Raw genomic sequence first — 56,451 nt, 5'->3', positions numbered from 1 at the left:
CGCGATCCGCGCGGTGATCTGGCCGATGGCGCCGGCGGCTTGTCCCGTGGAGGCCTGGATCGCCGCGATCTGGCCGGTGATCTCCTCGGTGGCGCGGGCGGTCTGGCCGGCGAGTTCCTTGACTTCCGCCGCGACGACCGCGAAGCCCCGGCCCGCGGCACCCGCCCGCGCCGCCTCGATCGTGGCGTTGAGCGCCAGGAGGTTGGTCTGGGCGGCGATCGACGAGATCAGCCCGACCACGTCGCCGATCCGGGCGGTGGCCTCGGTCAGCGCCCGCACCTGACCCGCGGTCTGGCGGGCTTCGGCGACCGCGGCCTGGGCGAGGCGGGCCGAGCCGTCGACCTGGCGGCCGATCTCCTGCACCGAGGCCCCCAGCTTCTCGGCCGCCGCCGCCACGGTGCCGACATTCGAGGAGGCCTCCTCGGCCGCCGCCGCCACGGCGGTCGATTGCGCGGCGGTCTGGGTCGCGGTGGCGGTCATGGTCTGGGCGGTGGCCTGCAACTCGGTCGCCGAGGCCGAGACCTGGCCGACGATGCCCCCGACCGCCCGCTCGAAAGCGTCCGCCATCTGGCGCATGCCGGCGCGGCGCTGCTCCTCGAGCGAGGCCCGGGCGAGGACCGTCTCCTCCTCCAGGGCGCGGGCCCGGATCAACCCGTCCTTGAACACCTGCACGGCGGCGGCCATGGCGCCGATCTCGTCGCGCCGTCCGGCTCCGGGGATCGCCACCGCGAGGTCGTGGCCGGCAAGCCGCCCCATCGCGGCGGTCATGCGGGCGATCGGCCGGGCGACGCCGAGGAGGCTGAAGATGGCGGCGCCGATCGCCGCCGCGAAGGCCAGAGCCGTCATGATGCCGGCCCACAGGATGCCGGTGCCGGCGCTGGCGCGGCTGGTCTCGGCGCTCGCCAGGGCGGCGGCGGCGTTCATCGCCACGATTTGCCGCAGCGCCCCGGTCGCCTCGGCATTGGCGGCGGTCATCGGCGGACCGGTCAGCGTCGCGAGCGCCGAGGCCTGGTCGCCCGCCGCCATCGCCCCCGTCACCATCTTCTGGCCTTCGAGGTAGTCGCTCCACCGGGTGAGGAACCGCCCGAACGTCGCCCGCTCGTCCGGCGCGGAGATCAGCGGCTCGTACTGGGCCTGGAGGTCGACCAGGGCCTTGCGGCTGTCGGTCAGGGCCTGCTCGTTGCGGTCGTAGGCGGCATCGTCGGTCGAGGTCACGACGAAGCGGTAGAGGTGGATGCGGTAGCTCTGGGTCTCGGCGTAGATCTGGTTGATCAGGTTCGAGGCCGGGATCCGCGTCCTGGCGACATCCACGATATCGTCCCGCAGCGTCACCAGCCGCAGGATCCCGTTGCCGCCCTGCGCCACGCTGAACAGCATCAGCGTCATGATCGTCCCGATCAGGACGTGTTTGATCGACAACTTCATCCTGCGACTGCCCGGCATCGAGGGTTCCGCCTCGGGCCACGAGGCGCGCCTATGCTATAGAAGTCGCATCGTTAGCTCTTGATGAAGAAAAAAGTCTCTGGCGCATCAATCGGCAGTTCGCCGGACATGTCGGCACCGACGCCGGTCGCGCGGGCAGAGGATGCCCGCGCCGTGGGCGGTCCTACTCGGTGCCCGCCTGGTGCGGCCGCGGCCGTGCCTTGCGCCGCAGGGCGATCTCCTGCTCGCGCGCCTTCGGCAGTTCGCGGTGGGCCTGGTCGCGGCCGGGCCGATAGGGCTTCGGCCAGGATTGCGTGCGGGCATCGTACCAGGCGGAGGCCTGGCGGCAGAAATTCGGGTTCCACAGATGCGGCCGGCCGAGCGCCACGATGTCGGCCCGGCGGGTATGCAGGATGGTGTTGACCTGTCCGGCTTCCGTGATCGCACCCACCGCCATCACGGCCATCGTCGCGCGGTTGCCGACCTGGTTGCGGATCGCGTCGGCGAATTGGACCTGGAACATCCGCCCGTAGACCGGCTGCTGGTCGGCGACGGTCTGGCCGGCCGAGACGTCGACGAGGTCGCAGCCCGCCTCGTGCAGGGCCTGCGCCACCGCCACCGTGTCGGCCTCGCTCATCCCGCCCTCGGCCCAGTCGGTGGCGGAGATGCGCACCGACATCGGGCGCTCCGCCGGCCAGGCCGCCCGCATGGCGGCGAAGACCTCGAGCGGGAAACGCAGGCGGTTCTCGATCGACCCGCCGTATTCGTCGCTGCGGGTGTTGGTGAGCGGCGAGAGGAACGAGGCCATCAGGTAGCCGTGGGCGCAGTGCAGCTCGAGCATGTCGAAACCCGCCCGCGCGGCCCGCATCGTCGCCTGGACGAAGTCGTCGCGCACCTCATCCATCCCGGCCCGGTCGAGTTCCCGCGGCACCTGGCTCACGCCGTCGAGATAGGGGATGGCCGAGGCCGAGACGATCGGCCAGTTGCCGGCGGGCAGCGGCCGGTCCATCCGCTCCCAGCCGACCTGGGTCGAGCCCTTGCGGCCGGCATGCCCCAGCTGCATCACGACCCTGGTGTCGGTATGGGCGTGGACGAAATCGACGATGCGGGCCCATTGCGCCTCGTGCGCATCGGTCCACAAACCCGGGCAGCCGGGGGTGATGCGGGCCTCACGTGACGGACAGGTCATCTCGGTGAAGAGCAGGCCGGGACCGCCGAGCGCGTGCGAGGTGTAGTGGACGAAGTGCCAGTCGGTGAGGTTGCCGTCTGCGTCGGCCGAGTATTGCGCCATCGGCGCCATCGCGACCCGGTTCGGGATCCGCATCTCCCGGAGCGTGAGGCCGGTGAACATCGGCGTCGGCCGGCTCTCCCGATAATCCTCCCCGGTCTCGGTGAAGAGGCGGGCATAGAATGCATCATCCACCGCCGCCACGTAGGCGGGATCGCGCACCACCAGGTTGTCGTAGGTGACGGATTTCGCCCGGCACATCACCACCATGGAGAACTGCGCGGGGTCCATGTCCCAGGAGCGGTTCATGTGCTCGAACCAGGCGAGCGACACGTCGGCATTGTGCTGGATGACCTGGCACGGGGTGCGGCGGGCCCGGTCATAGGCGGCGAAGGCCGCCTGCACGTCCTCCTCGGCCCTGTCCACCAGCGCATCCGAGAGCGCGATGGCGCATTCCATGGCAAGCTTGGTGCCCGAACCGATCGAGAAATGCGCCGAGGCCTTGGCGTCGCCCAGCAGCACGATGTTGCCGTGCGACCAGTTCCGGCAGAAGATCCGCGGGAAGCGGCGCCAGGTCGAGCGGTTGAGGAGCAGGCCGTGGCCTTGCAGTTCCTCGGCGTACATCGCCTCGAGGACCCGGCGCCCGCCCTCCTCGTCGGTCTCGGTGAAGCCGTGGCCCTGCCAGCAGGCCTCGTCCATCTCGAACACCCAGGTCGAGCGGCCCGGCTCGTACTGGTAAGTATGGGCGCAGACGATGCCGTGCGGCGTCTCGCGGAAGAAGTAGTTGAACTCGTCCATCGGCCGGGTCGAGCCCATCCAGCAGAACCGGTTGGACTTGATCTCGACCTCCGGCTGGAACGCCTCGCGGAAATGGTCGCGGATGCGCGAGTTGATGCCGTCGCAGGCGACGATGACGTCGGAATCGGGGAAGCGCTCCTTGAGCCGCTCGGGCGGGACGCTCTCGCCGAAGTGGAGTTCCACCCCCTCCTCGCGGCAGCGCTCCTGCAGGATCTGGAGCAGGCGCATCCGGCTGACCCCGGCAAAGCCGTTGCCGCCGCAGCGCATCTGCGTGCCCTGCTTGTGGATCGCCACGTCGTCCCAGTACGAGAAGGCGTCGCGGATGCGGGTGAAGGAGCGGGGGTCGCGCGACAGGAACTCGTGCAGGGTCTCGTCGGAGAACACCACGCCGAAGCCGAACGTGTCGTCGGCCCGGTTCTGCTCGTAGACCTCGACCTGCCAGGCGGGCCGGCGCTTCTTGGTCAGGAGCGCGCAATAGAGCCCGCCGGGTCCGCCGCCGATCACCGTGACGCGCATGGGGGGCTCCTTCTCGTGGGGGCGGGCTCGCCGACGGAGAAACTTTATACTTGAAATATCTCGGCGCAAGGGGGCGTGCGGCGAAGCGTCGGCCGACCGGCCGGCCCCGTGCCGTCCGATCGCGAGCACCCGTTTGAATGCTGCGGCGCAACAATCAAAAAGCCTTGTCTTTCAGCACTATGCTCGCTGCACTGCACATCGATGGGGCACGGCGAAAAATTCGCCAATGGCGGTTGCCAGACGATATTTCATGCGTAAAGTATTCCCGGCGAGGCAAGGCCGGGACTCGACGAAAGAGCGCCGCTTCCGCCTCCCGTGCCGACTCGACTTCGGCCGCGCCGCGCCGGACAAGTGCCGTCGATGCTCTCGACAGAGAAGGGACACACGGGATGACGCCGATCCGGAACGCCAGCTTCCTCGCGACCGCGCTGATGGGCGCCACGCTGCTGGCCGGCCCCGCCGCCGCGCAAGGTGCCGAAAAGGTCCGGGTCGGGCTGATGTTCACCCTGTCGGGTCCGTCCGCCGTGCTCGGCGAGCAGGGCCGCGACGGCTTCCTGCTGGCCCTCGACACCCTGGGCAAGAAGCTCGGCGGGCTCGACGCCGAAGTAGTCACGGTCGACGACGAGCTGAAGCCCGACGTCGCCACCAACAAGGCGCGGGAACTGGTCAAGCGCGACCGGGTCGATTTCGTGGTCGGGCCGACCTTCTCCAACGTGCTGCGCGCCGTGGTGCGCCCGGTGACCGAGGGCGGCGCCTTCCTGATCTCGCCCAATGCCGGCACCTCGAACTATGCCGGGGCGGAGTGCAACCCGAACCTGTTCGTCTCCTCCTACCAGAACGACCAGGTCCACGAGGTGCTCGGCAAGTACGCCCAGAACAAGGGCTACAAGCGCCTCGTCCTGCTCGCGCCGAACTATCAGGCGGGCAAGGATTCGCTCGCCGGCTTCAAGCATTCCTACAAGGGCGAGGTCGTGAACGAGATGTTCACCCCGCTCGGCCAGCTCGACTTCTCGGCCGAGCTCGCCCAGATCTCGGCGGCGCAGCCCGACGCGGTCTTCGCCTTCATGCCCGGCGGCATGGGCGTCAACCTGGTGCGCCAGTACCGCCAGGCGGGCCTGAGCACGATCCCGTTCCTCTCCGCCTTCACGGTCGACGAGAGCACCCTGCCGGCCCAGAAGGACGCGGCGGTCGGGTATTATGGCGGCGCCAACTGGGCGCCGAACCTCGACAACCCGCAATCCAAGGCTTTCGTCGCCGCCTACGAGAAGAAGTACGGCAGCGTGCCGGGCACCTACGCCATGCAGGCCTACGACGCCGCCCTGATGATCGACGCGGCGGTCAAGCGCGCCAAGGGCGACCTGAAGGACAAGGACGCGATCCGCGCCGGCCTCAAGGCCGCCGAGTTCACCTCCCTGCGCGGCGCCTTCAAGATCGGCAACAACCACTATCCGATCCAGGACTTCTACCTCGTCAAGGCGGCCAAGCGCCCGGACGGCAAGTACGAGACCCAGATCGCCGAAAAGATCTTTTCGAATTATCAGGACAATTATGCGGCCGAGTGCAAGATGAAGTAACCGTGACCCGCTGACGGATCATCATGAAACTCCGCGTCATTCCGGGGCCGCGTCAGCGGAGCCCGGAATCCAGAGCCGCCGAGGATGTCGGATGAAGCGGAACCGTTCCATCGTTGCTTGTACCACCTGCGGTTCTGGATCCCGGGCTCCGCTGCGCGGCCCCGGGATGACGCCGAGGGTGGCACGCGCCTTCGGGCGAACCCCGCGCGATCGGGTCGTGTGATGCTCAACCTGTTCCTGATCCAGGCGCTGAACGGCGTCCAGCTCGGCATCCTGCTGTTCCTGGTGGCGGCGGGGCTGACGCTGATCTTCGGGGTGATGGACCTCATCAACCTCGCCCACGGCGCGCTCTACATGATCGGCGCCTATCTCGCGGCGACGTTCACCGCCGCCACCGGCAGCTTCGGCCTCGGGCTGCTGCTGGCGCTGCCGGCGACGCTCGCCTTCGGGCTGGCGCTCGAATTCCTCGTGGTGCGCCACCTCTACGGGCGCGACCATCTCGACCAGGTGCTCGCCACCTTCGGGCTGATCCTGATCCTCAACGAGGGCGTGCGCATCGTCTGGGGGGCGGCACCCATGAGCGTGCCGGTGCCGGATGCCCTGTCGGGCTCGGTCCACCTCGTCGGCACCCTGCATTACCCGCTCTACCGGGTCGCGATCATCGCCGCCGGCCTCGCCACGGCCCTCGGGCTCCATCTCCTCGTCAACCACACCCGGCTCGGCATGCGCCTGCGGGCCGGCGCCAGCAACGGCCCGATGGTGGCGGCGCTCGGCATCGACATCCGCCGGCTGTTCCTGGTGGTGTTCGGGCTCGGCGCGATGCTGGCGGGGTTCGCCGGCGCGATGGTGGCGCCGATCCTGTCGGTCGATCCCGGCATGGGCGATTCGGTGCTGATCCTGACCTTCGTGGTCATCGTCATCGGCGGGGTCGGCTCGGTGCGGGGCGCCTTCGTCGCCGGTCTCCTCGTCGGTCTCGCCGACCAGCTCGGGCGCACCTTCGGGCCGATCCTGCTGCGCAGCGTGATGGATGCGTCCGCCGCCTCGCAGACCGGGCGGACGCTGGCGCCGATGCTGATCTACATCCTGATGGCCGCCGTCCTGTTCTTCCGGCCCTCCGGCCTGTTTCCGGCGCGGGGCTCCCGATGACCGCCCTCGTCGCCCGCATCACCGCCGAGCCGCCCCGGCGCCGGGCCGCCTTCTCCGGCGCGGGCCTCGCCGGGCTGGTGCTCGCGGCGCTCGCCGCCCTGCCGGTCGCGGCGGAAGCCGCCGGCCTGCCGTTCCTGGTCGTCACCGCGACCCGGATGATGATCTTCGGGCTCGCCGCCCTCTCCCTCGACCTCGTGCTCGGCTACGGCGCGATGGTGTCGTTCGGGCACGCCGCCTTCATCGGCTTAGGCGCCTACGCGGTCGGCATCCTCGACGCCCACGGCATCCGCGATCTCGCGGTGCAGGCGCCGGTGGCGGCGGGCATGTGCGCGCTCTTCGCCCTCGTCACCGGGGCGATCAGCCTCCGCACCCGCGGCGTCTACTTCATCATGATCACGCTGGCCTTCGGGCAGATGGCGTATTTCTTCATGGTCTCGCTCGCCGCTTACGGCGGCGACGACGGGTTGCCGCTGTCGGGCCGCTCGACCCTGTTCGGGATGCGGCTGATCGAGGGCGATCCGGCGCTGTTCTACCTCGTGCTGGCGGTGCTGGCGGTCGCGCTGCTGGTGCTCCGCCGCGTCGTCGCCTCGCGCTTCGGCCGGGTCCTGCGCGGCAGCCGCGACAACGCCGTGCGGATGCAGGCGATCGGCTTCTCGCCCCTGCCCTACCGGCTCACCGCCTACGTCATCGCCGGGGCCGTGGCGGGCCTCGCCGGGGTGCTGCTGGCGAACCAGGCCGAGTTCGTCTCGCCGGCCTATATGAGCTGGCAGCGCTCGGGCGAACTGATCGTCATGGTGGTGCTCGGCGGCATGGGCACGCTCGTCGGGCCGGTGGTCGGGGCGGCGGCGCTGATCGCGCTCGAAGAGGTGCTGGCGCATTACTCCGACCATTGGCGCCTCGGCCTCGGGGTGATGCTGGTGGCGGTCGTGCTCCTCTCCCGCGGCGGGCTCGCCGGGCTGGCGGCGAAGATCGGGAGGCGCGCGTGACCTCGCTCCTCTCCGTTCGTAACTTGCGCAAGTCCTACGGCGCGCTGAAGGTCACCGACGACGTCAGCCTCGACGTGGCGTCGGGCGAGTTGCACGCCGTCATCGGCCCGAACGGCGCCGGCAAGACCACGCTGATCCATCAGCTCTCCGGCAGCCTGCCGAGCGATTCCGGCACGGTGCATCTCGCCGGCGAGGACGTGACGGCGCTGCCGATGGTGGCGCGGGTGCGTCGCGGGCTCGCCCGCTCGTTCCAGATCACCTCGATCCTCGACGGGTTCTCGGTGCTGGAGAACGTGGCGCTCGCGGTCCAGGCCCGGTCCGGCTCGAGCTTCCGGTTCTTCCGCCCCGCCGCGACCGAGACCAAGCTCAACCGTGAGGCGATGGACGCCCTCGGCCGCGTCGGCCTCGCCGACCGCGCCGCGCGCCGGGCCGGCAGCCTGTCGCACGGCGAGAAGCGCCAGCTCGAACTGGCGGTGGCGCTCGCGACGAAGGCCCGCCTGCTCCTCCTCGACGAGCCGCTCGCCGGCACCGGCCCGGAGGAATCGGCGATCCTGGTGGAGCTGATGCGCGAGCTGAAATCCACCCACACGATCGTGCTGATCGAGCACGACATGGACGCGGTGTTCGCGCTCGCCGACCGGATGAGCGTGCTCGTTTACGGCCGCGTCATCGCCAGCGGCGCGCCGGCCATGGTCCGCGCCGATCCGGCGGTGCGCGCCGCCTATCTCGGCGAGGAGGAGGCGGCCTGATGCTCACGGTCGAGGGATTGGAGAGCGCCTACGGCGATTCCCGCATCCTGTTCGGGATCGATCTGTCGGTCGCCAAGGGCGAGGTGGTGACCCTGCTCGGCCGCAACGGCATGGGCAAGACCACGACCGTGAAGTCGATCTTCGGCCTGCTCAAGCCGCGGGCCGGCCGCATCCTGATCGACGGCGAGGACATGGCCGGGCGCCCGTCCCACCTCGTCGCGCGACGCGGCCTCGGGCTGGTGCCGGAGGGGCGCCAGGTCTTCCCGACCCTGTCGGTCGAAGAGAACCTGGTCGCGACCCATCGCGGCGGGCGGGGCGCCAAGTGGAGCCTCGATGCGGTCTACCGCCTGTTCCCGCGCCTCAAGGAGCGGCGGCGCAACGGCGGCGACCAGCTCTCGGGCGGCGAGCAGCAGATGCTGGCGATCGGCCGGGCGCTGATGACCAACCCGCGCCTCGTCGTCCTCGACGAGGCGACCGAGGGGCTGGCGCCGCTGATCCGCGAGGAGATCTGGGCCTGCCTGCGGGCGATCAAGGACGAGGGCGAGGCGATCCTGGTGATCGACAAGAACGTCGATGCCCTCGCCCGCTTCGCCGACCGGCACGTGGTGATCGAGAAGGGCCGCGTGGTCTGGACCGGCACCAGCGCGGCGCTCCGCGAGGCGCCGGAGGTGAAGGACCGGTTCCTTCATGTGTAAAACGATTGCGACGGAGTGACCGCATGACCCCCATGACCGCAGGCATCACCCGCGCCGGTGACGGCATCGAGGGCGTCCGCTGGAACATCCTCGGGCAGATCTACGTGCCCAAGCAGCACAGCGAGAGCTCGCTGTCCTGGCACGCCACCTTCCCGCCGGGCACCTTCGTGCCGCCGCACATCCACCCGACGCAGGACGAGTTCCTGTACATCCTGCAAGGCCGGCTCACCGCCGTGCTCGACGGACAGGAGAGCGTGGCCGAGCCGGGCGACACGGTGCGGCTGCCGCGGGGCCAGCCGCACGGGCTGTTCAACCGGACGGACGCCGACGTGAAATGCGTGTTCTGGGTCTCGCCGGCGCGCCGCCTCTACGACCTGTTCTGGGCCCTGCACAATCTCGGGCCGCAGGCGAACCCGGCCGACGTGGTGGCGATCTCGGCCAAGCACGAGGTCGACTTCCTGCCGCCCCCGGACGCGGAGTGAGGCCATGCGCGTCCTCATCGTCGGCGCCGGGATCGGCGGGCTCGCCACCGCCCTGATGCTCCACCGGCGCGGCATCCGCGCCACGATCGTCGAGCAGGCCTCCGAGGTGCGCGAGGTCGGGGTCGGCATCAACACCCTGCCGCACGCGATCCGCGAACTCGCCGAACTCGACCTGCTGCCGGCCCTCGACCGGGTGGCGATCCGGACGAAGGAACTCGCCTACTACAACCGCCAGGGCCAGGAGGTCTGGCGCGAGCCGCGGGGGATCGAGGCCGGCCATCCGGTGCCGCAATTCTCGATCCATCGCGGGCGCCTCCAGGCCGTCCTCTACGATGCGGTGCGCGAGCGGCTGGGGCCGGACGCGGTCCGGACCGGGCTGGCGCTCTCCGGCTTCCTGCAGGACGAAGGCGGGGTCACCGCCCACTTCACCGATTCGCTGAAAGGCGATGCCGGCCGGACGATCCGGGCCGACGTGCTGGTCGCCTGCGACGGCATCCACTCGGTGGTGCGGAAAAAATTCTTCCCCGACGAGGGCCCGCCGCGCTGGGACGGGGTGCTGATGTGGCGCGGCGCCACCGAATGGGGTCCTTGGGGCGACGGCCGCACCATGGCGATCGGCGGGGGCATGGGCGCCAAATGCGTGCTCTACCCGATCGCCGAGGCCGGGAACGGGCGCCAGCTGATGAACTGGGTGGTGTTCGTGAAGATGGCGGACGGCAAGGTGTCTCCGCCGCCCAAGGAGAGCTGGTCGCGCCCCGCCCACCGCTCGCAGGTGCTGCCCTACGCCCGTCGCTTCGCCCTGCCGGATTTCGACCTCGCGGCGCTGGTCGAGGCGACGCCGCAGATCTTCGAATACCCGATGTGCGACCGCGATCCGCTGCCGCGCTGGACCCATGGCCGGGTGACTCTCCTGGGGGATGCGGCCCATCCGATGTACCCGGTCGGGTCCAACGGCGCCTCGCAGGCGATCCTCGACGCGCGGGCGCTGGGCGATGCACTGGCCCGGTCCGAGCACCCGATGCAGGCGCTCCATGCCTACGAGGCCGAGCGCCGGCCGAAGACCGCCGAGATCGTGATGCTCAACCGCAAGGGCGGGCCGGAGCGGGTGATCGACGAGGTCGAGAAGCGGGCGCCGGCGGGGTTTTCCCGAATCGAGGACGTGCTGAGCCATGCCGAGAGGCAGGCGATCGTCGGCGGCTATGCCGGCAAGGCCGGCTTCGCGGTGGCGGGGAACGTGAGCCCGCTGCGGGTGGCGGTCTAGCTCCTTCCCCTCCCCCTGTGGGGAGGGGTCAGGGGTGGGGGTGGTGCCGCGTAGAGCGCGCGGTCAATCCGGCGCCACCCCCACCCCTAGCCCCTCCCCACAGGGGGAGGGGAAAGTGCTCTACGAAAACGACCCGCGCCCAAATCCTTTAAGGTTGAAATATCCATGACCAACCTCCCTCCCCGCCACATCCTGGTCACCGGCGCCACCCGCGGCATCGGGCGGGCGATCGCGGCCGGGTTCGTGGCGGCGGGGGAGCGGGTGACCGTGCTCGGCCGCACGCCTGCGAGCGCCGAGCGGGCCCGCCAGGAACTCGGCGCCGCCCACGCGGTCGCGGCGGACGTGACCGATGCGGCGGCCCTGGAGCGTGCCCTGACCCATGCCGCCGAGCAGGCCGGCCCGGTCGCGGTGCTGGTCAACAATGCCGGCGGCGCCGAGACCGCGCCGCTCGCCCGCAGCGACGTCAACACCCTGCGGCGGATGATGGCGCTCAACCTCGAGCCGGTGCTGGTCGCAGCCCGCGCCGTCGTGCCGGGCATGAAGGCGAATGGCGGGGGAAGGATCGTCTCGGTCGCCTCCACCGCCGGCCTCAAGGGCTACGCCTATGTCGGCGCCTACTGCGCCGCCAAGCACGCGGTGGTTGGCCTGACCCGGGCGCTGGCCCTGGAACTCGCCGCCACCGGCATCACCGTCAACGCGGTCTGCCCCGGCTTCACCGATACCGACCTCGTCGGCACGGCCATCGACGGGCTGGAGGCGAAGACCGGCCGCGATCGCGACGACCTTCTCACCGAGTTCACCCGCCACAACCCGATGGGCCGCCTGATCCGGCCGGAGGAGGTGGCGGACGCGGTCCGATGGCTCGCGGGCCCGGGCGCCGGCGCCGTCACCGGGCAGGCCATCGCGGTGGCGGGAGGCGAGCTGTGAACGCCCCGACGGAGATCCCCGCCCACCGCACCGAATTGCGGCTGTGGCTGCGCCTGCTCACCACCGCCAACACCATCGAGGCGGAGATCCGCCGCCGCCTGCGCGACCGCTTCGACACCACCCTGCCGCGCTTCGACATGATGGCGCAGCTCGAGCGTGCGCCGGACGGGCTCCAGCTCGGCGAGCTGTCGCGCCGGATGATGGTCTCGAACGGCAACGTCACCGGCCTCGTCGAGCGGCTGGCGCAGGAGGAACTGATCGACCGCCAGGTCTCGGAATCCGACCGCCGGGCGGTGCAGGTGCGGCTCACCCCGCAGGGCCGCAGCGCCTTCGCCGAGATGGCCCGGGCCCATGCCGACTGGATCGCCGAACTCGTCGGCGCCCTCGGCCCGGCGGAGCAGGAGGCCCTGTCCACCCAGCTCTCCGCCCTCAAGGCCTCGGTGGGGGGCACGACGGCGAAACCCAAGCAAGAACGTCAGGGAGGCACAATGAGGCGCCAGAACGCCATCGCGGCCCCGCTCGAGGGCTTCACGCCGCAGCATTTCGGCTTCGCGATCGAAGACGGCATCGCGACCGTGACGCTGAACCGGCCGGAGAAGAAGAACCCGCTCACCTTCGAGAGCTACGCGGAACTGCGCGACACCTTCCGGGCGCTGCGCTTCGAGGACAGCGTGACGGCCGTCGTGATCACGGGTGCAGGCGGCAACTTCTCCAGCGGCGGCGACGTGTTCGAGATCATCGAGCCGCTGACCAATATGGGCGCGGCCGATCTCCACGCCTTCACGACGATGACCGGCGACCTCGTCAAGGAGATGCGGGCCTGCCCGCAGCCGGTCGTGGCCGCGGTCGAGGGCGTCTGCGCGGGAGCGGGCGCCATCATCGCCATGGCCTCCGACCTGCGGGTGGCGGGCACGGGGGCCAAGGTGGCGTTCCTGTTCAACAAGGTGGGCTTGGCCGGCTGCGACATGGGCGCCTGCGCGATCCTGCCCCGGATCATCGGCCAGGGCCGGGCCTCGGAGCTTCTCTATACCGGCCGCTTCATGAGCGCCGAGGAGGGCGAGCGCTGGGGCTTCTTCAACCGCCTGGTCCCGGCGGGCGAGGCCCTGAATGCGGCCCGCGAGACCGCCCGCGCGCTCACACAGGGCCCGGCCTATGCCAACGGCCTGACCAAGCGGATGCTGCACATGGAATGGGCGATGGGGGTGGATGCCGCCATCGACGCCGAGGCGATGGCCCAGGCGCTCTGCATGAAGACCCAGGATTTCCGTCGCGCCTTCGAGGCCTTCGCCGGCAAGACCAAGCCGATCTTCGAGGGGAACTGAGCGATGATCCTCGAAATCCCGCTCCCTCCCACCCTCGACCTCTTCCTGAGGTGCCCACGCCGTGGGCCTCGAAGGAGGGCTCCAGGAATCTCAGCGACATCTGGAGCCCTCCTTCGAGGTCAGTCGATCTTCGATCGACCAACACCTCAGGATGAGGTCGCGGGTGGGATGAACCAGATGGGAAGGCCCTGACCATGCCCGACCGCAGCTTCCTCGACTGGCCGTTCTTCGAGCCCCGCCACCGCGACCTCGCCGCGCAAGCCGACGACTGGGCCGCCCGCACGGTGCCGGCCCTCGTCGACCATCGCGACGTCGATAACTCGTGCCGGCGCCTCGTCGCGGCTCTCGGCGAGGCGGGCTTCCTGCGCTACGCCGCCCCCGAGGACGGGCGTTTCGACGTGCGGGCGCTCTGCCTCCTGCGCGAGACCTTCGCCCGCCATGACGGGCTCGCCGATTTCGCCTTCGCCATGCAGGGCCTCGGCACCGGGGCGCTGACGCTGTCCGGCACGGCGGCGCAGCGCGAGGCGGTGCTGCCCGGGGTCAGGGCCGGGCGCCGCATCGCCGCCTTCGCGCTGACCGAGCCGGAGGCCGGCTCGGACGTGGCCCAGATCGCCCTGTCCGCCGAGCCGATGCCCGACGGCACGGTGCGGCTCGACGGCGAGAAGACCTGGATCTCGAATGGCGGCATCGCCGACCTTTACGTCGTCTTCGCCCGCAGCGGCGAGGCGCCGGGCGCCCGCGGCCTCTCGGCCTGGTGCGTGCCGGCGGACACCCCCGGCCTGACGATCGTCGAGCGCCTCGACACCATCGCCCCCCACCCGCTCGCTCGCCTGCGCTTCGAGGATTGTCGCGTCCCCGTCGAAAACCGCATCGGCGAGGCCGGGGCCGGGTTCAAGGTCGCGATGGCGACGCTCGACGTGTTCCGGTCCACCGTCGGCGCCGCGGCTTTGGGCTTTGCCCGCCGCGCCCTCGATGCCTCGCTCGCCCGCACGCAGACCCGAAAGCTGTTCGGGGCGCCGCTCGCCGCGATGCAGCTGACCCAGACCAGCCTCGCCGAGATGGCGACGGCGATCGATACCGCGGCGCTCCACGTCTACCGCGCCGCCTGGACCCGGGATTCCGGTGCGCCGCGCATCACCCGCGAGGCCGCGATGGCTAAGATGGTGGCGACGGAAGCCGCGCAGGAGGTGATCGACCGGGCGGTGCAGCTCCATGGCGGCGAGGGCGTCCGCTCCGGCTCGGTGCCGGAGACGCTCTACCGCGAGATCCGGGCGCTGCGGATCTACGAGGGCGCCACCGAGGTCCAGAAGCTCGTCATCGCCCGCCAGATTCTCGCCTGAGAGGAGGTTCGTCCGATGGAGGCTGCCGTGCAGAATGCCCCTATGCCGGAGATCCCGGCCGTCGCGCATCCCACCGGGCCCCGCCCCGGCGACAGCCCGTGGGCGCGCCGCCCCGACACCTTCGTGCGGGACAACCTGCCCCCGCCCGACCGGATGCCGGACTTCGTCAACCTCGACCGGCTCGGCTATCCCGAGCACCTGAACGCCACGGTCGAGCTGGTCGACCGGCACGTGGCGGAGGGGCGCGGCGAGCGGGTGGCCCTCGTCGGGCCGGACGTGACCTGGACCTATGCCGAGCTGGCCCGCCAGATCGACCGGATGGCGAACGTCCTGGTCGATCGGCTCGGCCTCGTGCCGGGCGGACGGGTGCTGCTGCGCTCGGCCAACAACCCGACCAAGGTCGCGCTCTACCTCGCCATCATCAAGGCGGGCGGGATCGTGGTGGCGACGATGCCGCTGCTGCGGGCCCGTGAGCTGACCCAGATCCTCGACAAGGCCCGCATCCCGCTCGCCCTCTGCGATGCCGGCCTGATCGACGAGATGGCGAAGGCCGCGGAGGGCCGCGCCGATCCGGTGCGGGTGGTGACCTGGCGCGGCACCGCCGGGGGCGACCTCGGCGATCTCCTCGGGACGGCCTCCGACCGGTTCGACCCGCCCCCGACCCGGGCCGACGATCCGTGCCTGCTCGGCTTCACCTCCGGCACCACCGGCCTGCCGAAGGCGACGATCCACTATCACCGCGACCTCCTGGTGATCTGCGATTGTTACGGCCGCGAGGTGTTGCAGGCGGCGCCGGACGACGTGTTCATCGGCTCGCCGCCGCTCGCCTTCACCTTCGGCCTCGGCGGGCTGGTGCTGTTCCCGTTCCGGGTCGGCGCCCGGGCGGTGCTGCTCGAGAAGGCGGGACCGGCGGACCTCGCCGCTTCCATCGCCCGGTACCGTGCCACGGTGCTGTTCACCGCGCCGACCGCCTACCGGGCGATGCTCGGGCTGATCGGCCAGCACGACCTGTCGTCGCTGCGAAAATGCGTCTCGGCCGGCGAAACCCTGCCGGCGCCGACCTGGCACGCCTGGCTGAAGGCGACCGGGATCAAGCTGATGGACGGCATCGGCGCGACCGAGATGCTGCACATCTTCATCGCCTCGCCCGAGACCGAGATCCGCCCCGGCGCCACGGGCCGGCCGGTGCCGGGCTACGAAGCGCGGGTGATCGACGAGGCCGGCCGGCCCTGCCCGCCTGGGATGCCGGGGCGGCTGGCGGTGCGCGGGCCGATCGGCTGCCGCTACCTCGCCGACGAGCGCCAGACGACTTACGTGCAGGACGGCTGGAACGTCACCGGCGACACCTACCTGCAGGACGCGGACGGCTATTTCTGGTTCCAGGCCCGCAACGACGACATGATCGTCTCGGCCGGCTACAACATCGCCGGTCCCGAGGTGGAGGCGAGCCTGCTCGCCCATCCGGCGGTGGCGGAAGTGGGCGTCGTCGCGGCGCCCTGCCCGGAGCGCGGCCGCATCGTCGCGGCCTACGTGGTGCTGAATCCGGGCCTTGCCGGGACCGAGGCCCTGACCAAGGCCTTGCAGGACCACGTCAAGAACGACCTCGCGCCCTACAAGTACCCGCGGGCGGTGCATTACGTGGAAAGCCTGCCCAAGACCGAATCCGGCAAGCTGCAACGCTTCGCCCTGCGCCGGCAGGCCGAGGCACAAGCCGCAGCAACCCAGGGAGAGACCGCATGACCGCCAGCCCGATCCCCCTCCGCCCCGGGAGCGCCGCCGAGACCCCGGCCCTCGCCACCCTCCAGCCCCCCGGCTGGAAGAAGCCGAAGGGCTACGCCAACGGCATGGCCGGCCGCGGCACAGTGGTGATGACCGGCGGCCTGATCGGCTGGGACGAGAACGAGGTTCTGGCCGAGGGCTTCATCCCCCAGGTCGAGCAGATCTTGCGCAACATCCTGGCGGTCCTGGCCGAGGCCGGCGCCGGGCCGGAGCACGTCGCGCGGCTGACCTGGTACGTGCGCAGCGTCGACACCTACCGCGCCTCGCTGCCCGAACTCGGGCCGGTCTACCGCCGGGTGATGGGCCGCCACTTCCCCGCCATGGCGCTGGTCGGCGTCGCGGATCTCGTCGAGCCCGGGGCCCTCGTCGAGATCGAGGCGACCGCGATCGTGCCGGACGCCGCCTGATGCAGGCGCCCTCCTGGACGACCGGCGGCGCGGTCGGCGACATCGACCGTGCCTACGACAATCTCGGCGCCGTGCCGGATGCCAGAACCTATCCGCCGCGCTGGACCGAGGCGGCGGCGGCCTTCCGCGACCGGCTCTCGGGCCAAGGCCGCGCGCGGCTCGGGCTGCCCTACGGGGCGGGGCCCCGCCACGCCTACGACCTGTTCCTGCCCGAGGGAGATCCGGTCGGCCTCGCGGTGTTCGTGCATGGCGGCTACTGGAAGGCGTTCGACCGCTCGGTCTGGTCCCACCTCGCCGCCGGGCCGCTCGCCCACGGCTTCGCGGTCGCGCTGCCGAGCTACACGCTCTGCCCGGAGGCGCGCATCGCCGGCATCACCGCCGAGATCGCCGCCTTCCTCGATCGGGCGAGCGCCGAGGTGCCGGGTCCGATCCATCTGTCGGGCCACTCCGCCGGCGGCCACCTCGTCACCCGGATGCTCTGCACCGATGTCGCGCTCGGCAGCGCCGACCGCATCGCCCGGGTCGTCTCGATCAGCGGCGTCCACGACCTGCGCCCGCTCCTCGCGACGCAGATGAACCAGGTCCTGCATCTCGATGCGCAGGAGGCATGGGCCGAGAGCCCCGTGCTGCACGCGCCGCGCCCGGGCGCCCGCCTGATCGCCGTCGCCGGCGGGGACGAGCTGCCGGAATTCCGGCGCCAGAACCTCCTGCTGCCGACGATCTGGCACGGGCTCGGCGCCGAGACGCACGCCTCCGAGATCGCGGGGACGCATCATCTCAGTGTCATCGCGGGGCTGGCCGAGGCGGAGAGTGATCTGACCCGTGCGTTGATCGGAGGATGATTCCGATTGCCGCCCGTTTCACCCAGTCGGCAGCCTCGATCATATCCTCGTCATTCCGGAATGGCGCGGCATGCCCCGGAATAGATATGTGGGACCCCCCTGGATGACACGGAGTTGTGCGCGCCGCAGACAGCGTGGCCGACCGCTCGTCTTCCGCTTTCGAGCTCACGGGCGTCTCAGGGGCGCCCAAACTCCCGCGGCAGGATAGCCGCCAAGCCCTGTCGCGCCGCGTCGGCAATCCGTCCCCAGCCAGGCCGCGGACGATGTCGCGGGCTCGACCGGCATCCGGTGGATATCCGGTGCCTTCCGCGGAACCGGCGCGCCGGCCGTACGTTCTCGAAGCAGCAGCGGATTCCCCAATCCACAACGCGATGGAACGCCCGCCGAGGTCCGAACCCTCCGGCGGGCGTTCTGCCGTTCGGGACCAGCGTCGAGAGATGCGATCCGGGGCTGTCGCCTTCCGGCAGCATCGTCGTCGTCGGATCTTTCTCGCATCGTCGGCCCTGGAACCGTCCCGCGGCAGACCGACCGGCCGGGGGCGAGAATGAGGCCCAGGGTCGCAACCCAAGTGATTCAAGCTTGAGCGTGTCTTCGAGTCCTCACTCCTGCCTTGTTTGCGGCGCGTCCTGCCCTCCGACCAGGGCTGCGCGGCGGCCCGACACCCTTCCAGCGAGGCGGCACCATGCGTTTCATCGGCATTTTCGGCGCTCTCCTCTCCGTCGTCCTCGTCCTGACGGTCGGCGCGTTGTTCACCCTGGTGGCGGCGCCGGTCCGGGCGGCGCTGGCGTTCCGGCGGGCCTGACGCCCGCCGGCGCGATGCGGGTCACGCGGCGGCGCGCATCAGCCAGATCGCCGCGGAGAGGCCCACCCCCGCGACCCCGATGAATCCGACATAGAGGGCGAGCGTCGGATCGGCGTGGCCGTGGGCGTAGCCCGGCTTGCGGGGGGACAGCCGCCACCGTTCCTTGATCTCGGCGAAGCGGGCCCGGGCGATGTCCTTCGGCGAGAGGGCATTGCCGCCCGCCTCCTCGCAGGTCCCGAGCATCGCCATGCCGGGATCGAACACCTCGACCTTGTCGCCGCTGCGACCGGAATCGATGTCGCCCTTGAGCATCGCCGTGTTGGGCTTCGGGGCATCGACCGGGGCCGGCGGATCGGCGCGCTGCGCCGACAGGTGCGGGGGAACGTCGGTGTCGTAGCTCATGGCCTCAAGCTCGCGAGAGGGACGGATATCCCGGGACTACGCCCGCCGCCTGGGGAAGTTCGCGGGTGCGGCCGCCCATGCCCTGCGGCACGACGACCCCGTGGTGACGATCCGTCATACCGGTGATCCCGCGCGGAGCGGACGGGCGTCCCCTCCCGCTCTTCTCCGGCAAGCTCCCGTCCCGCTCCAAGCGCCGCGGGGCGGAACGATGCAGCGCGACAGGAATTGTTGCGATGCAGCATCGCGCTCGTGCGGGATGCTGCTGCCCTTCCAGGGCGTTTCCTCCCCGACTGAAGCCGCCCGCGAGGGCGGCTTCCTTTTCGGCCAGGCACGCGTTTCGGCAAGGAGCGGTCCGCTCGGCGGATCGGCCGCGCGGGCTCGAACCCGCAGGATATCCTGGCTCACGGTGCGGGATTTACGGTGATCCTGCCGCGAGATCGCGGTACCGCGCCGCCCGATTTCGCGCTATGGGCTGCGCCACGCGGCCGGTCCCGGTCGTCTTTCCCCCGTCGCATTCCGGCATCATGGCGCACGAAGGCCCTCCTCCCCAGGGAACCCCGCTCCAGGTCGATCTGGAGGAGGTCGCGCCGGGCGAGTTCCTCATCTCGGTCGTCTGGCGCGAGACGAAGCTCGGCTCGCTCTATCTGCGGGGGGACCGCCGCGAGGCGGCCGCCTTCCTCGAGGAGGCCCGCCAGCGCATCGTGGTGACCATCGCCGGCGACGGCCCGAGCGACGTCGGCCGGCAGGTGCAGCGCGAACTGATCGACCTCAGCCGCAACAGGCAGCCGCGGAACTGACCGGCGGGAGCGCGACCCCGGGGAACCTTTCCCCGTGGGACCGGTATGTCCCGATGCCGGTATCCGCGAAGGGTTGACCCAATGCCTCTCTACTACGTCGACAGGTTCGACGGCATCGCCGTCATCGACGACGTAGGGGTCGAGCTGCCCGATGCGGATGCGATGCGCGATTACGTTCGCGACGTCTTGACGGAGATGATGAGCGTCGAGGCCTGCACCGGCGAGGTGTCGCGCTGCCAGGCCTCGGTGCGGGACGCATCCGGCCGGCGCGTGCTGGCGGCGACTCTCGTCCTGACGATGTCGCCGGAGCCGCCGCAGGCCTGTCCCTGACGCTCGCCCGACCGTCGTCCCGACCTCACTCCGCATCGCCCTTCCCCGCCGGTCCGTCCTCCGCCCGCTTGCGCCGGTCGTCGATGGCCCGGTCGACGAGGCCGCCTATCAGGAGGGTCGCGAGGAGGAAGGCCGTGCCGAGGGCCAGCGGGCGATAGGCCCCCAGCCCGCAGACGATGCCGAGCGCCGCCGTCACCCAGATCGCCGCCGCGGTGGTGAGGCCGTGCACCCGGCCGCGCCCCTCCCGCTTCACGATCACGCCGGCGCCGAGGAAGCCGATCCCCGTGACGATGCCCTGGATCGCCCGGCCGGCATTCGCGTCGGCCCCGTCCTCGGCGAAGCCGGACCCGGCCAGGGTCACCAGGGCCGCCCCGAGGGCCACCAGGCCCAGGGTGCGCACGCCGACGGGCTTGGCGTGCATCTCGCGGTTGAGGCCCACCACTCCCCCGGCGAGGACGGCGGCGCCGAGGCGCAGGGCGATGTCGGTGGTCGAGAGCATCATCGGTCGCGACTTTGCGCCGTGGCGGGTGGAAGCGCCACGATGGTCCTCACGCGGCCCTGTCCCGGCCGGTTTCCTTGGCCCGGTAGAGGGCCCCGTCCGCCCGCGCGATCGTCTCGTCGAGGGATCGGTCCTCCATCCGGGCCAGGGTCACGCCGAGGCTCACCGTCCAGGCGGGCAGGCCCGGCACGTCGCGGCAGGCGGTCCTGACCCGCTCGGCGAAGGCCCTCGCCGCCGCCGGATCGGTGCCGTGGAGCACGACCGCGAACTCGTCGCCGCCGAGCCGGACCACGAGGTCGCGCGGCGACGGCAGCCGGACCGTGACGACGGCCACCAGCGCCTTGAGCACCGCATCGCCCACGGCATGGCCATGGCCGTCGTTGAGCGCCTTGAAGTGATCGAGATCGACCAGGATCACCGCCGTGCCGGGCGGCGGGGCGCCCGGCACGCGGGCGGAAAGCCCGGCCCGGTTCAGGGCGCCGGTCAGCGGGTCCCGTTCGGCGAGGAGACGCAGCCGTGCCTGCGCCCGCTCGCCCGGCATCGCCAGGAGACCGAGATACAGGACCCCGAGCAGGAGCTGGTCGGACAGCATCGGCAGCAGCGCGGTGAGCGCGATCGTGCCGGACCCCGTCGCCTCGCAGACGAGGGCCGCCGCGTAGGAGGGCAGGTAGCCGAACAGCGCGACCGCGGCGATGCGCCGGCCCAGGCTCGGGGCCTGGGAGCGATCGAGGAGCAGGAGGCCGGCGACGGTGGCGGTGTTGACGGCAGTCGCCGCCGTGGCGAGCAGCCGGCAGGGCCACGCCCCGGCCTCGCCGGGGGACAGGCCGAGGGCGAGGAGCGGCAGGGCATAGGCGAGGCCCGGCGACAGCCCGAGCGCCCAGAGCCGGACCGGGACCCCGCGCCCCTCCTCGAACCGCCGGACGCCGTCGAGGAGAAGCGTGATGGTCGCGCCCAGGCCGGCAAAGAGCGCGGCCGTGACGAGGGGATGCGAGTCCACGGCAAAGCAGATCAGGATCGCCGCGTAGCCGCCGGAGCTTGCCGCCCAGCACGGCCAATGCGCCTCGTTCCGGCGCCCGGACCACAGCACCAGGAACACCGCCGCGAAGGCGCTGGTGGCGAGGACGCTGCACAGGCGCAGGGTCGAGATGTCCGGCAGAGACAGCATCGGCGACAGGAGATCGGCAAGCGGGACCGGTACCGGCAGGAGCGCAGGACGGTGGACGCTCCACTTTTCCCGACCAGTCGTTAAGGCCGGGTAGGGCCAGTGCCGGAAGTTGCAGGACCGGCGGCGCCCGGTCCGGCACATGTCGCGTCATCCGCTATGACGGATGAAGCGTTCGGCCAAAGCGCGGGCATTTACGCGATTGCAACGATCGGGGATCAACAATCGTCCGGTCGCCTTCCATGCCGCGGCGCGACGCGCGGGCAGACCTGCGAGCCGGGAGATGGCCGGGAAACCTGCGGATTACCGCGACGTGCATATCGGCGGCCTCATCGAGGAGCGACGCCTGCGTGCCGGCCTCAGCCGGGAGGCGCTCGCCGGCCCGCTCGAGGTCTCGCTCTCCCAGCTCGGCAAATACCTCAAGGGCGCCAACCGCCTGAGCGCCACGGACCTGGATGTCGTGGCGCGGGTGCTCGGCGTGCCGGTGGGCTTCTTCTTCGAGGGCATGCCGGGTCGCGACGTGCCTCAGCCCGGGCTGAGCGACCGGCCCCAGGCCCGGCTGGAGGCGCTGGAGGGATGGACCGGGTTCGCCGAGGCGGTGGCCCGGGCCGCCGACACCCATCTCGACGAAGATCGCCGCCAGACCCTCGGCAGTCTCGTGCGCGCCGTCGACCATGCGCTGTCCGGGCCACAACCGTTCGATAAAGCGAACGTCTCCGGTCCATCGGATTGACGTTCGGGATTCCGGCTGCCAGAACCCCGCGATCGAAGTGTCGGGTAGATATCGGCCGACGTGCCGCGCTCGACGAAACCCCGAGGGCTTCGCACGCCATGCCGCGTTCCAACTACCTGTTCACCAGCGAGTCGGTCTCAGAAGGTCATCCGGACAAGGTCTGCGACCGCATCTCCGACACCGTGGTCGACGCCTACCTGGCGGTGATGCCGGAGGCCCGCCTCGGCGTCGAGACCCTGGCGACCACCAATCGCATCGTGATCGCCGGCGAGGTGCGCGGCCCCGATTCGGTGACCTTCAAGGACCTGGAGGAGCTGACCCGCGCGGCCGTGAAGGACATCGGCTACGAGCAGGACGGCTTCCACTGGAAGAACAACGACGTCGCCATCTACCTGCATGCCCAGTCGGCCGACATCGCCCAGGGCGTCGACGCCGCGGGCAACAAGGACGAGGGCGCGGGCGACCAGGGCATCATGTTCGGCTACGCGTCGGACGAGACCCCCGCCCTGATGCCGGCGCCGATCTACTACGCCCACAAGATCCTCAAGGACCTGGCCGACGCCCGCAAGGCGAAGTCGGGCGACGCGGCCAAGCTCGGCCCGGACGCCAAGAGCCAGGTCACCGTGCGCTACGTCGACGGCCGCCCGGTCGAGGCGACGCAGATCGTGCTCTCGACCCAGCACCTCGACGAGTCGCTTGACTCGGCCGCCGTGCGCGCCATCGTCGAGCCCTATATCCGCGCCGCCCTCCCCGAGAACTGGGTCACCGACGGCACGGTGTGGCACGTCAACCCGACCGGCAAGTTCGTGATCGGCGGCCCCGACGGTGATGCCGGCCTGACCGGCCGCAAGATCATCGTCGACACCTACGGTGGCGCGGCGCCCCACGGCGGCGGCGCCTTCTCGGGCAAGGATCCGACCAAGGTCGACCGCTCGGCAGCCTATGCGGCGCGCTACCTGGCCAAGAACGTCGTCGCCGCCGGCCTCGCCCGCAAGGCCACGATCCAGCTCGCCTACGCGATCGGCGTCGCCAAGCCGCTGTCCATCTACGTCGACCTGCACGGCACCGGCGAGGTCGACGAGGCGAAGCTCGAGTCGGTCCTGGGCCAGCTCGTCGACCTGTCGCCCCGCGGCATCCGCACCCATCTCGGCCTCAACAAGCCGATCTATGCCCGCACCTCGGCCTACGGCCATTTCGGCCGCGAGCCCGAGGCCGATGGCGGCTTCTCCTGGGAGCGCACCGACCTCGTCGGCCAGCTCAAGAGCGCCCTGGCCTGATCCAGCGCCCCGGCCCGAAAGCGTCGCACGATCGCATCGCGGTCGTGCGACGCTTTCGATCTCCGTTTTGTCGCAGATTTTCGTCGCGAAACCGGATTCCATTTTTGCGAAATCTGCGTGTTTTCCAAAATCTGCTTGGCGGGGCATCGACACGCACGCCCCTTCCTCGGCACCGGGACACCATGGACGACCACGACACCGACGCAGGCCCCGAGCGGGCCCGCGCCTTCTACGGCAGGCGCAAGGGCAAGCGCCTGCGCCCGGGCCAGGAGGAGCGCCTCGCCGACCTCCTGCCGCGCCTGCGCCTGCCCGAGGCGGGTCCGCTCGACCCGGCCGCCCTCTTCCCGCGGCCGGTCGCCGAGACCTGGCTCGAGATCGGGTTCGGCGGCGGCGAGCATCTCGCGGCGCAGGCCCGGCTCAATCCCAACACCGGCATCATCGGCTGCGAGCCCTTCGTCAACGGCGTGGTGAAGCTGCTGCGCACCCTCGACGACGAGGCGATCGACACCGTGCGCCTCTGGGACCGGGACGCGATGGAATTGCTGCCGCGGCTGCCCGATGCCAGCATCGGCCGCGTGTTCCTGCTCTATCCCGATCCGTGGCCGAAGCGCCGGCAGCGCAAGCGCCGCTTCGTTTCGGAGGAATCTCTCATCGAGATCGCCCGGGTGCTGAAGCCCGGCGGCGAATTCCGCTTCGCCTCCGACATCGACGATTACGCCGGCTGGACGCTCGTCCGCGCCGCCCGCTGCCCTCACCTGCGCTGGACCGCGACGAGCGGCCCCGACTGGACCACGCCCTGGCCGGAATGGCCCGGCACCCGCTACGAGGCCAAGACCACCGCCGAGGGACGAAAGCCCACCTACCTGACCTTCGAGCGGGTATAGGGGCGGCAGGACAACCTGCGGCTCCTGTCCGCGTCACCCCGGCCCATGATAGGGTCGTGCCATGACCGCCGTCGCCTTCGACACCCTGAAATTCGCCCGCGCCCTCCGGGAGCGGGCCCATCTCTCCGCCGAGCAGGCGGAGGGACTGTCGGAGGTGTTCGCCGAAGCCGTGCAGGGCGGCCTGCCGACCCGGGCCGACCTTCAGGGGCTCGAAGGCTCGGTGAAGGCCGAGTTCGTGGCCGTGCGAGCCGAGATCGCGGCTTTCCAGGCCGAAACCAAGACCGAGTTCGCGGCCGTCCGGGCAGAACTCGCGGCTTTCAGGGTCGAGACGAAGAACGAGTCCGCCGCTACCAGAGCGGAGATGAAGACCGAATTCGCCGCGGTCCGATCGGAACTCGCAGCCTTCAAGGTCGAGACGCGGAACGAGTTTGCCGCCGTCCGGTCGGAGATGAAGACCGAGTTCGCGGCCGTTCGATCGGAAATCGCAGCCTTCAAGGTTGAGACGCGGAACGAGTTTGCCTCCGTCCGATCGGAGATGAAGACTGAATTCGCCTCCGTTCGATCGGAGATGAAGCTTCTCGAGCAGCGGATGACGATCAAGCTCGGCGCCATGCTGGTGGCGCTCGGCGGCATCCTGATCGCGGCGATCCGGACTATGCCGGCCCGCTGAATCCGAGCGCCGGTCCATCGAACGGAACGTGCTCCGGCGCACCGCGCAAGGGAGGCCGACGGCCGACCTTGCCGCCGGACGCGCGGAGAGGCATGGTTTTTCCCGCGAAACCGCCAAGCCGGGCCGGGCGGGGCAAGTCGGCCTGGGACGCCGTGCGGCGAGCGGGTTCACCCCGTACGCCACCCCGCTCACCAGGAATGCGCTGCCTTGGACCAGAGGCCCGACGCCGCCCCCGGCCTGCCGGACGAACTTCTTCCCCGCTTCGCCTTCGAGGGCGCACCGGTCGGCCTCGCCTGCCTCGGCGGGCCGGACCGGCGCATCCTCGCCGCCAACCCGGCCCTGGCCGCGCTTCTGGGGATCGCTCCCGCGGCCTTGAGCGGCCGCCGCCTCGACGATCTCGACCACCCGCAGGGCGCGCGGACCGGGCAAGATTTCGCACTCCGGGATCTCGCGGGCGAGGCCTGGTGGCGCCGGGCCGACGGGTCGCCGGTCCGGGTGCGGCTCCGGGCCGGGCCGGAACGGGACGGGTACCGGATCGTCGCGGTCGAGGCCGTCGCGGACGGCGCCGCCGAGGCCCGGCAGACCCATTCCGAGCAGACCCATCTGGCGCTCGCCTCCGCCGGGCTCGGCGAATGGAGCTGGAACCCAGCCGACGGCCGCGTCACCCTGGCGGACCGGGCCGCGGCGATCCTCGGCTACCCGGCCGGGGCGACGCCCCTGTGGGCCGATCTGCGGGAGATGGTCGGTCGCGACGACCTCGACCGGATCCGGGCCACGGTGCAGGATGCCGTCGCCAAGGCGATCCCCTACGCGGTCGAGCTGCGCATCCGCCGGGCGAATGACGGCCAGGAGGCCTGGATCTCCGCCCGCGGCCAGGCGACGCTGGCCCCCGACGGGACGCCCACCGGCATGATCGGCGTTCTCCAGGACGTGACCGCCCGGGAGGAGGCCCGGCGCGCCCTGCACGACCGCGAGCAGCGGCTGCGGGTGGCGACCACGGTGGCGGCGCTCGGCATCTTCGAATGGCACGTGCTCGACGACCAGTCGATCTGGGAGAACGAGCGCATGTGGGAGATCTTCCGCCGCCGGCCGCAGGACGGCACCATCAGCATGCGCGAGTTCTTCCGCACGGTGGTCCACCCGGAGGACAAGGTGGCCTTCCGCCGGTCCGTCGCCGCTGCGCTCCATGGCGACGGGGTACTGCACGCGACGACGCGCATCCGCCGCCCGGACGACGGCGGCGGCGAGGTCTGGCGCACGATCGAGATGGCCGGCCGATTCGAGCGCGACGGGCCGGCCGGCCTGCCGCAGCGCCTGATCGGCGTCGTTGCCGACATCACCGACCGCAAGCTCGCCGAGGAGCGCCAGTCGCTGCTGATCCGCGAGCTGCACCACCGGGTGAAGAACACGCTCGCGACGGTGCAGGCCATCGTCGGCTCGACCGCCCGGACGGCGTCGAGCATCGACAGCTTCTACGAGGCCTTCGTCGGGCGCATCATGTCGCTCGCCCACACCCATTCGGTGCTGACCGAGGACGTGTGGCAGACCGCCTCCTTGCGCGGATTGCTGGAGAACGAGCTGCGCCCCTATGGCGACGGCGAGATGCGGGCCGGCTCCGGCGGGCGGATCGAGCTCGACGGGCCGGCGGTCGACCTGCCCTCCGAGATCGCGGTGCCGATCGGCATGGCGATCCACGAACTGACCACCAACGCCGCCAAGTACGGCGCCCTGTCGAACCGGAGCGGCCGGGTGCGGATCCGCTGGAGCGTCGAGACCGGGGCGGACCGGCCGCGCCTGCGCTTCCACTGGCAGGAATCCGGCGGTCCCGCGGTGGCGCCCCCGACCCGCCAGGGCTTCGGCTCGCGCCTGCTCCAGCGGGTGCTCACCACGCAGGTCCAGGCCGAGGTCGCCACCGACTACGCGCCCGGCGGCCTCGTCCTGACCATGCTGGCGCCGCTGCCGGCCCGCAACGCTGCCCTCAATCCCCTGCTGGCGACGCTGTAATACCAATGGCCCAAGATGCTGACGCATCGGGCCATTGAGCCATCTCGAATTGTCTATGCCAAGCCAGAGGCTTGACGACAATTCGAGAACGGAACCAAAGGTCGTTTCCAACGACCGTTGGTATAAGCCGTCGACGAGGCGGATACCGGTCCGTCGCAGAGAATGCGGCAAAGTCGAAGGCCTGAAGAGCTTCGCGTTTGCGGCGCGATCGTGAAGCTCTCCAGAGGTGACAGCGTCAGGCGCTGCGGGCCGCGCCCTCGCCGCCAGCGTTGCGAAACACCTTCAATTCCTCGATCGACGCGAAGTGGAAGCGCCCGGCCGGCGTGTCGGCGTCGATCGTGCCGTCGGCATACATCGTGTAGGTGTTGCCGCCCGAATCGTAGGTGCCGATCACCGTCTTGCCCGGCGGCTCCTCGGGGCGGTCCTCGTGAGGGGGCTCCGGAGGCGCCGGCGCCTCGGCGACGGGCTCGGGGGCCGGAGGCGGGGGCGCGACCTCCTGCGCCGGTTCCAGCCGGGGCTCCTCCGCAGGCGGCGGCACGGGCTCGTGAGCCGCGGTCTCGTGCGGGGCCGGCTCAGGCGCGACGACTTCCTGCGCGATCGGCTCGTGCGCCGGGAATTCCTGTGTCACGAACTCCTGTGTCATGGGTTCCTGGGCGATGGGCGCGTGCGGCGACGGTTCGTGCTGCGGCGGCTCGGGCGGCGGGGTGTCGTGACGCTCCGTCGGAAGGTCCGCATCCTCGGCCCGGCTCAGGCGCAGCTCGCTCGCGGCGAGCCCGGCCGCCGCCACGGCGGCGCCGGCGGCGAGCGCCGCTCCCCCGCCGAGCCCCGTCGGCTCGGCCGGGCGCGGCTCGGGCGCGGGCGGAGCGGCCGGGAACGGGACCGGCGGCAGGACGGGTGACAGGACCGGCTCGCTGCGGCTCGCCCGCACCGGCGCGGCGCCGGTCCCGGCGGGAGCGAGGTCCGCAACCGAGCGGGCCGCCGGGGCACGCCCGTCGAGGGCGCGCTCGATGCGCCCGAGCCGCGCGACCGCCGCGGTGATCCCGAGCAGCACGGCGCCTGCGCTCGCCCCGACGGTGCCGGCGATGACCATGGTCCAGCCGACTTCGAGCCGGATGAAGGGGATGCCCTGCACCATCGCGGCGAGACCGCCGATCAGCATCAGGAGGGCGAGCACGGTCAACGCGACGATCATTCGGACTCTCGGGGCACTGGCGATCGAACGGGGCTGCCCGGTGGGCGAGGCGAGCAGCCGAACGGGCGGGTCCGGAGCCGTCGCTCCGCCCGCCAGCCCCAGATTTAGGCGCCCGGGCCGCTTTTGCAAAACGGCCGCGCTTGAATTCCTCGGATTCCGCCCCCGGAAGGCCGGGATGACGGGGGTGACGGCGGACCTGCGGCGTTGCCGCGGGCGCAGGGCCGACTTAGGTAGACGCGGGTGCCGCGGCGACGCCTCCTGGTGACCGCCGCGCCCGACCCGTGAGATCCGGAGACACGCTGATGGCCTTCACGCTGCCCGAACTCCCCTACGCCTACGACGCGCTGCAGCCCTACATGTCGAAGGAGACTCTGGAGTTCCACCACGACAAGCACCACAAGGCGTATGTCGATACCGGCAACAAGCTCCTCGAGGGCTCGGAGCTCGCCGGCAAGAGCGTCGAGGAGGTGGTGAAGGCCTCCTACGGCCAGAACCAGCCGTTGTTCAACAATGCCGGCCAGCACTACAACCACATCCACTTCTGGCAGTGGATGAAGCCGAATGGCGGCGGCGCGATCCCGGGCGCGCTGGAGAAGAAGATCGCCGAGGACCTCGGCGGCACCGACAAGTTCAAGGCCGACTTCATCCAGGCCGGCGTGTCGCAGTTCGGCTCCGGCTGGGCCTGGCTCGCGGTGAAGAACGGCAAGCTCGAGATCATGAAGACCCCCAACGGCGAGAACCCGCTGGTGCATGGCGCCAAGCCGATCCTCGGCGTCGACGTGTGGGAGCACTCCTACTACATCGATTACCGCAACCGCCGTCCCGACTACCTCAAGGCGTTCATCGAGAACCTGGTGAACTGGGAGCACGTCGAGAAGATGTACGGCGAGGCGATCGCCTGATCGACGCCGGATCGCACGCGATCCTGAAACCCCCTCCCCTCCCGGGCGAGGGGGTTTTTCCATGCCGGCAGCCGCCCCGCCATGGGAGAGGCGACGCTTTTTCCCCTGCTCGACGTCATCCTGGGGCTCACTGACGGCGAGAACCCGGGATCCATGGCCGCCGACGGTGCCGGACGAAGCGGGATGCCGGTCGCCCGATCCTGAAGCGCCAGATTTTGTGGATCCCGGGTTCCGCGGCGCGGCCCCAGGACGACGAGGTGGGTTTCAACTCCGGCAGTTCACTCAAACAGGCTCCGGCACCAGCCGAACCCGCTCCCGCTCCAGGAATTCCGCGAACCGGTCCGAGCCGAGATAGGCCAGCTCCAGCGGCCGGCTCGCCACCACCGGGTCGAGGGCGCGCAAGCCGTCGTCGATCTCGCCCGGATGGCACATCACCACCGGGGCCGGCCCGAGCGCCCGGAAGCTCCGCTCGAAGGCCTCGGCGAACCCCTCCCCTTCCGAAAAATCCGAGAAGCCGGAGAAGCCGCGGTTGGTGGCAAATCCCGCCCGCCGGGCCGCGGGCCCGAAGCCGAGCCCGAGCCCTGCGACCACCAGGGCCTTGCCGGCCTGCGGCCGCGCCCGGATCGCGCCTGGACGATCGCCCGGATCGCGCAGCCAGCCCCCCCAGCCCCGGCTGGCCAGCGCCGCGAGGAGAGCCCCCCGCACCCCCGGCAGCACGTGGACGTGCTGGTGACCGTCGACGAAATCCGGCAGCCGGCCCATCGCCGCCGCGAAGGCGTCGAGCTGGCGCTCGATCTCGGGGCGGACGTCCTGAGGTCTCAGCCCGCCCGACAGGGCAAGCCGCATCAGCCGCCCGAGGGCCGGCAGGCGCCCGCCGGGCGCGAGGCGCGGCAGGGGCCCGAGCGGTGCCCCCGTCGTCAGGGTGAGGTGCAGCCCCAGGACCACCGTGCCGTGCAACTCGCGCAGGGCCGGCGCCGCGTCCGAAAAGGCCGGGATGTTGGTCATCGACCCGGTGGCTGATATGCGGCCCTTCCGCGCCAGGTCGAGGATGCCCCGGCTGACGCCCGGGCTCAGGCCGTAATCGTCGGCGCAGAGCACGACCGGGTGCCGTTCAGGAAGCATCGCGTAGATCTCGCGCCAAGAGAGCCGCCGGTGCCCGCACCGGCCCTGATGACCGCCCGCCGCCGGCTCCCGCCGGCGCCAGACACCGAAACGAGGGACAGCGCCGTGGAGCTGTTCAGACAGCCTGAGCCGGTCGACCTGAGCGTCGTCATACCGGTCTTCAACGAGAGCGCCAACGTCGCGCCGCTGCTCGCCCGCCTGCTGCCGGTGCTGGAGCGCCTGACGCCGTCTTACGAGGTGGTGTTCGTCGACGACGGCAGCCACGACGACACCGCCGCGGTGGTGGCCGCCCATCACCGGGCCGAGCCGCGCATCGGCGCGGTCTCGTTCAGCCGCAACTTCGGCAAGGAGATCGCCATCGCGGCCGGTCTCGACCACGCCGAGGGCCGCGCCGTCGTCATCATGGATGCCGATTTGCAGCACCCGCCCGAACTGATCGCGACCTTCTGGGAGCGCTGGCGCGAGGGCAACGTGATGGTCTACGCCCAGCGCACCGACCGCGACGACGAGAGCGCGATGCGGCGCGGCTTCGCCCGGCTGTTCTACCGGCTCTTCGCCCGCTTCGGCGAGATGCCGCTGCCCGAGGGCGCCGGCGATTTCCGCCTGATCGACCGCAAGGGGGTCGAGGTGCTGCGCTCGCTGCCCGAGCGCGCCCGGTTCTCGAAGGGCCTGTATTCCTGGATCGGCTTCCGCTCGGTCGGCGTGCCCTACCAGGTCGAGGAACGCCAGCACGGCGCCTCGAAATGGAGCTTTCGCAAGCTGTTCCGCTTCGCCTTCGACGGCATCACCTCGTTCTCGACCGTACCCTTGCGGGTCTGGACCTATCTCGGCGGCACCATCGCGGGCATCGCCTTCCTCACCGCACTGTACTTCGTCGCCGATACCCTGCTGCGCGGGCCGGACGTGCCGGGCTACGCCTCGCTGATCGTCTCGGTAATGTTCTTCTCCGGGGTGCAGCTGATGTCGCTCGGCATCATCGGCGAGTATATCGGCCGCATCTTCGCCGAGGTGAAGCGGCGCCCGCTCTACGTCGTCGCCGAGCGGATCGGACCTGCGGCCGTGGGCCACGACCGCCTGATCCGCGACGATCGCCGCGAGCGGCGCACGCGCTATTCCGGCGCCGCCTGAGCGGGGTTGCACCGGGCAACCCTGCTCGGCGTCTCGTTCCGGCATCGTTCGTGTCGGCGATCGCTTCGGCGCACGATGCCTTAAGCCGTCCGGCCCGGTTTCTCGCGGCGGTCCTGTGCTATGGACCGCCGCATGATTCGCAGCATCCTCTCGGTCGGCGGCTGGACGCTGGTCTCCCGGGCCACCGGCTTCCTGCGCGACGTGGTCATGGCCGCCGTGATGGGCGCCGGGCCGATCGCCGACGCCTTCGTGGTGGCCTTCCGGCTGCCGAACCACTTCCGCGCGATCTTCGGCGAGGGGGCCTTCAACGTCGCCTTCGTGCCGACCTACGCCGCCCTCGACGCGAAGGACGGCGCGGCGCGGGCCTTCGCCGACCGGGTCTATACCCTGATGCTGCTGGTGCAGGTGGCGCTCCTGGCGCTCGCCCTGCCGCTGATGCCCCTGATCGTGCGGGCGCTCGCCCCCGGCTTCGTCGACGAGCCCGAAAAATTCGCTCTCGCGGTGACGCTCACCCGCATCACCTTCCCGTACCTGCTGTTCATCACGCAGGTGACGCTCCTGTCGGGCATCCTCAATGCCCGCCGCCGCTTCGCCGCCGCCGCCGCCGCGCCGGTGCTGCTCAACGTCTCGCTGCTGGCGGCGCTCGCCCTCGCCTTCCTGTTCCCGAATGCCGGCTACGCCGCCGCCTGGGGCGTCGCGGTGTCGGGCGTGCTGCAGTTCCTGCTGGTCTGGGCAGATGCCCGGCGCGCCGGCCTCGCTCCCACCCTCGTGCGCCCGACATTGAGCGACGACGGCATGCGCCGGTTCTTCCGGATGCTGGGGCCGGCGGTGATCGGCTCGGCCGGGGTGCAGATCGCGATGTTCGCCGACACCATCATCGCCTCGTTCCTGCCGACCGGCGCGGTCTCGGCGCTGTACTACGCCGACCGGCTCTACCAGCTGCCCTTCGGGGTCATCGGCATCGCCGCCGGCACGGTGCTCCTGCCGGAGATGAGCCGGCGGGTCGCGGCGGGCGACGCCGACGGGGCGCATGCGGCGCAGAACCGCGCCACCGGCTTCTCGCTCGCCCTCTCGGCGCCGTTCGCGGTGGCGTTCCTGCTGGTGCCGGACCTGATCATGACCGCCCTGTTCCAGCGCGGCGCCTTCGATGCCGAGGCGGCGGCCCGCTCCGGCGCGGTGCTGGCGGCCTACGGCCTGGCGCTCCCGGCGGCGGTGCTGATCCGCTCGATCGTGGCGAGCTTCTACGCCCGCCACGACACCCGCACGCCGGTCGTCGCCTCGCTCACCGCAGTCGCGGTCAATGTCGGGCTGAAGGTGGTGCTCACCGGACCGCTCGGGGTGATGGGCCTGGCGCTCGCCACCGCGGCGGGCGTCTGGGTCAACGTGCTGATCCTGTTCTGCCTCGCCTATGGCCGCGGCTGGACCGCGCCGAGCCGCACGCTGATCGTCACCGCCGGCGGGGTGCTGGCCGCCTGCGTCGTGCTCGCCGCCTGCACCCTCGGCGGCCTGCCGCTGATCGACCGCCTGATGCCGTCCCTGCCGCGCTTCCGCGAACTGGCCGTGCTGACGACCCTGGGGCTGGCCGGGCTCGTCGCCTACGGGGCGACGCTGCTGGTGGCCCTGCGGCTGGGCGGGGTGCGGTTGCGGCGGGTGTGAGACGAATTCCGGAAGGCATCTCGCCGGATCCGGATCACCCGGCCTCCTCCCGTTCGCGGCGCCCCGATCGTCGTGACGCGAGACCCGGGACGGCTCCGACGCTTGGCGCTCGGGCTCCTCACGACGGCGCCGCACCGCCCAGGCGCTCGCGCTCCCGCAACGTCTCGATGAGATCAAGCACCCGCGCGACCTGCGCACCGAGATTCCACCAGGCCGGCCGCGAGGCCGCGGGATGCGCCGGCATCGCCGCCACCGCCTCGATCAGGAACGCCGCCTCCGGCAGGGCCGGCCGGTCGGCGCGGCGGATCGAGGAACTGGCGAGCGCGCGGGCGAGGAGCTGTGCCTTGCGGGCGCCCGGCACCCGGGCGCGGCGGGTGACCGGGTCGAGCCCGGCGCGGGCGAGGTCGCGGCCGATCTCGGCGTAAATCAGCCCGGCGGCGCGCACCGCCGGGCGGCAGGCGGGGGGCAGCATCGCGATGCCGGATTCGGCCCGGGCGTAGAGGAGGTCGGCCGCCGCGAGCAGGCGGGCCACCACGGCGGCGAGGGCGGGGCTCGGTTCGGGCCGGGCCAGGAACGCGTCGGGGTCGATCCCGGCCTCGCGCAGCCAGTCTTCCGGCAGGTAGAGGCGCCCGTTGCGGGCATCCTCGCCGACGTCGCGGGCGACGTTGGTGAGCTGCATGGCGATGCCGAGGTCGCAGGCCCGGGCCAGGGCTTCCGGCGAGCGCTCGCCCATCACCAGGGTCATCATGGCGCCGACCGAGCCGGCGACCCGGGCCGCGTAGGCGACGAGGGAGGAGAGGTCCGGGTGGCGCCGCCCGGCGGCGTCCCAGGCCAGCCCCTCGAGGAGGGCGGCGGGCAACGCCTCGGGGATGGCGTGGCGGGTCACGATCTCGGCGAGCGCCCGGTCGGCGGGCGCATCGGAAGGCCGGCCGGCATAGGCCGCCGCCAGCCGGGCCCGCAGCCGCGGCACGGCGTCTCCCCGGGCGCCCGCCCCGTCCACCGCGTCGTCGGAGAGGCGGCAGAAGGCGTAGAGCCCGTAGGCGTCGCGGCGCACCGCCTCGGGCAGCAGCCACGACGCGGCATAGAAGCTGCGCGAGCCGGCCCGGATCGCGTCCCGGCAGGCGCTGTGGTCGGCGGCGCGGGCCAGGGCGGCGGCGAAGGGCGTCTGACGACGCGGATCAGGCGAAGACGGCAGCATCCGGCACCACGCGATCGAGGATCTTCGAGGAGGAGAGCACCCCCGGCAGCCCGGCCCCCGGATGGGTGCCGGCGCCGACGAGGTAGAGGTGGCGCACCGAACCGCAGCGGTTGTGCGGGCGGAAATACGCGCTCTGCGTCAGGATCGGCTCCAGGCCGAAGCCCGAGCCGCGCCAGGACAGGAAGTCGTCGGAAAAATCCTGCGGCGTCGTCACCCGGGAGGTGACGAGGGCGTCCGACAGGCCCGGCAGCACGGTGGCTTCGAGGCGCGCGGCGATGCGCTGCCGGAACGGTTCGGCGAGCGCCGCCCAATCCTGCCCGCCGGCGAGGTTCGGCACCGGAGCCAGCGCGTAGAACGCATCGTGGCCCGGCGGGGCCACGCTCGGATCGGTCGCGGTCGGGCGGTGCAGGTAGAGGCTCATGTCCTCGGCCAGCACCTTGCGGGAAAAGATGTCGTCGAGGAGCCCGCGATAGCGGGGCCCGAGCAGGATCGTGTGGTGGGCGAGATCCGGATAGCGGCGTCGCGTGCCGAAATACCAGACGAACAGCCCCATCGAGGAATGCGCCCGGGAGAGACGCCGCTCGCGCCAGCCCCGCGCCTGCTTCGGCAGCAGGTGGAGCGCCGTCACGGCCGAATCGGCGTTCGACACCACCACGTCGGCGGGGAACTCGGTGCCGTCGGTGAGCGCCACGCCCCGGGCGGTGCCGTCCCGCACGAGGATGCGCTCGACCTCGGCGCCGCACCGCACCTCGCCGCCCTGGCCCTCGATCAGGCGCACCATCCCGCGCACCAGCGCCCCCGTGCCGCCGAGCGCCGAATGCACGCCCCAGCGCCGTTCGAGCGAGGCGATCAGGCCGTAGAGCGCGCTCGCCCGGAACGGCGAGCCGCCGATGAGGAGCGGGTGGAAGCTGAACGCCGTGCGCAGGCGCTCGTCGCGGAACACCGACGAGACCAGGCTGTAGACGCTGCGATGGCCGCCGATCCGCAGGAGGTCGGGGGCGACGCGCAGCATGTCGGCGACGCGGCCGAACGGCACCGCGCCGAGCTGCTCGAACCCGACCCGGCACAACTCGTCGGAGAGCGCCATGAAGCGGTCATACGCACCACCCTCGCCGGGGGACAGGCGCTCGACCTCCCGGCGCATCGTCTCGGCCTCGCCGCACATCGCGAAGGTGGCGCCGTCGTCGAAGCGGATGCGGTAGAACGGCCGCATCGGCACGAGCGTCACGTCGTCGGCGAGACGACGCCCGCACAAGCCCCACAATTCCTCGAACAGGAACGGCGCGGTGACGATGGTCGGCCCGGCATCGAAGGCGAAACCGTCCTGCCGGTGGACCCGCGCCCGCCCGCCCGGCTGGTCGAGCCGTTCGAGCACGGCGACCCGGTAGCCCCGCGCGCCGAGCCGGATGGCCGCCGCGAGCCCGCCGAAGCCGCTGCCGATCACCACCGCATGGGGGCGGCGCCGGGCGGACGTGACCCGCGGCGGCGCATCGTCGAGTGTCAACATAGGTTGACACTATCGTCGCGGTCGGGCCGGGTGGCAAGGGGAAAAGGCGACCTCCCCGGCAGACCGCAGATCGAGGGACGAGCGGCTGACAGCGTGCTAGCGTCAACCTGGATTGACATCCCTGTCAGGGCCGTCTCGCTGAAGCAAAAGGCGCGGGTTTTCGCCTCTCCCCGCGGGCGCAGGGCTGTCCGGGGAAAGACGAGGCGCGGGAAATCCCCCTCTCCCCGCGGGCGCAGGGCTGTCCGGGGAAGTTAGGAGGCATGGGCCGTCCTCCTTCTGCGCCTGGTTGCGGTCGGTCTTGGCGATAGCAGGGCCCGGACCTCGGCCCAGGTCTGCGGCTCGAACAAGCCCTGTCGCAGCAGGTCGACGAAGCGCAGGATCGGCACGCGCGGGCAGTGGCGGCGCAGCGCCAGGCGCAGCAGCGCGAAGGTGATCATCGCCGCCACCAACTGCAGGCGCACGGCTTCCTCGCTGTGGCCCAGGAAGCGGCGGATCGCCAGGTGCTGCTTGAGCCAGCGGAACAACAGCTCGATCTGCCAGCGCGTCTTGTAGAGGGCGGCGATCTGGGTGGCGGGACGGGTCAGGTCGTTGGTCACCAGCGTCAGGCGTGCTCCGCCCTCGTGGCGGCGCAACTGGATCCGGCGCAGGCCCATGCCCAGGCGCGAGTCGCCCTTGCTGGCCAGGGCGACCTCGTGATCGGCCAGCAGCGTGAAGCCGTCGCCCTCCCGCTCGGGCTCGGGCGGCAGGGGACGGCCGGTGCGCACGCGCAGGCGCATGTTGGTCTTGGGTCGGGTGACGAACGTCGCCTGGGCCTCGGCGATGGCGCTCCACCAGCCGTAGTGGCAATAGCCCTTGTCGAAGACGTATGTGGCGCCGCGCTCCAGCGGGATCCGGCGGCCGATCTCGGCATCGTTGCGGGTGGCGGGGGTGAGGTCGAGCAGGCGGGGCTGGTGGGTTTCGGGTGTGTAGGCCAGGTGCAGCTTCATCCCGCGGATGCGGCCGTTCGAGCGGGCCCAGCCGTGCAGGGCGCCGAGCGGGATCGGGGTGGCATCGATCAGGCGCAGCAAGGTGCGTCCGTCGCGGCGCAGGCGACGGTCGAGTTGGCCGACCAGGCGGGCGAAGGTCTCGGTGAACACCGCCAGGGGGCGGCGCTGGTTGGCATCCGAGAGGGTCGAGCGATGCAGCCGCCCGGTGCCGAGCTGGGGATGGGCCGCGGCGTGAGCGTTCCAGGCGACCTCCAGGGCGCGCAAGCTGGCGGCGGGGCTGAGCTGGGCGAAGATCAGGGCCAGCAGGTGATCCCAGGAGGAGAAGCACTTGTCGTAGGCGTCGGCGCCGTGGCGCGCGACGCTTTGGGCGATCTGCTGGCGATCGAGGCCTTCCAGCAGCTGGGCGAAGCGGGTATCGCTGGGGTGCATGTCCTGCCCGGATGTTCGTGTCTCGACAACCGGACAACTCCCGGATCACCTCCGGCGTGGCAGGGCATGCACCCAGACCCAAATTTTCCCCGGACAGCCCTGCCGCGGGCGGGGAGAGGACTTCATCGACCTTGTCGTCGATGAAGTGAGCGGAGGCGAAAGCCGGAGCGAGGGTGAGGGGGTGTTTCCGGATGAGGCTCCTTCGGAAACACCCCCTCACCCTCGCCCTTCGGGCTTCCTGAGCCCCTTCGGAGCTCAGGCCTCTCCCCGCCCGCGGGGAGAGGGGAAAACTCGCGCCTCAGTCTTTCCCCGGACAGACCTGCCGTGGGCGGGGAGAGGAGAAACCCGCGCTCTTCTCCTGCCGGACGCGCCGTGGGACCGGCCGTGCTTCCGACAGGACCCGATCGGTCGCCTACACGTCGCAGCTCAACCCCAACGCCGCCAGCCCCTCGTCGAGCAGGTCGCCGACATTCGGGATGCCGAGGAGGTAATCGGCAGGGCGGGTGCCCGCGGCCTCGCGCTCGCGGGCGAGGCGGACGGCATCGGGAAATTCCTCCGGCTCCATGTCGCCGCGACCGATGAACAGGATCGCCACCAGCTCGGCCCGCTCGTCGTCGTTGAGGCCGGCGATCACCTCGCGCAGCTCCTCTTCGGTGGCGTCGTCGGTGCCGTCGACCAGCACGTCGCGGGCGCCGTCGTCGATCGGGTTCGAGCCGGAATCGGGGTCGCTCAGACCCTCCTTCACGTCGAGGGCCCGGACCCGCAGGATGAACTCACAGACTTTCTCAACGGCGATGTCCATCGGCCGAACCTCCTCGCAGCACGCGCGACACTGGATGTCAGCCTCAACCCGCGAAGCGCGGCCGGGTTCGCCGTGATCGGTTCACCTCTGGACGCCGGGGCCGTTCGACATCAAGTGAGCGGCGGCGCGCCATTCCTCGAGGTTCCCGATGCTGATCAACGCCGCCTTCGCGGCCCTGCGGCAGGTGTTCTCCCCGCCGCTCCGGGCGATCCTGTGGAAGTCGCTCGGCCTCACGGTCGGGCTCCTGGTCCTGGTGTGGTTTGGCCTCACCAAGGGCATCGCGGCGATCCTCGCCGCCCACCCGATCTCGACCGACTACGCGATGGTCAACGCCGTGGCGTCGTTCCTCGCCGGAGCCGGGATCTTCGTCGGGCTCGCCTACATCCTGCCGCCGGTCTCGATCCTGGTGGCGGGCTACTTCCTCGACGACGCCGCCGAGATCGTCGAGCGCACCGACTTCCCGGACGAGGTGCCGGGCCGGGCGATGCCGCTGTCCCAGGCGATGCTCTACACATTGCGGTTCGCCGGCCTCGCGCTCGCCGTCAACCTCGCGGCCTTGCTTCTGCTGCTGGTGCCGGGGGTCAACGTGGCGGCGTTCTTCCTCGCCAACACCTACCTGCTCGGCCGGGAATATTTCGAACTCGCCGCCGCCCGGTTCCGGCCGCTGCCCGAGGCCGGCGCCATGCGGCGCCACCATTCCGCGACCGTGATGCTGGCCGGCGCCCTGCTCGCCGGGCTGATGGTGATCCCGGTCGTCAACCTGATCACGCCGCTCTTCGGCATCGCCCTGATGGTCCATGTCCACAAGGGCCTGAGCCGCGACCGGCTGCTGAAGGCCCCGGTCACCCGTCCGCCGCTGGCGATGGACCGCGACCGGATCGACGTGAGGCAGCGCTGAGCGAAGGCCGAATCCGATCGGGACACCCTCACCCGAGCACCACGTGTCCCATGATCCGCCCGGGCAGCAGGGTGAACAGCCCGGTGATCACCAGCGCGCCGAGATAGAGCCCGATCATGGTCCAGCGGTGGGCCGCGATGTCGCCCCGCCGCGCGGCGAGCACCGCACGGACGAGAAGGGCGAGCGAAAGCACCGACAGGAGGTGGATCCAGCTGAATGGCCCGACCTGACGCAGGCTCGAGATGCCGAAGGAGCTGAGCGCCACCACAGCCATCAGGCCGACCCACATCATGCCCATCCACCGGTGCCGCCCTCCGCCGCACGGCAGGACGAACTGCACCGCCCCGAGCAGCAGGGCTGCGATCGCCGCCGCGGCATGGGCCTGGATCATCGGCGAGGCCTGGAGGAGCGGCTGGAGCGTCACGGCGAACCCCGATCCAAGGCATGCGGCGGCACCCGCGACTTGCGGCTCTGTCCGACACGCTTATGTTGACAGGCGCAACATACGGGACATGTGGACGTTGTCAACATCCGAGGACGGCAGCGCCTATCATCACGGCGACTTGCGCCGCAGCCTGATCGCGGCGGCGCGCGAGTTGCTGCGATCCGGCGGCGTCGAGGCTGTCACCTTGCGCGAGGCGGCGCGGCTGGCGGGCGTGTCGCACAACGCTCCGTACCGCCACTTCGCCAGCCGCGAGGCGCTGCTGGCGGCGCTGGCGGCGGAGGGGTTCCGGGAGTTGCGCCGGGCGCTCGACGCGGCGGGAAGCCGGGCCGAGCCGGCAGGCCGGCTCACCGCCCTAGGCCGGGCCTATCTGCACTTCGCCAATGCGGATCGGGCGACCTTCCGGCTGATGTTCGGCGGCGTGGTCGATGGCGCCGCGCATCCCGATCTCGCGGAGGCCTCGGGCTCCGCGTTCGGGGCGTTGCGAAACGTGGTGGCCGCGCGCGAGCCCTCAGCCCCCGCCGAGCGCGAGGCCCTGCGGGCCTGGGCGCTGGTGCATGGCCTCGCCCATCTCGTCGCCGACCGGAAGATCGATGCGGCACAGGCGGAGGCCTGCCTTACATGAGAGCAATTCCGCTGTTGATCGTTCGCCCTCGAATGAGGCAGCCCAAAATCTAGGCATTTTCCCTGCCCAGGAACCGGGCTCACGATCGCGAAACAGTTGGCAGGGCTCTTGCAGTCCCTTCCCCGTCAGTCACCGACGGGGAAATTTCACGATGCCGCTGCTCACCCGCCCGCTCCTGCGCCGGTCCGCGCTCGGGCGAACCCTGTCCGGGCTCGCCCTCGCCCTCGCGCTGGTGGGGCCCGCGAGCGCGCAGGGCGTGCTGCGCATCGGCATGACCGCCTCGGACATCCCGCTCACCACCGGCCAGGCCGACAATGGCGGCGAGGGCATGCGGTTTGCCGGCTATACGATCTACGACGCCCTCATCAACTGGGACCTCAGCCGGTCCGACAAGGCCTCCGACCTGACGCCCGGGTTGGCCACCTCCTGGACGATCGATCCGGCCGACAAGACCCGCTGGACCTTCAAGCTCCGCCCCGGCGTGACCTTCCATGACGGTTCGGCCTTCGACGCCAATGCGGTGGTGTGGAACCTCGACAAGCTTCTGAAGCAGGACAGCCCGCAATTCGATCCGCGCCAATCGGCGCAGGGCCGCACCCGCATCCCGGCGGTCGCGTCGTACAAGGCGGTCGATCCGATGACGGTGGAGATCGTCACCAAGAACCCGGACGCCACCTTCCCCTATCAGATCGCCTGGATCCTGATGTCGTCTCCCGCCAACTGGGAGAAGCAGGGCAAGAGCTGGGACGCCGTCGCCAAGTCGCCCTCGGGCACCGGTCCCTGGAAGGTGACCGGCTTCGTCCCGCGCGAGCGCCTGGAACTGGCCCCGAACAAGGAATACTGGGACAAGGGCCGGGTTCCGAAGCTCGACCGCATGGTCCTGGTGCCGCTCCCCGAGGCCAATGCCCGGGTGGCCGCGCTCCGCTCGGGCCAGGTCGACTGGATCGAGGCGCCGGCGCCGGACGCGGTGGCCTCGCTCAAGGCGGCGGGCTTTGCGCTGGTCACCAACCTCTACCCGCATAACTGGACCTGGCACCTGTCGCGGGCCGAGGGCTCGCCGTGGAACGACATCCGGGTGCGCAAGGCCGCGAACCTCGCCGTCGACCGCGAGGGCCTGAAGGAGTTCCTGGGCGGCCTCGCCACCCCGGCGGAGGGCTTCCTGACCCCCGGCCATCCGTGGTTCGGCAAGCCCACCTTCAAGCTCTCGTATGATCCGGAGGCGGCCAAGAAGCTCCTGAAGGAAGCGGGCTTCAGCCCGAGCAAGCCGCTCGTCACCAAGATCCTGATCTCGGCCTCGGGCTCGGGCCAGATGCAGCCGCTGCCGATGAACGAGTTCATCCAGCAGAACCTCGCGGAAGTCGGCATCAAGGTCGATTACGAGGTCGTGGAATGGAACACGCTGATCAACATCTGGCGGGCCGGCTCCAAGTCCGATAGCGCGCGGGGCGGCACCGCGATGAACTACTCCTACCTGATCCAGGACCCGTTCACCGCCTTCATCCGCCACGCCCAGTGCAACCTGGCGCCGCCGAACGGCACCAACTGGGGCTATTACTGCGATCCGGCGATGGACAAGCTGTTCGATCAGGTCCGCACGACCTTCGATCCGAAGGAGCAAGTCGGGGTGTTGCAGAAGATCCACGAGAAGTTCGTGGATGACGCGCTGTTCCTGATGGTCACCCACGACGTCAATCCGCGGGCGATGAGCAAGAAGGTCCAGGGCTTCGTCCAGGCGCAGAGCTGGTTCCAGGATTTCTCGCCGATCACCATGGCGAAATAGACAAAAAACCATTCGGAGTGGTTTGAAAAAACATAGAGCCAGTCGATTTTCGCTCCCCCACCCGCGACCTCATCCTGAGGTGTCAGTCCATCAACGATGGGCTGACCTCGAAGGAGGGCTCCAGGGATCGCGAGGCTTCTGGAGCCCTCCTTCGAGGCCTCCGCTTCGCTCCGGCACCTCAGGATGAGGTTCAGGGTGGGACAGACCGCATGACGACAGTCTGACACATCACGACCCCGCCCGGCCCCCGGCAGGCCATGACCCCGACAACCGGCGCCGCCCCATGATCCTCTTCATCCTCAAGCGCATCGGCTACGCCGCCCCGGTCGCCCTGGGCGTCAGCCTGGTGTGCTTCCTCCTCGTCCACCTCGCCCCCGGCGATCCCCTGAGCGCGATCCTGCCGGTGGACGCCACCGCCGAGATGCAGGCGCAGATGCGGTCGGCCTACGGCTTCGACAAGCCGCTGCCGGTGCAGTACGGCCTGTGGCTCTGGAAGATCCTGCACGGCGATCTCGGCACCTCGATCGCCACCGGCCGGCCGGTCCTGGCGGAGGTCGGCCGCGCCGTCGGCAACAGCCTGATCCTGGCCTCCGTCGCGACGCTGATCGGCTTCACCTTCGGCACCTTCTTCGGCTTCGTCGCCGGCTATGCCCGGGATTCCTGGCTCGACCGGGTCGCCTCGTCGATCGCGGTGTTCGGGGTCAGCGTGCCGCATTACTGGCTCGGCATCGTGCTGGTGATCGTGTTCTCGGCCACCCTCGGCTGGCTGCCGCCGACCGGCGCGGGGCCGCAGGGCTCGGGCAACTGGGTCCCGGACATCGAGCACCTGCGCTACATCCTGCTGCCCGCCATCACCATGTCGGTGATCCCCATGGGGGTGATCTCGCGCACGGTCCGGGCGCTCGTCGGCGACATCCTGCACCAGGACTTCGTGCAGGCCTTGCGCGCCAAGGGCCTGTCGGAATTGGGCGTCTTCCGCCACGTGGTCAAGAACGCGGCGCCGACCGCCATCGCCATCATGGGCTTGCAGCTCGGCTACCTGCTCGGCGGCTCGATCCTGATCGAGACGGTGTTCGCCTGGCCGGGCACCGGCTTCCTCCTCAACGCCGCGATCTTCCAGCGCGACCTGCCGCTCCTGCAAGGCACGATCCTGGTGCTGGCGATGTTCTTCGTCACCCTCAACCTCCTGGTCGACGTGGTGCAGACCGCCCTCGACCCCCGCATCGAGAGGGCCTGATCCGATGTCGATCCAGACCTCGCTGACCGGCGATCCCGTCGCCTCCGTCCCGACGCCCGAGATTCCGGCCGTGGCGTCCCGCGGCTACTGGGGCAGCGTGCTGCGGCGGCTCGCCCGCGATCCGGTGGCGATGGCCGCCGGCCTCGTGATCCTCGCCATCGTGCTCGCGGCGATCTTCGCGCCGCTGATCGCCCCGATGGACCCGTTCAAGGGTTCGATGGTCCGGCGCCTGCGCCACGTCGGCGACGCGACCTACTGGCTCGGCTCGGACGAGCTCGGCCGCGACATGCTCACGAGGCTCCTCTATGCCGGCCGCCTGTCGCTGTTCATGGGCGTGCTGCCGGTCGTCATCGCGTTCTTCGTCGGCTCGGGGCTCGGCATCCTGGCGGGTTATGCCGGCGGCTGGGTCAACACGCTGATCATGCGCGTGGTCGACGTGTTCTTCGCCTTTCCCTCGGTGCTGCTCGCCATCGCGCTGTCGGGCGCGCTCGGGGCCGGCATCCTGAACTCGATCGTGTCGCTGACGGTGGTGTTCGTGCCCCAGATCACCCGGGTTGCGGAAAGCGTCACGGTGCAGATCCGCAACCGCGACTACGTCGAGGCGGCCCGGGTATCTGGTGCGAACCCGTTCACGGTGGTGCGGGTGCAGGTGCTCGGCAACGTGCTGGGTCCGGTCTTCGTCTACGCCACCAGCCTGATCTCGGTCTCGATGATCCTGGCGTCGGGCCTCTCCTTCCTCGGCCTCGGCGTGAAGCCGCCGGAGCCGGAATGGGGTCTGATGCTCAACACCCTGCGCACCGCGATCTACGTCAACCCGGTCGTGGCCGCGCTCCCCGGCGTGATGATCTTCATCACGTCGATCTCGTTCAATTTGCTGTCGGACGGCCTGCGCTCGGCCATGGAGGTGCGCCAGTGACCGATCTCGATCCCCGCGACCGCGGCGGCCCCGCCCAGCCGCTGCTGACCGTCGACGGCCTGGTGAAGCACTTTCCCGGCAAGGGCGGCCTGTTCGGCAAGGGCCCGGCGGTGCGGGCCGTCGACGGCGTCGACTTCTCGGTGATGAAGGGCGAGACCCTCGGCGTCGTCGGCGAATCCGGCTGCGGCAAGTCGACGACGGCGCGGCTCCTCATGCAGATCGCCCGGCAGGACAAGGGCGAGATCGTCTTCGACGGCGAATTGCTCGGCTCCCGTGCCCTCGACCTGAAGGCCTATCGCCGCCAGGTGCAGATGGTGTTCCAGGATTCCTACGCCTCGCTCAACCCGCGCCTCACGGTCGAGGAATCGGTCGCCTTCGGGCCGCGGGCGCATGGCCTCTCGGCGGCCGCGGCGCTCGCCCGCGCCCACGACCTCTTGCGCCGGGTCGGCCTCGAGCCGCGGCGCTTCGGCGGGCGCTATCCCCACGAGGTCTCGGGCGGCCAGCGCCAGCGGGTCAACATCGCCCGGGCGCTCGCCCTCGAACCGCGCCTCCTGATCCTCGACGAGGCGGTGTCGGCCCTCGACAAATCGGTGGAGGCGCAGGTGCTGAACCTGCTCACCGACCTCAAGCAGGAATTCGGCCTGACCTACATCTTCATCTCGCACGATCTCAACGTCGTGCGCTTCATGTCCGACCGGGTGATGGTGATGTATCTCGGCCGGATCGCCGAGATCGGCCCGGCCGACGCGATCCTCGGCACCCCGCGCCACCCCTACACCGCGGCCTTGCTCGCCTCCCAGCCCTCCACCGACCCGAATGCCCGGCTGGAGGAGGCGCCGCTCACCGGCGATCCGCCGAACCCGATCAACCCGCCCCCGGGCTGCCGCTTCCACACCCGCTGCCAGTTCGCGGCGGATGTGTGCCGCACCCGCGAGCCCGGCCTCGATCCGGTCGCCCCGGCCCATTTCGCCGCCTGCCACATGGCGGCGGCGGGGTCCGGCCACCCCAAGGCGCCCGAAGTCCCGCTGGCGGCGTGAGGCAGTCATGAACGCACCCCTGCGCACGAGCGACACCACCACCTCCAACGCCCTGATCGAGGTCCGCGACCTCACGGTCGATTTCCTCGGCGGCCGCAAACCCGTCCGCGCGGTCGGCGGGGTCGATTTCTCGATCCGGGCCGGCGAGGCCCTGGCCCTGCTCGGCGAATCCGGTTCCGGCAAGTCCGTGACCCTGCGGGCCCTGATGCGGCTCCTGCCGGAATCCCGCACCCGCATCGGCGGGCACCTGCGGGTCGACGGCCATGACGTGCTCGCGCTGAAGCCGAAGGCGCTCTCGGCCTATCGCGGCGGCACCGTCGCGATGATCTTCCAGGATCCGGGCCTCGCCCTGGATCCGGTCTACCGCATCGGCGACCAGATCGCGGAGGCCGTGATGCGCCACGAGGGCGTCTCCCGTGCCGCCGGGCGGGCTCGCGCGCTCGAACTGTTCGAGCGCGTCCACATCCCGTCGCCGGCCAGGCGGCTCGACGCCTATCCGCACGAATTGTCCGGCGGCATGCGCCAGCGGGCGATGATCGCGCTGGCACTCGCCTGCCGGCCGAAGGTGCTGCTGGCCGACGAGCCGACCACGGCGCTCGATGCCACGGTGCAGATCCAGATCCTGCTGCTCCTGCGCGAATTGCAGCGCGACCTGGGGCTCGCGGTGATCTTCGTCACCCACGATGTCGGCGTGGCGGTGCAGGTCGCCGACCGGGTGGCGGTGATGTATGGCGGCCACCTCGTCGAGGTCGGCGCGAGCGGCGAGGTCATCGGCACCCCGGCCCATCCCTACACGCGGGGCCTGCTCGCCTCGCGCATCACGCCGGATTCGCCCCGGGGCGTGCGGCTGCCGACCATCCCGGGTTCCCCCCCCGACCTCGCCGACCCGCCCCCGGCTGCCCGTTCGAGCCCCGCTGCGGCCTCGTGGTGCCGGCCTGCCGGGAGGGTCTGCCGGCGCGGGTGGCGGTGACGCCGGGGCATGCGGCGCGGTGCGTGCGGGTGGGTGAGGTGGCGGCCTGAACATCGATTCACGCGGTCGCTCATATCGTTTCGATGAACTTCGCCCCGACGAAGAAGGCGGACCCTCCCGCTTTCGACGGAATACGGACTGACGGGGGAAAGAAGAAGGCTCCGGGTTACCCCTCTCCCCGCGGGCGGCAGGGTTGTCCGGGGAAAGAAAAAAGCGCGGGTTTCCCCTCTCCCCGCGGGCGGGGAGAGGCCTGAGCTCCGAAGGGGCTCAGGAAGCCCGAAGGGCGAGGGTGAGGGGGTGTTTCCGAAGGAGCCTCATCCGGAAACACCCCCTCACCCTCGCTGCGGCTTTCGCCTCCGCTCCTTTCGTCCCCGACAAGGGGGACGAAAGCCTCTCCCCGCCCGCGGGGAGAGGGATTTCCTGCGCCTCGTCTTTCCCCGGACAGCCCTGCGCGGGCGGGGAGAGGGGTAACCCGCGAAGTGGCCACCTACGGCCGCGGCCTCAGAGCCTGTTTGAGCAGGACTTCTACCCAAGACTTGAGGCGAGCGGGATCATCCTACCCTCTAACCTCATCCTGAGGTGCGAACGAAGTGAGCCTCGAAGGAGGGCTCCAGGGATCGCCGAGGCTTCTGGAGCCCTCCTTCGAGGTCAGTCGATCTGCGATCGCGTGCGATCTCTGATCGCCAACACCTCAGGATGAGGTGGAAGGGTAGGATATCTCCTGATTCTTCTCAGTTTTTGTCAAATCACTCTGCTCAAACAGGCTCTCAGGAACCGCAATGCCGCCTGCCCGCGCCCCGCGAACCCGACGATTGGCCGCGCAAGCCATCCCCCCGCCCCGCTTGACGTATCCCCTCCGCTACCCCCTCCTGTCCCGATAACAATCGTACCGGGAGGATGTCTTGAATTCCATGAAACGGCTGCTGTTGTCCGCCGGCTGCCTGGTGCTGTCGGCGGCCTCCGCCTCGGCTCAGACCACGATCAAGATCGGCGTCCTGAACGACATGTCGGGGGTCTATTCGGATATCGGCGGCAAGGGATCGGTCACCGCGGCGCAGCTGGCGGTGGAAGACTTCGCGGCGATCGACAAATCCATCCGCGTCGAGATCGTCTCCGCCGACCACCAGAACAAGCCGGATGTCGGCGCCGGCATCGCCCGGCAATGGTACGACCGGGACGGGGTCGACGCCATCTTCGATGTCCCGACCTCGTCGGTGGCGCTCGCCGTCAGCCAGGTCACCCGCGAGAAGAACAAGATCTTCGTCGATTCGGGCGCCGGCAGCACCGACCTGACCGGGGCGCAATGCTCGCCCAATACCGTCCACTGGACCTACGACACCTACGCGCTGGCGAACGGCACCGGCGGCGCCATGGTCAAGCGCGGGGGCGATTCCTGGTTCTTCCTCACCGCCGATTACGCCTTCGGGCAATCGCTCCAGAGCGAGACCGCGTCCGTTGTAACCCGCAGCGGCGGCAAGGTGCTGGGCTCGGCCAAGGTGCCGTTCCCGGCGAGCGACTTCTCGTCCTTCCTGCTCCAGGCGCAAAGCTCCGGCGCCAAGGTGATCGGGCTCGCCAATGCCGGCGGCGACACGATCAACGCCGTCAAGCAGGCGCATGAATTCGGCATCACGGAAGGCGGGCAGAAGCTCGCGGCCCTGCTGTTCTACGCCCAGGACGCCAAGGCCCTCGGCCTCGAGACCGCCAAGGGGCTGGTTCTGACGGAGGCCTTCTACTGGGACCTCAACGACGGCACCCGGGCCTTCTCGGAGCGCTTCGCCAAGCGGGCGAACGGGAACATGCCGAGCATGAACCAGGCCGGCGTCTATGGCGGGCTGATGCACTACCTGAAGGCGGTCTCGGCGACGAAGTCGAAGGACCCGAAGGCCGTGATGGAGTGGATGAAGGCCAACCCGACCGACGATCCGCTGTTCGGCAAGGGCATGATCCGGGCCGACGGCCGCACGATCCACGACATGTACCTGTTCGAGGTCAAGAAGCCGTCCGAATCCAAGGGCCCGTGGGACGTCTACAACAAGCTCGCCACCATTCCCGGCGACCAGGCGTTCAAGCCGATGAACCAGGGCGGCTGCCCCCTTGTGCCGAAGACCTGAGCGGCGAGGGCCGGGCGGCATGACGCGGCGCCGCGTCATGCCGCGTTGCGCCCCTCCCGGCCGGGGGGTAACTCCGGACCCGGATTCGAAGGACGGGAGACCAGGACGCGGTGAGCAAGGCGCCGGTGACGAAACGCGGACCGGCCAAGGGAGCAGCCAAGGCCGCCGCCGCCCCCTTCGCCGAGATCGTGATGGTGTGCGGCAAGTGCGCCAAGCGGCAGGGGCTCGGCGCCAAGGCGGTCCGGGGCGGGTTGAAGCGCGCCCTCAAGGCGGACCGGCGCGGCCGCAAGGTGCGGGTGGTCGAGACCGGCTGCCTGGGCCTGTGCCCGAAGCGCAGCCTGACGCTCGCCACCGCCGGCTCCCTCGGCGCCGGCCGGCTCCTGGTCCTCGATCCGGCGCTGGCCCCCGAGGCGATGCTGGACGCCCTGCTGCCCGCGCGGGAGACGATGCCGTGACGGCGACGCAGACCGCCGCGCGGATCGGAACGCGCCCGAGCCTGGGGCGCCGCCTGCTGCGGCGCGTGCCGCTCCTCGGCGCGGCGATCGGCGTGGTCCTGGCCCTCTGGCTCGTCGCCGCCAACGACGTCGGGGCGGTCGCGGACGCCTTCGGGCGCGTCGGCCTCCTCGGCATCTTTGCGGTGGTGCTGGTGCGGGTCGCGATCATCGGGCTGTGCGGCGTCGCCTGGGCCCGGGTCCTCACCGGCCTCGTCGGCGTCGCCGCCGGCCCGTTCGTGCTGCTGCGCTTCGTGCGCGAGGGCGTCAACGTGCTCCTGCCCGTCGCCTCGGTGGGCGGCGAGGTCCTGGGCGCGCGCCTCCTCACCTTCTGGGGCGTCACCGGCGCGGCGAGCGCCGCCGGCATCCTGGTCGACATGTTCTTCCAGGTCGTCACCCAGGCGCTGTTCGCGCTGACCGGCGTCGTGCTGCTGTCGCGGCTCGAGGGCGAGCAGGCCGCGACCCTGGCGGCGTGGTGCGCCAAAGGGCTGGCCCTGAGCGGCGTGGTGCTCGCGGCCTTCTTCGCGGTGCAGCGCTACGGCGGCGCCGCCTTCATCGAGCGCCAGGTGAGCGCGCTCGCCCGCCGCTTCGCCGCGGAAGGCGGGACCGCCCCGGCCGGCGGCGGCGTGCAGGCCTCCCTCGACGCGATCTGGGACCGCCGGCGCGGGTGGCCGCTCGCCCAGGGCCTCCTGCTCCACCTCGCCGCCTGGTTCCTCGGTGCCCTGGAGATCTGGATCGCCCTGCACTGCATCGGCATCCAGGGGGTGACCTTCGCCGAGGCGGTGGTGCTCGAATCCTTGAGTCAGGCGATCAAGTCCGCCGCCTTCCCGGTCCCGAGCGGGCTCGGGGTGCAGGAGGGCGGCTTCGTGCTCCTCGGCAGCCTGTTCGGCATCGATCCGCACACCGCGCTCGCCCTCTCGCTGGTCAAGCGGGTGCCGGACGTGGTGCTGGGCGTGCCCGGACTGATGGCCTGGCAGGCGATCGAGGCCCGGCGCGGGCTGATGGCGGCGAAGGCGGTGCCGCCGGCCGCCTGACGCGTCTCAACCCCGCGCCGCCCGGGCGAGCAGCTCCGGCGTGTCCGGGGCGTTCATCGCGCGGGCGGCGCTCTCGGCGGTGTGGCCGCCGGCGTCGCGGCGGGCCGGATCGGCCCCGCGGGCGAGCAGCGCCTCCACCATCTCGACGCGGTTGAACATCGCCGCCGTCATCAGGGCGGTGCGCCCGTCCGGCCCGGCGCCGTCGATCGCGGCTCCGCCGTCGAGGAGCGCCAGCACCGCCGGCATCGCGCCCTTGAACGCCGCCGCGGCGAGCGGGGTCTGGCCGCGGTCGTTGGCGATCTCCGGATCGGCCTTGTGCGCCATCAGCACGGCCACCGTCTCGACATGGCCGTGATAGGCCGCCAGCATCAGCAGCGTGTCGCCCTTGTCGTTGCGCAGGTTGGGCGGCAGGCCCATGCGCAGCAGTTCGGCCAGTTCCGCGTGGTGGCCGAGGCGGGCATACTGGAAGACCCGGCCCGCGAAGGCGATCGTGTCCTCGTCCAGCATCGGCTGCGCCTTTGCGCCCGGCTCCTCGTTCTGCATCGCGCTCGCATCCCTGATTCGTCGCTGCCGGATATCGGGCAGAGGGGCGGACTGCCAAGAGGACGGTTCGCCGATGCACCGAACGCCGTCCGTGCGACGGAGGGGTTAGGACGACGTTCACTACGCGACGCAGAAAGTCCGGGAGTGTCGAGATTCCGGGATGGATGTTCACGCTCACCCGGGCATCTGAAGGCACAACAAGCTTGAGCGCGAGACATCCGTGGTGACTGCCCTGTACGAGTGCATTGCCGGAAATCACGATCTCAAGCTGGTTTTTCTCGCAGCGGTTGTGTGCAACCTTGCGGCAGCAACCAGCTTGACGCTTCTCGACCATGCCCGCCTCAGTGCCCGCCGGGAGCGCCGGCTCTGGCTCGCCACCGCGGCCCTGGCGGGCGGGACCGGCATCTGGGCGACGCATTTCATCGCCATGCTGGCCTTCTCGCCCGGTCTCGCCTCGGCCTACGACATCGGCCTCACCGGCCTGTCGCTGCTGATCGGGATCGGCATGGCGGCGGCCGGATTCTGGATCGCCCTGCGGCCCGGCCTGCCGGGGGCGGCCTGGCTCGGCGGGGCGCAGATCGGGCTGGGCGTCGGCGCGATGCACTTCACCGGCATGGCGGCCTTCGAGGTGGCGGGCCGCGTCGCCTGGGATCCCGCCCTGGTCCTGGCGGCCCTGGCCGCCGGCGCCGGGTTCGGGAGCCTGGCGCTCGCCGCCACCCTGCGGGACGGCTCGGTCCGGATGAAGCTCGCCGGGGCCGGCCTGATGGTGGCGGCCATCTGCGGCCTGCACTTCACCGCGATGACCGCCGCGGTGATCACGCCCGATCCGAGCGTCGCGGTGTCGGGCACGGCGGTGCCGGCGGAGGCCCTCGCCATCGCGATCGCGCTGGCGAGCAGCACCATCCTGGTCCTCGCCTTCGCGGGCCTGTGGCTGCATCTTCGCGACGAGCGCCGCTCCGCGCTGGAGAGCGACCGGATGCGCGGGCTCGCCAATGCCGCCGCCGAGGGGCTGGTGGTCTGCGACGGCGACCGGATCGTCACCGTCAACGACAGCTTCGCCGACCTCGTCGGCCGGAAGGCGGCGGCGCTGACCGGCGCATCCCTCGCCGGCCTCCTCGCCGAGACGGAGGCGACCGACTCCGCGGAAGCGCCCGAGGCGCAGCTGCGCTGCGACGACGGCAGCCTGGTGCCGGTCCAGGTGATCCGGCGGGTCATCGACTTCGCCGGCCGGCCGCATGCCGCCCTGGCGGTGCGCGACCTGCGGGCCCGCAAGCGCGCCGAGGCGCGCATCGCCTATCTCGCCCATCACGACGCCCTGACGGGGGTGCCGAACCGCACCAGCTTCAACGCCCGGCTGGCGCAGGAGATCGCGCTCGCCCAGGCCGCCGGCCGGCCGCTGGCGGTGCTCTGCGCCGACCTCGACCGCTTCAAGGAGGTCAACGACCTGTTCGGCCACGCCGCCGGCGACGCCCTCCTGCGCGCCGTCTGCGCGGCGATCACCGCCGTGCTGAGCCCCGGCCAGATGCTGGCGCGGCTCGGCGGCGACGAGTTCGCCGTGCTGGCCCCGAACCTCGACGCGGCCGGGGCCGAGGCGCTGGGCGAGGCGATCCTGGCCGCGCTCCGGCAGGCCGAGGCCGGGCCCGTGGGCACGACCGGCGGCGTCCTGGCGGCGGCGAGCCTCGGCATCGCGCTCTTTCCCCATGACGGCGAGGATGCGCAGACCCTGATGGTCCAGGCCGACACCGCCCTCTACCGCGCCAAGCAGGAGGGCCGGGGCCGCCTGAGCTTCTACGAGGCGCGGATGGGCGTGCAGGTCCGCGAGCGGCGCCAGATCGAGCACGACCTGCGCCTTGCCGTCGAGCGGGGCGAGATGCGGGTCGTCTACCAGCCCCAGAACCGCATCGATACCGGCGAGGCGGTGGGCTTCGAGGCGCTCCTGCGCTGGGACCATCCGCTGCGCGGCAGCGTGCCGCCGAACCATTTCATCCCGATCGCCGAGGAGACCGGCACCATCCTGGATCTCGGCGAGTGGGTTCTGCGCGAGACCTGCCGCGAGGCCGCCTCGTGGGACAAGCCCCTGCGCATCGCCGTGAACGTCTCGGCGGTCCAGCTCCACGCCGCGGGCTTCGCGGAACTCGTCCACGAGGTGCTGTTCACCACCGGCCTCAAGCCCGCCCGCCTCGAGCTCGAGATCACCGAGACGGCGCTGATCCGCGACCTGCCGCGGGCGCTCGCGACCCTGCGGCGGGTCAAGGCGATGGGGGTGCGGATCGCCATGGACGATTTCGGCACCGGCTACTCGTCGTTGTCGAACCTGCGCGCCTTTCCGTTCGACAAGATCAAGATCGATTCTTCCTTCACCCGCTCCGTCGACACGAGCGAGCAGGCGGCGACGATCGTGCGCACGGTGCTCGGCCTCGGCCGCGGCCTCGGCCTGCCGGTCCTGGCCGAGGGCGTCGAGACGACCGGCGAGCTCGCCTTCCTGGGGGAAGAGGCGTGCCAGGAGGCGCAAGGCTACCTGTTCGGCCGCCCCGGTCCAATCGACGGGTTCCGGCACCTGACCACCGGCAGGCCGCCCGCCGCCGAGACGGCGGCGTGAGGGGGGAGAACCGCGAAACCGGCGGCCCGGGCTGGCCGCCGCCGGCGCGAGGCGGCATAAGCCTCGCGTGAAGGGGCCGTCCGGCCCCGCCCCTCTCCCGAGGCGAGACCTCCATGACCGTCAAGGCCGTCCCCACGCAGCCCTTCCCCGACCAGAAGCCCGGTACGTCGGGGCTGCGCAAGAAGGTGCCGGTCTTCCGCCAACCCGGCTACGTCGAGAACTTCGTCCAGGCGATCGTCGATTGCCTGCCCGACCGGGCCGGCACGACGCTCGTGGTCGGCGGCGACGGGCGCTTCCTCAACCGCGAGGTGGTGCAGACGACCGTGAAGATCGCCGCCGCCAACGGCTTCTCGCGCATCCTGGTCGGCCGCGGCGGCCTGCTCTCGACCCCGGCGGCCTCCTGCGTGATCCGCAAATACGGCGCGATCGGCGGCGTGGTCCTGTCGGCGAGCCACAATCCCGGCGGGCCCGAGGGCGATTTCGGCATCAAGTTCAACGGCCGCAACGGCGGCCCGGCGCCCGAGCCGGTGACCGAGGCGATCTTTGCCCGCACCAAGGTCATCAGCGAGTACCGCATCGTCGAGGCCGCCGACATCGACCTCGACACGCTCGGCGACGTGCGCTTGGGCGAGGCCACCGTCACGGTGATCGATCCGGTGGCGGATTACGCCGCGCTGATGGAGACGCTGATCGATTTTCCCGCCATCGCGTCCCTGTTCCGCTCCGGCTTCCGGATGCGCTTCGATGCGATGAGCGCGGTGACCGGCCCCTACGCCGTCGAGATCCTGGAGCGGCGCCTGGGAGCGCCGGCCGGCACGGTGGTCAATGCCGAGCCGCTGCCCGATTTCGGCGGCCACCATCCCGACCCGAACCCGGTCCACGCCCACGACCTGATGGTGGAGATGACCGGCCCGGACGCGCCCGATTTCGGCGCGGCGTCGGACGGCGACGGCGACCGCAACATGATCGTCGCCCCCCACCTCTTCGTCACCCCGAGCGACAGCCTGGCGATCCTCGCCGCCCACGCGCATCTGGCGCCGGGCTACAAGGCGGGCCTTGCCGGCATCGCCCGCTCGATGCCGACGAGCCGCGCCGCCGACCGGGTCGCCGCTCACCTCGGCATCCCGGCCTTCGAGACCCCGACCGGCTGGAAGTTCTTCGGCAACCTGCTCGATGCCGGGCGGATCACGCTCTGCGGCGAGGAGAGCGCCGGCACCGGCTCGAACCACGTGCGCGAGAAGGATGGCTTGTGGGCGGTGCTGCTCTGGCTCAACCTGCTCGCCGCCACCAAGACACCCGCCGACCGGGTGGTGCGCGACCATTGGGCGACGTTCGGGCGCGACTACTACGCCCGCCACGATTACGAGGAGGTCGAGAGCGCCGCGGCCGAAGGTCTGATGAAGGCCCTTCGTGACAAGCTCGCCGGGCTGCCGGGACGGAGCTTCGGGGGGCTGACCGTCGAGGCGGCGGACGACTTCGCCTATACCGACCCGGTCGACGGCTCGGTGACGGCCCGCCAGGGCGTGCGGATCCTGTTCCGCGAGGATGCCCGGGTGGTGTTCCGCCTGTCGGGCACCGGCACGGTCGGGGCGACGCTCCGGGTCTATCTCGAGCGGTTCTCGAAGGATCGGCTCGATGCGCCGACCGCCGAGATGCTGGCCCCGGTCGTCGCGGCCGCCGAGGCGATCGCGGGAATCGTGCAGCATACCGGCCGGACCGAGCCGTCGGTCGTGACGTGAGAGGAACGGCGCCGCGGCGCGAACCCTCCCCCCTCTGCGGGTGACGGCCTTCACGGGCATGATTCGGTTTGAGCGAATCGGGCGTCCTCGCGGATGAGCGGGGACGGCCGATGCGGGGGCGGGCTCGGGCGACGCGCGCACGGAATCGCCTGGTGCGTGGCTGGTTGAGCGGATCGTTGCCGCGGGCAGCGTGGGGCTGAGCACGGTTGGGCGGCAGCGAAGCCGTCACGGCCGCCGCGACGGTGCCGGCACACGGCCCGGAGCCCGATCGTCCTCGCCGACCAGGGTCGCGCCCCGCGAGGGCGGCACGGCCGGCTTGCGCAACCCTCACCCCGCCGGCAGCCCGAGCCGGCTGTCCGGGGATCGTGGCCCGCCATGGCGGCTGGAACGGGCCCGACACGCCACCCGGTCCCGAGGTCGTCGCGCGCGGCCGGGAGCGCGTCTCGGCCATGCTCGCCGGAGCTTCGCTCGCACGCGACCCATACCAATGGCCCAAGGTGCTGACGCACCGGTCCATTGACCCATCTCGAATTTTCGATGCCAAGCCAGAGGCTTGACGAAAATTCGAGAATGGAACCAAAGGTCGTTTTCAATGACCGTTGGTATCACTTCCACCGAGGCCGTCGCCACATGGGGGAGAGAGGCGCCCCACCTTTGAACTGGGGGGCGCTCGGACCGCGAGGCCCGAACGCCCCGGGCCTCTCAATTGAGCGCCGCGCTGTCCAGGCTGCGGATCGCCACGGCCTCGACGGTCGTCGTCTCGCCCCGGCGGGTGATCGTGACCGTGCGGGCCGCGGCGCCGTCCTGGCGCGGCGTCGAGACCGTGAGGCTCTGGCCGGAGGCGAGCACTGCCTCGACGCGGGAGGCCGGCGCCGCCGCCCGCGGCGCGAGGGTCACCACCACGTGGTGGCCGTCCGGCTCGGCGGTGTAATAGGCGATGCCGGCGAGCGGGCCGAGATCGAGGCTGGCCGCCCGGGCGGGCCGGAGCTCGTCCGCCTGGACCGCGCCCGCGAGGAGCGTCGCGGCGGCGAGAGTGAGGGTGAGGCGGGAGGCTGTGCGAAACGTCATGATGCGGGATGTCCGGGTTGCGGCGGGTCCGGTTCGGCCCACCCTGTTGACCCCGATATGCGCTGCAGTGCAGCATCGATCAAACAGATCGCATCGATAATGACTATTGATCATATCGATCTTTCCCGGATCGACCTCAACCTTCTGGTCGCCTTCGACGCCTTGCTCGCCGAGCGCAGCGTGACCCGGGCGGCGTCCCGCATCGGCATCGGGCAGTCGGCGATGAGTTCCGCGCTCGCGCGCCTGCGGGTCCTGTTCGGCGACGAACTCCTGACACGGGCGCCCGAGGGAATGCGGCCGACCCCGCGGGCGCTCGCGCTCGCCGAACCGGTGCGGACGGTCCTGCGCCAGGTCCAGACCCTGGTGCGCCGGGAGGAGGTCTTCGATCCCCGCACGGTTGTGCGCACCTTCACGATCAGCCTGCCCGACAGCACGGAGGTTCTGCTCGGCACCCGGCTTCTCGCCCATCTGCGGCGGGAGGCGCCGGGGATCAGCCTGCTCCTGCGCTCGGTCGACCGGGCGCACCTTCTGGAAGAGATCGATGCCGACCGGATCGACCTCGCCATCGACCTGTCGTTCCGCGGGCAGATGCACCACAAGCAGCGCCTGCTCTACCGCGACAGCTACGTCTGCCTGTTCAACGCCGCCCTGGTCGGGTTGACGCCGCCGATCTCGCTGGACGATTACCTGCGCTTCCCCCACGTGCTGACGAGCCTGCGCGGGACCGCCCACGGGGTGGTGGACGATGCGCTGGCCAGGCTCGGCCTCGCCCGCACCCTCGCGGTCACCTCGCCGCGCTTCGTGGCGGTGCCGTTCCTGGTGCGCAGCGCCCCGGTGCTCACCACCATGCATGCCCGCCTGGCGCATCTCTTCGCCGAGACCCTCGGGCTGACGGTGAGCCCCGCGCCGGTCCCCCTCGACGACGTGGCGGTCGGGATGCTCTGGCATGCCTCCTACGACGACGATCCGGCCCATCGCTGGCTGCGCGACCTGCTGCGGCGCCTG

49 protein-coding genes and 2 pseudogenes (2 of these 51 cut by a window edge) are annotated in these 56,451 nt (G+C 70.9%); 37 read left to right on the top strand and 14 right to left on the bottom strand.

Translation table 11 applies throughout. The features are described 5' to 3' along the window. Both F1D61_RS20545 and F1D61_RS20540 read right to left on the bottom strand, forming a co-directional pair. Positions 1-1,425 carry the 5' portion of a methyl-accepting chemotaxis protein gene (locus tag F1D61_RS20545; RefSeq protein WP_203153664.1) on the bottom strand. The gene continues 261 nt to the left of window position 1, outside the view, so only the first 1,425 of its 1,686 coding nucleotides appear in the window; it begins with the start codon at positions 1,423-1,425; the stop codon falls past the left edge of the window. A gap of 181 nt (positions 1,426-1,606) precedes the next feature. Then, positions 1,607-3,964, bottom strand: coding sequence for an FAD-dependent monooxygenase (locus F1D61_RS20540; RefSeq protein WP_203153662.1), 2,358 nt, complete (start codon positions 3,962-3,964; stop codon positions 1,607-1,609). 389 nt (positions 3,965-4,353) lie between these two features. Between F1D61_RS20540 and F1D61_RS20535 the strand changes: the two genes are divergently transcribed. The 14 genes and pseudogenes from F1D61_RS20535 to F1D61_RS20470 all read left to right on the top strand — a co-directional run bounded on the left by F1D61_RS20535 (position 4,354) and on the right by F1D61_RS20470 (position 17,474). Then, positions 4,354-5,538: an ABC transporter substrate-binding protein gene (locus tag F1D61_RS20535; protein ID WP_432443157.1), complete on the top strand. Its 1,185-nt coding sequence runs from the start codon at positions 4,354-4,356 to the stop codon at positions 5,536-5,538. 222 nt (positions 5,539-5,760) lie between these two features. Next, positions 5,761-6,684 (top strand): branched-chain amino acid ABC transporter permease, encoded by a 924-nt coding sequence (locus tag F1D61_RS20530; protein ID WP_203153660.1) that lies wholly within the window; start codon positions 5,761-5,763, stop codon positions 6,682-6,684. Then, complete coding sequence (locus F1D61_RS20525) at positions 6,681-7,670, top strand: branched-chain amino acid ABC transporter permease (RefSeq protein ID WP_203153658.1); 990 nt, start codon at positions 6,681-6,683, stop codon at positions 7,668-7,670. The genes F1D61_RS20530 and F1D61_RS20525 overlap by 4 nt, the downstream gene beginning before the upstream one ends. Then, positions 7,667-8,419 carry an ABC transporter ATP-binding protein gene (locus F1D61_RS20520; RefSeq protein ID WP_203153656.1) on the top strand — a complete coding sequence of 251 codons (753 nt, stop codon included), beginning with the start codon at positions 7,667-7,669 and terminating at the stop codon, positions 8,417-8,419. The genes F1D61_RS20525 and F1D61_RS20520 overlap by 4 nt, the downstream gene beginning before the upstream one ends. After that, positions 8,419-9,114 carry an ABC transporter ATP-binding protein gene (locus F1D61_RS20515; protein ID WP_203153654.1) on the top strand — a complete coding sequence of 232 codons (696 nt, stop codon included), beginning with the start codon at positions 8,419-8,421 and terminating at the stop codon, positions 9,112-9,114. The genes F1D61_RS20520 and F1D61_RS20515 overlap by 1 nt, the downstream gene beginning before the upstream one ends. A gap of 23 nt (positions 9,115-9,137) precedes the next feature. Next, positions 9,138-9,596, top strand: coding sequence for a cupin domain-containing protein (locus F1D61_RS20510; protein ID WP_203153652.1), 459 nt, complete (start codon positions 9,138-9,140; stop codon positions 9,594-9,596). A gap of 4 nt (positions 9,597-9,600) precedes the next feature. Beyond that, complete coding sequence (locus F1D61_RS20505; RefSeq protein WP_203153650.1) at positions 9,601-10,857, top strand: flavin-dependent oxidoreductase; 1,257 nt, start codon at positions 9,601-9,603, stop codon at positions 10,855-10,857. Positions 10,858-11,022: 165 nt separating this feature from the next. Further along, positions 11,023-11,784, top strand: a complete 762-nt coding sequence (locus F1D61_RS20500) for an SDR family NAD(P)-dependent oxidoreductase (RefSeq protein WP_203153648.1) — start codon at positions 11,023-11,025, stop codon at positions 11,782-11,784. Further along, positions 11,715-12,068, top strand: a pseudogene (locus tag F1D61_RS20495) (MarR family transcriptional regulator); the annotation flags it as partial. The gene F1D61_RS20500 and the pseudogene F1D61_RS20495, both read left to right, overlap by 70 nt. A gap of 204 nt (positions 12,069-12,272) precedes the next feature. After that, positions 12,273-13,106, top strand: coding sequence for an enoyl-CoA hydratase family protein (locus F1D61_RS20490; RefSeq protein WP_203159183.1), 834 nt, complete (start codon positions 12,273-12,275; stop codon positions 13,104-13,106). Positions 13,107-13,300: 194 nt separating this feature from the next. Further along, positions 13,301-14,446, top strand: a complete 1,146-nt coding sequence (locus tag F1D61_RS20485) for an acyl-CoA dehydrogenase family protein (protein ID WP_203153646.1) — start codon at positions 13,301-13,303, stop codon at positions 14,444-14,446. A 153-nt stretch (positions 14,447-14,599) separates the two neighbouring features. Continuing rightward, a complete protein-coding gene (locus tag F1D61_RS20480; RefSeq protein WP_246775984.1) occupies positions 14,600-16,186 on the top strand; it encodes an AMP-binding protein in 1,587 nt (528 codons plus the stop codon). Then, complete coding sequence (locus tag F1D61_RS20475) at positions 16,183-16,632, top strand: RidA family protein (RefSeq protein ID WP_203153644.1); 450 nt, start codon at positions 16,183-16,185, stop codon at positions 16,630-16,632. Before F1D61_RS20480 ends, F1D61_RS20475 begins: the two co-directional genes overlap by 4 nt. Further along, a complete protein-coding gene (locus F1D61_RS20470) occupies positions 16,632-17,474 on the top strand; it encodes an alpha/beta hydrolase (protein ID WP_203153642.1) in 843 nt (280 codons plus the stop codon). Before F1D61_RS20475 ends, F1D61_RS20470 begins: the two co-directional genes overlap by 1 nt. Before the next feature lie 823 nt (positions 17,475-18,297). Here F1D61_RS20470 and F1D61_RS20465 read toward each other — a convergent pair. After that, positions 18,298-18,678, bottom strand: a complete 381-nt coding sequence (locus F1D61_RS20465) for a hypothetical protein (RefSeq protein ID WP_203153640.1) — start codon at positions 18,676-18,678, stop codon at positions 18,298-18,300. A gap of 467 nt (positions 18,679-19,145) precedes the next feature. On the opposite strand from F1D61_RS20465, the gene F1D61_RS20460 reads away from it, so the two are divergent. Then, positions 19,146-19,475 (top strand): hypothetical protein, encoded by a 330-nt coding sequence (locus F1D61_RS20460; protein ID WP_203153638.1) that lies wholly within the window; start codon positions 19,146-19,148, stop codon positions 19,473-19,475. An 81-nt stretch (positions 19,476-19,556) separates the two neighbouring features. Further along, a complete protein-coding gene (locus tag F1D61_RS20455; protein ID WP_203153636.1) occupies positions 19,557-19,805 on the top strand; it encodes a DUF6894 family protein in 249 nt (82 codons plus the stop codon). A 25-nt stretch (positions 19,806-19,830) separates the two neighbouring features. Here the strand turns inward: F1D61_RS20455 and F1D61_RS20450 are convergent, their stop codons facing one another. Both F1D61_RS20450 and F1D61_RS20445 read right to left on the bottom strand, forming a co-directional pair. Continuing rightward, the gene (locus F1D61_RS20450) at positions 19,831-20,307 is read right to left on the bottom strand and encodes an MgtC/SapB family protein (protein WP_246775439.1); all 477 of its coding nucleotides are present in this window, start codon (positions 20,305-20,307) and stop codon (positions 19,831-19,833) included. A gap of 46 nt (positions 20,308-20,353) precedes the next feature. Continuing rightward, positions 20,354-21,469, bottom strand: coding sequence for a sensor domain-containing diguanylate cyclase (locus F1D61_RS20445; protein ID WP_203153634.1), 1,116 nt, complete (start codon positions 21,467-21,469; stop codon positions 20,354-20,356). Positions 21,470-21,632: 163 nt separating this feature from the next. Here F1D61_RS20445 and F1D61_RS20440 point away from each other — a divergent pair, with 163 nt between their 5' ends. The 5 genes from F1D61_RS20440 (at position 21,633) to F1D61_RS20420 (ending at position 27,034) form a co-directional block, all read left to right on the top strand. Further along, on the top strand, positions 21,633-22,199 hold the full coding sequence (locus tag F1D61_RS20440; protein ID WP_246775438.1) for a helix-turn-helix domain-containing protein: 567 nt from the start codon (positions 21,633-21,635) through the stop codon (positions 22,197-22,199). 98 nt (positions 22,200-22,297) lie between these two features. Next, positions 22,298-23,476, top strand: a complete 1,179-nt coding sequence (gene metK, locus F1D61_RS20435) for a methionine adenosyltransferase (RefSeq protein WP_060850268.1) — start codon at positions 22,298-22,300, stop codon at positions 23,474-23,476. Between the two features lie 182 nt (positions 23,477-23,658). Beyond that, positions 23,659-24,360, top strand: a complete 702-nt coding sequence (gene trmB / locus F1D61_RS20430) for a tRNA (guanine(46)-N(7))-methyltransferase TrmB (protein WP_203153632.1) — start codon at positions 23,659-23,661, stop codon at positions 24,358-24,360. A gap of 154 nt (positions 24,361-24,514) precedes the next feature. Then, the gene (locus F1D61_RS20425; protein ID WP_246775437.1) at positions 24,515-25,030 is read left to right on the top strand and encodes a CCDC90 family protein; all 516 of its coding nucleotides are present in this window, start codon (positions 24,515-24,517) and stop codon (positions 25,028-25,030) included. 207 nt (positions 25,031-25,237) lie between these two features. Continuing rightward, a complete protein-coding gene (locus F1D61_RS20420; RefSeq protein ID WP_203153628.1) occupies positions 25,238-27,034 on the top strand; it encodes a sensor histidine kinase in 1,797 nt (598 codons plus the stop codon). 235 nt (positions 27,035-27,269) lie between these two features. Here F1D61_RS20420 and F1D61_RS20415 read toward each other — a convergent pair whose 3' ends face one another. Then, positions 27,270-28,226: a hypothetical protein gene (locus F1D61_RS20415; protein WP_203153621.1), complete on the bottom strand. Its 957-nt coding sequence runs from the start codon at positions 28,224-28,226 to the stop codon at positions 27,270-27,272. A 302-nt stretch (positions 28,227-28,528) separates the two neighbouring features. Between F1D61_RS20415 and F1D61_RS20410 the strand changes: the two genes are divergently transcribed. Further along, a complete protein-coding gene (locus F1D61_RS20410) occupies positions 28,529-29,128 on the top strand; it encodes a superoxide dismutase (RefSeq protein ID WP_048429540.1) in 600 nt (199 codons plus the stop codon). A gap of 282 nt (positions 29,129-29,410) precedes the next feature. On the opposite strand, the gene F1D61_RS20405 is transcribed toward F1D61_RS20410, so the two are convergent. After that, positions 29,411-30,250, bottom strand: a complete 840-nt coding sequence (locus F1D61_RS20405) for a ChbG/HpnK family deacetylase (protein ID WP_203153619.1) — start codon at positions 30,248-30,250, stop codon at positions 29,411-29,413. A gap of 105 nt (positions 30,251-30,355) precedes the next feature. Here F1D61_RS20405 and F1D61_RS20400 point away from each other — a divergent pair, with 105 nt between their 5' ends. Further along, complete coding sequence (locus tag F1D61_RS20400; RefSeq protein WP_203153617.1) at positions 30,356-31,378, top strand: glycosyltransferase family 2 protein; 1,023 nt, start codon at positions 30,356-30,358, stop codon at positions 31,376-31,378. 132 nt (positions 31,379-31,510) lie between these two features. Continuing rightward, on the top strand, positions 31,511-33,034 hold the full coding sequence (gene murJ / locus F1D61_RS20395) for a murein biosynthesis integral membrane protein MurJ (RefSeq protein ID WP_203153615.1): 1,524 nt from the start codon (positions 31,511-31,513) through the stop codon (positions 33,032-33,034). 118 nt (positions 33,035-33,152) lie between these two features. Here murJ and F1D61_RS20390 read toward each other — a convergent pair whose 3' ends face one another. From F1D61_RS20390 to F1D61_RS20375, 4 genes are all read right to left on the bottom strand, one after another. Beyond that, entirely contained in the window at positions 33,153-34,232 is a 1,080-nt protein-coding gene (locus F1D61_RS20390) for a phytoene/squalene synthase family protein (RefSeq protein ID WP_203153613.1), read from the bottom strand. Further along, complete coding sequence (gene crtI / locus F1D61_RS20385) at positions 34,213-35,739, bottom strand: phytoene desaturase family protein (RefSeq protein WP_203153611.1); 1,527 nt, start codon at positions 35,737-35,739, stop codon at positions 34,213-34,215. The genes F1D61_RS20390 and crtI overlap by 20 nt, the downstream gene beginning before the upstream one ends. A gap of 251 nt (positions 35,740-35,990) precedes the next feature. Next, entirely contained in the window at positions 35,991-37,154 is a 1,164-nt protein-coding gene (locus F1D61_RS20380) for an IS4 family transposase (protein ID WP_203153609.1), read from the bottom strand. A 412-nt stretch (positions 37,155-37,566) separates the two neighbouring features. After that, on the bottom strand, positions 37,567-37,956 hold the full coding sequence (locus tag F1D61_RS20375) for a DUF3775 domain-containing protein (RefSeq protein ID WP_203153607.1): 390 nt from the start codon (positions 37,954-37,956) through the stop codon (positions 37,567-37,569). Positions 37,957-38,104: 148 nt separating this feature from the next. Between F1D61_RS20375 and F1D61_RS20370 the strand changes: the two genes are divergently transcribed. Continuing rightward, entirely contained in the window at positions 38,105-38,854 is a 750-nt protein-coding gene (locus F1D61_RS20370; protein ID WP_203153605.1) for a sulfate transporter family protein, read from the top strand. Between the two features lie 28 nt (positions 38,855-38,882). Here F1D61_RS20370 and F1D61_RS20365 read toward each other — a convergent pair whose 3' ends face one another. After that, entirely contained in the window at positions 38,883-39,278 is a 396-nt protein-coding gene (locus F1D61_RS20365; protein WP_203153603.1) for a DUF2306 domain-containing protein, read from the bottom strand. A gap of 97 nt (positions 39,279-39,375) precedes the next feature. Here F1D61_RS20365 and F1D61_RS20360 point away from each other — a divergent pair, with 97 nt between their 5' ends. The 9 genes and pseudogenes from F1D61_RS20360 to F1D61_RS20320 all read left to right on the top strand — a co-directional run bounded on the left by F1D61_RS20360 (position 39,376) and on the right by F1D61_RS20320 (position 49,497). Further along, positions 39,376-39,921: a TetR/AcrR family transcriptional regulator gene (locus F1D61_RS20360; RefSeq protein ID WP_203153601.1), complete on the top strand. Its 546-nt coding sequence runs from the start codon at positions 39,376-39,378 to the stop codon at positions 39,919-39,921. A 151-nt stretch (positions 39,922-40,072) separates the two neighbouring features. Then, positions 40,073-41,701: an ABC transporter substrate-binding protein gene (locus F1D61_RS20355; protein WP_203153599.1), complete on the top strand. Its 1,629-nt coding sequence runs from the start codon at positions 40,073-40,075 to the stop codon at positions 41,699-41,701. Between the two features lie 283 nt (positions 41,702-41,984). Continuing rightward, the gene (locus tag F1D61_RS20350; RefSeq protein WP_203153597.1) at positions 41,985-42,938 is read left to right on the top strand and encodes an ABC transporter permease; all 954 of its coding nucleotides are present in this window, start codon (positions 41,985-41,987) and stop codon (positions 42,936-42,938) included. A gap of 4 nt (positions 42,939-42,942) precedes the next feature. Beyond that, positions 42,943-43,854 carry an ABC transporter permease gene (locus F1D61_RS20345; RefSeq protein ID WP_203153595.1) on the top strand — a complete coding sequence of 304 codons (912 nt, stop codon included), beginning with the start codon at positions 42,943-42,945 and terminating at the stop codon, positions 43,852-43,854. After that, entirely contained in the window at positions 43,851-44,891 is a 1,041-nt protein-coding gene (locus F1D61_RS20340; RefSeq protein ID WP_203153587.1) for an ABC transporter ATP-binding protein, read from the top strand. Before F1D61_RS20345 ends, F1D61_RS20340 begins: the two co-directional genes overlap by 4 nt. A gap of 7 nt (positions 44,892-44,898) precedes the next feature. Continuing rightward, positions 44,899-45,911, top strand: a pseudogene (locus tag F1D61_RS20335) (ABC transporter ATP-binding protein). An 861-nt stretch (positions 45,912-46,772) separates the two neighbouring features. Beyond that, positions 46,773-47,972 (top strand): ABC transporter substrate-binding protein, encoded by a 1,200-nt coding sequence (locus tag F1D61_RS20330; RefSeq protein ID WP_203153585.1) that lies wholly within the window; start codon positions 46,773-46,775, stop codon positions 47,970-47,972. 110 nt (positions 47,973-48,082) lie between these two features. Next, entirely contained in the window at positions 48,083-48,427 is a 345-nt protein-coding gene (locus F1D61_RS20325) for a (2Fe-2S) ferredoxin domain-containing protein (RefSeq protein WP_246775436.1), read from the top strand. After that, complete coding sequence (locus F1D61_RS20320) at positions 48,424-49,497, top strand: lysylphosphatidylglycerol synthase domain-containing protein (RefSeq protein ID WP_246775435.1); 1,074 nt, start codon at positions 48,424-48,426, stop codon at positions 49,495-49,497. Before F1D61_RS20325 ends, F1D61_RS20320 begins: the two co-directional genes overlap by 4 nt. A 6-nt stretch (positions 49,498-49,503) precedes the next feature. On the opposite strand, the gene F1D61_RS20315 is transcribed toward F1D61_RS20320, so the two are convergent. Further along, positions 49,504-50,040: an ankyrin repeat domain-containing protein gene (locus tag F1D61_RS20315; RefSeq protein ID WP_203153583.1), complete on the bottom strand. Its 537-nt coding sequence runs from the start codon at positions 50,038-50,040 to the stop codon at positions 49,504-49,506. 316 nt (positions 50,041-50,356) lie between these two features. On the opposite strand from F1D61_RS20315, the gene F1D61_RS20310 reads away from it, so the two are divergent. After that, a complete protein-coding gene (locus tag F1D61_RS20310; protein WP_246775434.1) occupies positions 50,357-52,639 on the top strand; it encodes an EAL domain-containing protein in 2,283 nt (760 codons plus the stop codon). Positions 52,640-52,752: 113 nt separating this feature from the next. Continuing rightward, positions 52,753-54,378, top strand: coding sequence for an alpha-D-glucose phosphate-specific phosphoglucomutase (locus tag F1D61_RS20305; RefSeq protein WP_203153581.1), 1,626 nt, complete (start codon positions 52,753-52,755; stop codon positions 54,376-54,378). 702 nt (positions 54,379-55,080) lie between these two features. On the opposite strand, the gene F1D61_RS20300 is transcribed toward F1D61_RS20305, so the two are convergent. After that, positions 55,081-55,446, bottom strand: coding sequence for a hypothetical protein (locus F1D61_RS20300; protein WP_203153579.1), 366 nt, complete (start codon positions 55,444-55,446; stop codon positions 55,081-55,083). A gap of 99 nt (positions 55,447-55,545) precedes the next feature. On the opposite strand from F1D61_RS20300, the gene F1D61_RS20295 reads away from it, so the two are divergent. After that, on the top strand, positions 55,546-56,451 hold the 5' portion of the coding sequence (locus tag F1D61_RS20295; RefSeq protein WP_203153577.1) for a LysR family transcriptional regulator. The gene runs 27 nt beyond the window's last position; 906 of the gene's 933 nt are visible here — the first part of the coding sequence; its start codon is at positions 55,546-55,548; its stop codon lies off the right edge, out of view.

The organism is Methylobacterium aquaticum, from assembly GCF_016804325.1.
Classification (GTDB): Bacteria; Pseudomonadota; Alphaproteobacteria; order Rhizobiales; family Beijerinckiaceae; genus Methylobacterium; species Methylobacterium aquaticum_C.
Note: the sequence above shows the minus strand (reverse complement) of the source record. Positions and strands in the feature narration are given on the sequence as shown.

Excerpts from the sequence above, each read along its gene's own strand:
- F1D61_RS20540 (WP_203153662.1), bottom strand. The coding sequence starts at position 3,964 with ATGCGCGTCACGGTGATCGGCGGCGGACCCGGCGGGCTCTATTGCGCG.
- F1D61_RS20535 (WP_432443157.1), top strand. The coding sequence starts at position 4,354 with ATGACGCCGATCCGGAACGCCAGCTTCCTCGCGACCGCGCTGATGGGC.
- F1D61_RS20530 (WP_203153660.1), top strand. The coding sequence starts at position 5,761 with ATGCTCAACCTGTTCCTGATCCAGGCGCTGAACGGCGTCCAGCTCGGC.
- F1D61_RS20525 (WP_203153658.1), top strand. The coding sequence starts at position 6,681 with ATGACCGCCCTCGTCGCCCGCATCACCGCCGAGCCGCCCCGGCGCCGG.
- F1D61_RS20515 (WP_203153654.1), top strand. The coding sequence starts at position 8,419 with ATGCTCACGGTCGAGGGATTGGAGAGCGCCTACGGCGATTCCCGCATC.
- F1D61_RS20510 (WP_203153652.1), top strand. The coding sequence starts at position 9,138 with ATGACCCCCATGACCGCAGGCATCACCCGCGCCGGTGACGGCATCGAG.
- F1D61_RS20505 (WP_203153650.1), top strand. The coding sequence starts at position 9,601 with ATGCGCGTCCTCATCGTCGGCGCCGGGATCGGCGGGCTCGCCACCGCC.
- F1D61_RS20500 (WP_203153648.1), top strand. The coding sequence starts at position 11,023 with ATGACCAACCTCCCTCCCCGCCACATCCTGGTCACCGGCGCCACCCGC.
- F1D61_RS20490 (WP_203159183.1), top strand. The coding sequence starts at position 12,273 with ATGAGGCGCCAGAACGCCATCGCGGCCCCGCTCGAGGGCTTCACGCCG.
- F1D61_RS20485 (WP_203153646.1), top strand. The coding sequence starts at position 13,301 with ATGCCCGACCGCAGCTTCCTCGACTGGCCGTTCTTCGAGCCCCGCCAC.
- F1D61_RS20480 (WP_246775984.1), top strand. The coding sequence starts at position 14,600 with ATGCCGGACTTCGTCAACCTCGACCGGCTCGGCTATCCCGAGCACCTG.
- F1D61_RS20475 (WP_203153644.1), top strand. The coding sequence starts at position 16,183 with ATGACCGCCAGCCCGATCCCCCTCCGCCCCGGGAGCGCCGCCGAGACC.
- F1D61_RS20470 (WP_203153642.1), top strand. The coding sequence starts at position 16,632 with ATGCAGGCGCCCTCCTGGACGACCGGCGGCGCGGTCGGCGACATCGAC.
- F1D61_RS20465 (WP_203153640.1), bottom strand. The coding sequence starts at position 18,678 with ATGAGCTACGACACCGACGTTCCCCCGCACCTGTCGGCGCAGCGCGCC.
- F1D61_RS20460 (WP_203153638.1), top strand. The coding sequence starts at position 19,146 with ATGGGCTGCGCCACGCGGCCGGTCCCGGTCGTCTTTCCCCCGTCGCAT.
- F1D61_RS20455 (WP_203153636.1), top strand. The coding sequence starts at position 19,557 with ATGCCTCTCTACTACGTCGACAGGTTCGACGGCATCGCCGTCATCGAC.
- F1D61_RS20450 (WP_246775439.1), bottom strand. The coding sequence starts at position 20,307 with ATGATGCTCTCGACCACCGACATCGCCCTGCGCCTCGGCGCCGCCGTC.
- F1D61_RS20445 (WP_203153634.1), bottom strand. The coding sequence starts at position 21,469 with ATGCTGTCTCTGCCGGACATCTCGACCCTGCGCCTGTGCAGCGTCCTC.
- F1D61_RS20440 (WP_246775438.1), top strand. The coding sequence starts at position 21,633 with ATGAAGCGTTCGGCCAAAGCGCGGGCATTTACGCGATTGCAACGATCG.
- metK (WP_060850268.1), top strand. The coding sequence starts at position 22,298 with ATGCCGCGTTCCAACTACCTGTTCACCAGCGAGTCGGTCTCAGAAGGT.
- trmB (WP_203153632.1), top strand. The coding sequence starts at position 23,659 with ATGGACGACCACGACACCGACGCAGGCCCCGAGCGGGCCCGCGCCTTC.
- F1D61_RS20415 (WP_203153621.1), bottom strand. The coding sequence starts at position 28,226 with ATGATCGTCGCGTTGACCGTGCTCGCCCTCCTGATGCTGATCGGCGGT.
- F1D61_RS20410 (WP_048429540.1), top strand. The coding sequence starts at position 28,529 with ATGGCCTTCACGCTGCCCGAACTCCCCTACGCCTACGACGCGCTGCAG.
- F1D61_RS20405 (WP_203153619.1), bottom strand. The coding sequence starts at position 30,250 with ATGCTTCCTGAACGGCACCCGGTCGTGCTCTGCGCCGACGATTACGGC.
- murJ (WP_203153615.1), top strand. The coding sequence starts at position 31,511 with ATGATTCGCAGCATCCTCTCGGTCGGCGGCTGGACGCTGGTCTCCCGG.
- F1D61_RS20390 (WP_203153613.1), bottom strand. The coding sequence starts at position 34,232 with ATGCTGCCGTCTTCGCCTGATCCGCGTCGTCAGACGCCCTTCGCCGCC.
- crtI (WP_203153611.1), bottom strand. The coding sequence starts at position 35,739 with ATGTTGACACTCGACGATGCGCCGCCGCGGGTCACGTCCGCCCGGCGC.
- F1D61_RS20380 (WP_203153609.1), bottom strand. The coding sequence starts at position 37,154 with ATGCACCCCAGCGATACCCGCTTCGCCCAGCTGCTGGAAGGCCTCGAT.
- F1D61_RS20375 (WP_203153607.1), bottom strand. The coding sequence starts at position 37,956 with ATGGACATCGCCGTTGAGAAAGTCTGTGAGTTCATCCTGCGGGTCCGG.
- F1D61_RS20370 (WP_203153605.1), top strand. The coding sequence starts at position 38,105 with ATGCTGATCAACGCCGCCTTCGCGGCCCTGCGGCAGGTGTTCTCCCCG.
- F1D61_RS20355 (WP_203153599.1), top strand. The coding sequence starts at position 40,073 with ATGCCGCTGCTCACCCGCCCGCTCCTGCGCCGGTCCGCGCTCGGGCGA.
- F1D61_RS20350 (WP_203153597.1), top strand. The coding sequence starts at position 41,985 with ATGATCCTCTTCATCCTCAAGCGCATCGGCTACGCCGCCCCGGTCGCC.
- F1D61_RS20345 (WP_203153595.1), top strand. The coding sequence starts at position 42,943 with ATGTCGATCCAGACCTCGCTGACCGGCGATCCCGTCGCCTCCGTCCCG.
- F1D61_RS20330 (WP_203153585.1), top strand. The coding sequence starts at position 46,773 with ATGAAACGGCTGCTGTTGTCCGCCGGCTGCCTGGTGCTGTCGGCGGCC.
- F1D61_RS20315 (WP_203153583.1), bottom strand. The coding sequence starts at position 50,040 with ATGCAGAACGAGGAGCCGGGCGCAAAGGCGCAGCCGATGCTGGACGAG.
- F1D61_RS20305 (WP_203153581.1), top strand. The coding sequence starts at position 52,753 with ATGACCGTCAAGGCCGTCCCCACGCAGCCCTTCCCCGACCAGAAGCCC.
- F1D61_RS20300 (WP_203153579.1), bottom strand. The coding sequence starts at position 55,446 with ATGACGTTTCGCACAGCCTCCCGCCTCACCCTCACTCTCGCCGCCGCG.